Here is a 57671-nt window from a genome sequence, read left to right on the forward strand (position 1 = left end):
GTTCGCCGAAGGCAACAAAAAATATTACCGAATCGCTTCCTAGTATTCTTACTGATGCCTCCGGCGGCTGGGCTGAAACTTTTGCAAAGTTTCCCCCAGACCCCCTTCAAAACTTTTTACTTACGAGTTCTTTCGTTTTTTAGTTTCGTGCACGGCTTGAACATAAGTAGGGATATAAGAAAGGGTGGAGTTAAATAACTCCACCCTTTCTTTATTACTAAAAAAACATTCACCTAATCGGGGTCAAGGGGACGCGTCCCCTTGCGGGGGTGCAGGGGGCAGCGCCCGCCTGCCCGTCGGAGACTCGCCGAAGGCATCAAAAAAATTATCGGATACCGCATCCACCACAGCGTATTGATTTACTATGCAATCGCGATTGCAGGTAACGTGCTAATGCTGCGACAGCTCTATCTGCTGTTTGGAACACAGGGATTCCTGCTTCATTCAATGCTTCGCGCAACGGCTGAAATAACTCACCACCATCAGAGGCACATACGAGCGGTTTCTCTGACAACGTTGCAAGTGCCATGGTACGCGAAAGGATGCTTTCCTTGTTGTGCATGCTGAACGGGTCACTTGTATCTGTATCGAGCGATTGCATTACCGGACTAAGCGGGGTCAGTGCCAGAACAACAGCATCTACGGTTGGTTCATCCAGCATAATTTTTGCTACTTCAACATGCAGTTCATCATCACCGGCAGGAGTCAAATCCATAGGATTTGCGATGGATACAAGAGAATCCAGACGCTTTTCTTTTAAGAGAGCACGAAACCCGTTAGTTGCTTTTTCCGAAAACGGTGCAAGCTTCATTGAAAACGTACCAACATCAAGGCTATCTGCCATGCTAACGGCTTCAAACCCTGCGCCGCTGATTGCACCAAGGCGATTGCCTTCAACCTTTTTGCAATGCAGTGTCTCTGCCAACATAAATAAATCCTGAAACTGTTCCACGGTCTGTGCCACTACAGCACCAGCCTGACGCACACAGCTTTCCGCAACCATATAGTCACCTGCTAATGATGCAGTATGCCCACTTGTTGCAGATTTACCTTCCGGAGTGCGACCAGCTTTATAGAAAACAACTTCTTTACCAGCCAGCACAGCTTCGCGCACCGCACGACAAAATGCTAATCCATCAAGATCATTGAATCCTTCTGCGTAGACAGCGATGACATCGACGTTTTCATCATCTTTAAGATAGGTAACCATATCCCCCAAAGTGAGGTCAGTCTGATTCCCCATCGAGATCATGTAATTAGGTAAAAGATGCGGGTAGCGGCTTAAACCATACAGCATAAATGCTCCGCTCTGACTCACTAACGCTGCGCGGCGTGGTGTGCCCAACCCGTTTTTCGGAAATTTATTCTCTGGAATAAACCACGTATTGTATCCACCGGGACGGGAAACTATGCCCATGCAATTTGCACCGATAAATACGGGCCCACCATCACTTGAATCGTGCGCCGTGTTGATTTTTGCAATCACCTTTTGCGCCCGCTCAAAACTTTCTTCAGTTTCTCCCAGACCACCAGCAATAAGCATGACGCTGTCAGCAGCATCCGTTGCAATCACTTCATCGACAACAGCCGGAATCTGCTTGGCAGGAACTGCAACCACAAGCATATCTAATTTGCCATTGGCATTTACAGATGGAATGCATTGGACTCCATCAATCTCCTCACATCCATCACGAATAATCCGCACTTGTTCTTTCGGGTATCCTTCTGCAAGAACGTTTCGCAAAATAGTACGCCCGAAATTTTCACGAGATGCTGATACCCCCATAATACCAATTGATTCAGGATGGAGCAGACTTTTTATTTTTGCAACAGGACGCGATGATGCTGTTTGATCTGGTAACGAAAATTTACACAGCCCATCAAGGGGAACCATGAGAAAATCTGTGAAGGCGAACGGGTTGATTTCAAACTCATCTATTATAAAAGGAGCGTCAGGGTTTGTTGGAGAATAATAGTTAGCCAGCAAAATGCAGGCATCGAAGCATTCAAGCAACTGATCGTCGGAAACGATACGCTCCTGCCCTCTGGTGCGACCCGCCAACTTCTCAAAAGAAATTGTTTGTCTGAAATGGCTAAAGAATGCCTCTCCATCGGTCAATCTGGTGGATGCCGCAACAATTGCCTGACTCTTTTTGAATCGCTCTGCATATAATTCAGCATCCGTGCCCCCAAGCCCTGCACTCAAGACCATACCAAATTCACGGGTTCGTCTGATGCCGACAATCAGCTCATTGCCGAATGCGTCAGAGTCCGGCGGCATAAACTGAACGAGCAGCACCCCTTTTAAGTCAAGAGCGATTGCCTCCTCTAGCGCTGAACCTGACAGTCCAGCATATTCTTCTGGAGAAGCATCTGGATGCTGCTCTATCCAGCGTGCATATTTTTCGGGAACTTCATACATCATACGACGCCATGCAGAACGAATTTTACTTGGTTCACGATCTACAATACGCACTCCACCGACTTCTGTTTTGTGAACAATCGTCGGCGATACAATTTTGAGTACAATTTTTTCACCGGGAATGCTCATCAACTCATCATCAGACGGTCTAGTCCCTCGTGGAATCAATCTAACTGTAGGCGGAGTTTCAGAACCAATACTCTCCATCACACGGTACACTTCGTGTTCGTATAATGAAAAGCGTCCCTCACTATGCGCCTGTGCAAAGATTTCTGTAATCGTATCAAAATCAATGTGCGCTGTAGTTTTGGCATGCGAAAAGGCGTCGTAATTATACATTATGTACCGTCCACAAATTTTGGTTGAGCTCTATATCCCATTTGCACAGAAATTTCTGAAGCAACATCCATAAGCCGATTCGCAAAACTTGTTATATCAGTATCAGGACCGATTATATCGCTTGTACCGCTTACGCTGATTGCACCAATAACTTTACCTTCCGCGCCAAACACCGGAGCACCGATTGTATTCAAGTGTATTAATGTTTCTCCAAAAACCAACGAGTAACCACGCTCACGGGTTGCACTAATTTCTTCATGCAATGCGACCGGGTCTGTTAACGTCTTAGGAGTATACGGAAGCAGCTGCACCGTCGCCAAGTGTTCTACTAGCTCACGCATAAGAAGCTGTGACAAAATAGCCCTCCCCATTCCTGTGCAATATGCCGGAACAGTAGGCCCTATGTAGGAAGAAGGATGCCATTCCTGATGGTCAGTACTTAATGTAGTAAGAATTGCATTATGGTAGAGCACGCCGACCCTGCCGATAGTATTTGTATGTTGGGCAAGATATGTGACAGGCGTCGCAGACTTTCGGTTAAGCTCGTATGTTGCTGACTGCAACGAACCAAGCTCCATAAGTTTCAAGCCTAATTTATATTCTTTAGACGCAGGGTCCTGCGCGAGATAATCACTTTTAGCTAGCGCCTTTACAATGCCATGCGTAGTACCGACAGCAAGATCGAGGGTCTTTGCAATGTCACTTACACGCCAGCTTGGATGTTCAAAGGTGAACAACCCGAGCACTCGGGTCGCACGTTCAATAGATTGTTGAGACATGATAGGTTCCTCGACATTATCGAATTGTTTTCAAAAAAGTATACATCCCCCCACACTGCTGTCAACGCAACGATTCATATATGTACCGTAGTACCATGTGTGTTCACATCTCCATATATAGAGAGTACTTTTGTAACTTGTATATATTACTAAAAAACACTATGAGTTTAAAAAATGTTACCAAATGCACCATAATTGTAAATTTCTACCATTTTTTATTTATACAAGTTAATAAACAAGAATGGATTATTACAATATATTTTGCAGGTAACACAAAAAACTCACACAAAAAAACAAAAATAAATCTTAATATAGAATGAAAGAATAAATTGTAACTGCACATTTTTTAATTTTGATACAGTAAAAAATATTTTTCGTTTTCTTTATGTAAATGCAGACCTAATTTTCCGTACATTTTGCATAATGTCACGTTTCAAAACTCAAATTCACGCTTGCAATATATTTTTTCTATATTCGTCATTGTATATAGAAACTGAAAATACAATTCTGCTCTCATAATATTATTTTCACTATAACAAAAAACTTGCCTTACGTTGATTTTTAAATAAGGTAAGCCTCTATATACGTTGGTAACTTTTCTATTGACTTAACGTCATAAACTTGACAGTCATTAGCCTGAAGGGGATGCGTTAGCAGGGGGACGTAATTAATCGGAGAGGAAATGAGTCTTAACAAACTTGGAACAATTGGACAGTCTGCTGCCATGCAAGACGTGTTCGGTGTTCTGGCTAAAGTAGCCCCAACAGACAGCACAGTATTAGTTACTGGCGAGTCTGGCACTGGTAAAGAATTACTGGTGCGTTCCCTGCATGCAAATAGTACCCGTAACAATGCCCCGTTTGTTCCTATAAACTGCGGTGCAATTCCACGCGACCTTCTTGAATCCGAGCTCTTCGGTCATGAAAAAGGTGCGTTCACACATGCCATTCGTTCTCGTCCCGGTCGCTTTGAACTAGCAGACGGTGGAACGATTTTTCTAGATGAAATTGGTGAAATGGACCTGACACTTCAGGTCAAAATTTTACGAGTTTTACAAGAAAAAGAAATCGAACGAGTCGGTGGCTCCACCATTAAAAATGTTGATGTACGTATAGTTGCAGCAACAAACCGTGATTTAGAAAGCGAAGTTAAAGCTGGTCGATTTAGAGAAGACCTTTATTACCGCCTGAACGTTATCCCCCTGCAACTACCTGCATTACGGGAGCGTGGCGGCGATATTTTATTACTTTGTGAACACTTTTTACAAAAGTTCAGCGAAAAACAACAACGCTCACGACTCACACTATCTCAGGATACGCGCAAAATTCTTGCCGCATACAGCTGGCCAGGAAACGTGCGTGAACTGGAAAACTTTATGGAACGCATGACTATTTTGTGCGATGCCAATGTTATTACACCAGCCGATTTACCACCAAAAATATTAGACGAAGTTGGTGTTGTCGCAGAACTTCCTGAGCCGGTTTCTCCAGACCCTGTGCGTCAGCAGCAGGTCGGATTCCAGTGGCCATGTATTCAAGACTTAAATGACCAAAAGCTTCCGCTTAAAGATTTCCTTGATACTGTTGAAGAAAAACTCCTGCTCGAAGCGCTTCAGCAAGCAAACGGTATCAAAAATCAGGCAGCCGAAATATTGGGCGTCAAACGCACAACTTTAATTGAAAAGCTTAAAAAGAAAAAAATTGATTAATTTTTTAAGTATGTTGCAAAATAATACAAACAAGATTATCCAATTAACGTTTCTTGCGTCTTTTTCTTGCACATTAATTGCACTGAGATAGCTGTGATAAAATATATACGTTCCAGACATATCTGGCTCATAATAGCAGCAGGTTTTTTGTCAGTTGTAGTACCGGCTAAAACCCAAGCTGCCTCTTGGTATTGGGGCAAACATCCAACGTTTGAGCGCCTTGTTATTTCTTTTGACACTCCAGTCAAAAATTTTACGCTTTCTCGTACCGGAAGTAATGAGCTGACATTTGTCACGCCTCAGCATACGCAGGCTGTTAAAGTATTTAACCCAATCAAAAATGGGAACCGCATTAGTACTGCCAAATATTTAGCTGCTCCAAAGCACGGTACTAAAAAGTTACTTATCCGTACTAAAGTAACGTCGTTCCGCTATAAAACAAGCCGATCAAGCAATAATAAAATTGCAATTGACATCTATCCTGACTCCAAAGGCAAATTTACCCCTGCATCATCTCAGCAGAAATCTGCTTCAGGCAAACAAGCTCCTAAAAAAGCTCAGGCTGCGCCTGTTGCAGCGTCACCAAAAGCGCAGCAATCTGCCGCATCACCCATCAAAGCGGGATCGAACCGTAATAAAGAAAAACGTCCTTTCTACTCACCGAAAAACGTTTTCCGTTCCCGTGTAAACTCCGGTGGACCTGACAACTGGGTTGCAAAACCTTCTACAGCAGAACCTGCTCAAGATGCACCTGTGCAGCCTCAATCAGTACAAAGTGCACCAGTAGCTCCTGCCAAACAAAGCAGACCATCGAACGCTCCAGTAAAAAAAGTACAGCCTTCACCGAGTGCAACTAAAGAGCCAATGCCTCCAGTGGGCAACATCTCTGTTCCAGAAAAGAAGTTGGAAAAAGTTGTCAGCACGGAAAAAGAAGAAACTGAAGTTATTTGGGTAGACAAAAACGGCAACAAAGTTGCACCACCGCCTAGTCCTAGCCACCTACTTAAGCTCGCTAAAATGGCGCTTAATAACGGTGTGTACGATGAAGCCCTTGAAAGCTACAAAGAACTCAAGCGGGTTCCGACCCTAACCAAGAAAGAACGTGCTGATGTTCTGGATGGTATTGCTGATACAACATACGCAATGGGCAAGGACAGCCTGCCAGAAAATTACGAAAAAATTATTGCTGCTACCACAGAAGCAATGAACTTTGACCTTAAAAGTCCTAAGGTTCCTAGCTACCTGTTGCGTCTTGGCTATACTAACCTTAAAATAGGTAATGTGCGCGAAGCTGGTGCGTATTTTAACATCCTGCGCCACAACCACCCTAAAGATGATCTGGTACCATCTACCTACTACTATTGGGGTGAACATTACTTTAAAGAAAAAGAATGGCAGAAAGCTGCGGATAATTTCCAATACATTGTACAGAAATATCCAGACACTAAATTCGTGCGCGAAGCTGGTGTCGGGCTTGCAAAGTCTTTGTACCAACTTGCCTACTACGAGCAGGCTTACCAAATTGTTGACTACGTTAAAAAACGTTGGCCGCGCTTCTATCTCGACTATCCGCCATTCCTGAGTCAAATGGGTGATGTTGCGTATCGTCTCGGTAAACCGGATGAAGCACGTACGCACTATTGGACATACTACAACATTGATCCTGATGGTGACGATGCCGATATGGTTCTTGCCCGTCTCGGTGATATTTATCTCGAAACTGAAGAATTTGAAGCTGCACGTGAAATTTACGAAGAAGCAGTACGCAAGTTTCCAGATCGTGACGGTGGTCTTGTATCGCTCATGCGTCTTGCAGAAGAAGGCAAATACGATACTCCGACAATTTCAGATATGTTCTCAGTGTTTGATAAGCCATACAGCTTAAAGCCACTTGAGATTTATTCTAAAATTATTACGGAGCATTCCGAAAGTAAAATTGCTCCACTTGCAAGATTAAAAAAAGCTATCTGGTACTTGTGGAACAACCAGCATCCTGAAGCTCTTGCAACGGCTTCAGCATTTAAAGAAAAATACCCGAATCATGTGCTGATTCCACGTGTCAAAGAAGTTGCCATGCGCTCCTTCAGTATTTTGACTGCAAACAACATTAAAGAAGAAAACTACGAGAAAATTCTACAAATATGGGACGACTTCCCTATTGTACACAATCAGGAGCCACAACTTACTCCTGAAAGCCGTGTTGCGCTCGCTCTTTCTATGTGGAAAAAAGATAAACCGAGCAAAGCGCTGGAAATTCTTGATCCTTTCTTCCAGAACCTCAAAGTGCCTCAATATTCAGAAATGGGCTTAAGCCTCGCACTTTCAGTATTCGTCGATAATGAACAGTGGAACGGTATCATTGAGCTGGCGCGCCGCATTGAGTTATGGGAACTTAACAAAGAAAGTAGAGACCAACTCGACTACGCAGTGGCTCTGGCATACGAAAACCTCAATGATCCAGAAAAAGCCGTTAACTTATGGGCTCGACTCAAAAAAGTTGAAGATATGCCGCGGAGCAAAGAAGCGTATATCAACTACTTCCTTGCACGAGATGCCGAAAGGCGCGAAGACTTTGAGCTAGCATACAAGCTTAGCCTCGAAGCATTACGCACCTTTAAAGAAATTGCGGCTAAAGACCCAGAAAAAGCTGACACAAGTAAAATCAGAGATCTGCTTAATTCACTTGTAGACATTACCGAACGAACAGGACGCTCTGACGATGCACTTGAGTGGGCAAGAGAACTCGCAATAGCCGTACCGGAAGGCGATCCGGGATATCCGGCAATGCGGTACAGAATTGCTACCCTATACAAAAAGACAGGCGATACTGCGAAGTGGAAAGATATTCTTACCCAGTTAGTTGCAGCAGACCCTAAGTCCCTGTACGGCAGAATGGCGACATCCGACCTCAATACATATGGTCTTTCAAATGATGCATCATCCTACTCTCCTACAGGAAATCTATAAATTGTAGGAATAAGCCGACGCAAAGCCTTTGAAGGAGTGCCTGATGAATACAGCCGGAACAACCGCTGCTACTCGTACACCTGTTGTTGCAGGGCAGTTTTATACTGCAAGCGCACAAAAGCTCCGTGAAGAAGTAGAAGCATATCTGCAACGTGGTATCAAACGCAGTGCCCGTACTCTTCTTGCAATGGCTCCACACGCTGGCTACATGTACTCCGGTCAAACCGCTGGCTGTACCTTCGGCTCATCCAACCTTTCGAATACAATATATCTCCTCGGCCCGAATCATACGGGTCGAGGAGCACCGATATCCGTATGGAGTGGCGGCAGCTGGGAAACTCCTCTCGGGGCAGTTCCTATAGACATGCATGCACGCGACCAGCTGTTGGCAGCAAATTCTTTTTTTGAAGCTGACACACTGGCACACATAGGTGAACACTCTCTCGAAGTACTCTTGCCTTTCATTCAAATTGCAGCACCAAAAGCACGTATTGTTCCGGTAGCAATTGCCACCAGCAATCAAGAAACACTTGCATTCGCAGGTACAGTGCTTGCCAGCGCGCTTCAGCAAAATCCTGACAGCTGCATTGTTGTCAGCTCAGATATGAGCCACTACGTCTCTGCGGAAGCTGCAAAAAAAATGGACACGCTCGCACTTTCTTATGTTCAGTCAATTGACGCACAAGGGCTTCTTTCCACGGTTGTCCGAAACAACATAAGCATGTGCGGTGTACTCCCGATGACTGTCGGTCTTATCGCCTGCGAAGCACTGGGAGCAACACAGGCTGAAATTGTAGAATATACAAATTCCGGCGCTGTCACAGGCGATTCATCACAAGTTGTCGGGTACGCAGGCGCTATAATCGACCGCCCATAGCAAGCGCAAAATCGCCATTGCCATGTGCTTGCGGGGTGCGTATTGTGCCCCTATGTCGACACCCGCTTCCATCCAATCTTCCCGTCATATCCACGTCCGCCCTTCTCAGAAGGACGAAACTGACGTGCGTAGTTTTTTTGATAATGCTGTGGAGGGAATGTTTCGCAAAGCCCGTAACGGGCGTTTTCTTCTCGTCAATCCGGCGCTGGCAAAAATATTTGCCTATGCATCTCCCGGTGAAATGATCCGCAACTTCCCTGTTGATAAAGACAAGGTAACACTTGATGCTGCACGATTTTTAGATCTGCTGACCGAGCTAAAAAATAGAGGCGAAGTTAGAAATTTTGAAATGCAATTTCGCCGTCGCGACGGTCTGCTCATGTGGGTACTTATCAACGCCCGAACCGTGTACACTGTAAAAGGTTCCATCAAATACTATGAAGGAACTCTTGTTGATATCACCGAGCGTAAAGATGCAGAAACAGAGCAAGCCATCATAGACGAGCAGATTCGTCAGTCACAACGTATGGAGGCTATAGGAATTGTTGCCGGAGGTATTGCATCAGACTTCAGCACACTCATCCGCCCAATTGTGAGCAGCACAGAATCTGCACTCAAACAAAGTTCGGGCAATGAACAGGTACAACGGAATCTCAATACAATTTTGGGTTCTGCCAATAGTGCGATGGCTCTCATTAAGCAATTTCAAACCATCAGCAGACAGGGAAAAGGTGAAATGCGTCCTACGACCATGCAACCTGTTCTTACAGAAGCTATTGGCGATTTCCGTTCTACCCTGCCTACCCACATCCAACTTTTTGAAGAGATCAGCGCGAATAATCGGACAGTACTTGCCGATGCGGGACAGATACGACAGGTCATCGATAATTTGCTAGAAAATGCGCTACTGTCAATTCACACCGAAGGGCGCATTACTGTACGCATGGCAGAAGTAGAATTTGATGAGCGCACAGGAGCATTCCGAGCCGACCTTATCCCCGGGAAATATCTTCGAATTACCGTTCAAGATTCAGGTGTCGGTATTCCTGAACAACTTCTTCCAAGAATTTTTGATCCATTTTTTACCACTCGCGGGCACGAAGATGCACAAGGGTTGGGGCTTGCAGTTGCTCACGGTATAGCCCGTGCGCATGATGGTGGTATTACCGTGTTATCCGAAGAAGGACTTGGCTCTACCTTCTGTTTGTATATCCCGTTTTACGATCAGGAAATTGACCAATCACTTCCTATTGCCCCGTCTCCAAGATTAGGGAGCGAACGTATTTTGCTTGTCTCACCTGAAGAACAAGAAATCCGGAAATGGAGAAGCCTGCTCGTTCCCCTTGGGTACCGTATTGAGGCTGTTTCCGGCAGCGTAGAGGCACTACGACTTTTCCTTGAATCACCTGATTCCTTTGACTTAATCATTTCGACATTTGCAATGCCTCAAATGAACGGACTTGAATTTGCGCGCATCCTGCTGGGAGTGCACCCGTCAACACGTCTGGTTTTATGCGCTGACCCAACAGACCCGATAACAAGCGAGATTGCACTGGAAGCAGGAGTACCGACGCTGGCACATAAGCCATTGAACACCAATAGAATTTTTCAGCTTGTGCAATCTGCACTGGAAGACCATCAGGAGTAGGGTATGGCGCGCGTTCTTATTATCGATCACGACCCTGTTTTTTCCGAAACATTAGCTTCGATTGTTACCGGTCTTGGACATCGAAGCAAGCAGGCTAAATCTCTTGCGGAAGCCTTTGCATCCGGTCGCAAACACGACACAGACATCGTATACCTTAATACACAGCTCCCAGATGGAAACGGTCTGCTAGCGATTGCGCAACTCAACGCCATGCGCGGCCATCCTGAAATTATTGTCATGACAGGAACACCGACTCCTGACGGAGCAGAAAAAGCAATCCGCAACGGAGCATGGGACTATGTCGAAAAACAAAGCGCCATTGATCGCATGGTGCTTCCGCTTATTCGTGCCATTGACTACAGGGGCAAACGTCCCGCCCGCAATGGATCTGTAAAACTCAAACGCAGCGGGATTATCGGTAATAGTGCCGGTATCAAAAAATGCCTTTCACTTGTGGCGGAAGCCGCATCCTCTGATGCATCTGCATTACTTCTTGGTGAAACAGGGGTAGGTAAAGAAGTTTTTGCCCGTGCCGTGCACGAAAACAGTCTTCGTGCAAATGGTCCTTTTGTGGCGGTGGACTGTGCATCCATGTCTCGAACTCTCGCAAGTTCTATCTTATTCGGACACCAGAAAGGAGCCTTTACAGGAGCAGACAAAGATAGAGAAGGACTTGTAGCGCAAGCCCACAACGGTACGCTTTTTCTTGATGAAGTAGGTGAACTGCCGCTGGCTATGCAGAAAATTTTCCTTCGAGTATTGCAGGAACATCGATTCCGCCCTGTGGGAGCACGTACAGAAAAAACATCAGATTTCAGATTAATTTGTGCAACAAACAGAAATCTGGATGAGATGGTTGCCCGCGGAACCTTCCGTAGCGACCTGCTTTTCCGAATCCGCACCGTGGTTATGGCTCTTCCGCCTCTTCGTGACAGAACCGACGACCTCCCGCATCTTATTGAGCACTATGTGAAACAACTCTGCGGAAAATACGGCATGCCAGCCAAAGGCATTTCTCCAGACTTGCTTGACCTAGCCAAGGAATACTCATGGCCGGGAAATGTTCGAGAGCTGATACATACTCTGGAACGTGCTGTACTAGCAGCCAAAGAAACGCCTAAAATTTTTAGCCGTCACCTTCCCGATCATATCCGCATCAATATTGCGCGCGCTGCAGCTGACAAGACCCAGCAGGAAATTAAAGCCCTTACCGAAAGCAACCAAGTTCCGTTGCACCAAGGTGCGTCTTGTAGCATCAGCGAATTAGAAAATGCCCCTGATAACTATACAGCAAGGCTGGCAACTTCACCTGTGGAGCAAACACGTCCATCAATACAGGGGCGAACTCCTGTGCAAGCAAGTTCTTCTAATGGTAATCCCGAAGAAGAACGTGCTCTTGTTGCTGCCGCTGAAACGATTCAAGCAGATAGCAACACACATCGCACAAAAGAAGTCGTCATCGTCCAGTCTTCACCACGCTTTGACACACGCAATGAAATACCTATTTCCGAGATTACGGACAAAATACCTTACATTTCCGCAATTCCGGACAAGAAAAATTCAAGCAATACAATCAAACCCTTCTTTGAGTTTCGAGATGAAATCTTTGAAAATTACCTTCAACATCTTATGATGTTATCGGGAGGAAAGGTTGCTACAGCTTGCAAACTATCCGGTCTTTCAAGATCGTATCTGTACGATTTGCTCAAAAAATACCCTGTTAAAAAATAAGCAACTACACATAGATGTCCTCGTTTTAGGATAGAGCACATAAGTTTTGTCCGCTATTACGGACAAAACTTCCGCATTCACGGACAATCGATCTACTTTTTCGACTTTTTCACAAAGAAAACCGTTATCATTTATAATAAATAATATTTTCATCAGTTTTATCAATCTATTATCACACATGGCATGGTTCTTGGTATATAGCCACCAGTGCAGGAGAAATGGTCTGCTCCTGAAAAGAAATTTCCTCCGAGTGTCGGACAAAGTTTGGCGGAAATACTTTTTTCGTACCGGCGAAAGCTATCCGGTTTCCTTGATCGCTTAGTCGATTGAAAAATACGCGCTACAGCTTGCTGTAGCGCGATTTTTTATACCTATCGTACACCCCAACCTTCGGCATTCCGTAACAAACGGCAGCCAATGTTACCTTGTGCACTGATTATCTGACGACTTGAAATTACTCTTTGGGTGGCGTACCACCACCGCAAGGAGAAACCATGTCTCAAGCAACTACCTTTCCCACCTCACGCAAACGCAAACCAAAACGATCTGCTAAGGCGCTCATCATCGCTGCACTATGTTCACTGACCGCGCTTGCTGTCATACTTACAAACGACCCAAGCCTACTTTCATGGGGCAAAGCATGGCCGGGACTTATTCGCCCATTATTGAGGATGCTCTGTTTTCTCGGGATAGGACTCGTTGTAGGTATCGCTGTTGAGGGAATGGGATGGGCACCGCTTCTTGCCACTCTGGTTCGTCCAGTTATGCGCTTCGGAAATCTTAAAGATGAATCCGGCGCAGCATTCACCACTGCTTTTTTTTCTGGAACAGCGGCAAACACTATGCTCATGACATTCTGGAAGGAAAATAAAATTTCTTTGCAGGAGATGAAACTAAGTTATCTCATTAACACAGGGCTTCCAGTCTTTCTTCTCCATCTTCCGACGACTTTTTTCATCATAGTACCAATGACGCGCACTGCGGGAATAATCTACCTCTCTCTTAACGGTCTTGCTGCACTGATACGCACAATTGGTCTACTCATATGGACACGAATTACATTTGCGCCGCATAAAACGGATAACGAAATAACCGACCAGCCTGCCAATCGAAAAACCTCCGCAGCTAAAATTTTAAGCGCATTTCGCAGACGATTCACTCGCATCTGCACTGTCACGGCTCCTGTCTATTTCCTTATATATGCACTAAACCAAGCTGGCATGTTTGAATATTTACGAACATCCGCAGCTGGCTGGGTTACATCCGCCTACCTACCTGTAGAAGCAGTCAGCGTTGTAGTCTTTGCAGTAGCTGCTGAATTTACAACTGGTATTGCTGCTGCGGGAGCGCTGCTGGATGGCGGTTCGTTAACAACAACGCAACTAGTTCTTGCCCTTGTTCTTGGAACAATTGTTGCCACTCCTATTCGCGCCCTGCGACACCAACTGCCATCTCAAACTGGTGTATTTACATTTAAGATCGGTTTTCCCATGCTTTTGATGAGTCAGCTTTTACGTATCAGCAGCCTTATCTGCGTAACAATCCTCTATCTTTGGATTGCAAGTTAACAATATCACTGCTTGACCGCACAAATTCATTGCGTGTAAAGTGCCGCACTTCAGGTGCTCAAAAAGCCTAATAGGGAATCCCGTGCAAATCGGGAGCGGTCCCGCCGCCGTAAGTTCTATCTAATCTTTATCCACGCTGTACCACTGGCTCTGCCGGGAAGGTCGGATAAAGAGGAACGAGCCGGAAGACCTGCCTGAAAACTGTAGATATTCATGAATATTACCTACGAAAGTTCCTGCCTTACATTTCGTCCGGTGTGAATATCAGGCTCGATTTTGCAAACACGGGGTCTTGTTCTGCAAAACACTCTTCGCTATCGGTGCGTCATGCACCGCTCTGCGCCATATACCCCGCCCCAAACGTTGGAGGCTTTTGCCATGATCCGCAGTCGTTCTTTACGACTCATGCTCGCTGTCGCTCTTGTTTTTAGTTTATCTCTCCCTGCCTTTGCTGGACACGGAGAAGCTAAAGAATGTAAAAAGGGCATTTTACTTGTTGCATTTGGCACATCTGTACCTGAAGCTCGTGTTTCTCTGGATAATATTGGTGAAGAAGTTGCCAAAGCATTTCCTGATACAGAAATCCGCTGGGCTTACTCTGCTGCAATCATCCGTAATAAAATTAAACGTACCGAAAAAATGATTGTACCTTCCCCTGCTGCTGCTCTTGCACAGATGGGTGATGAAGGCTTTACACATGTTGTTGTACAGTCCTTGCACACAATTCCTGGTCAGGAATTTTCTGACATTCTTGAAACAGCTTCTGCATTCAATGGCATGCCTAAAGGCATCAGTCACATTGAAGTTGGTGCACCGCTGATGCACACTCCAGCAGACCTTGCTTCTATGTCCAAAATTTTACCTACACTTGTTCCTGCTGCCCGTAAAAAAAATGAAGCAGTTATCTTTATGGGACACGGCACACACGATCCGGGCAACATTTACTACCCTGGTCTTGCTACATACCTTCAGGAACAGGATTCTAATATGTATGTTGGCACTGTAGAAGGCTACCCAGCTCTCGACAACATCATTCCTACCCTGAAAGCTAAAGGCATCAAAAAAGTTTGGCTCATGCCTCTCATGTCTGTTGCTGGTGACCACGCACACAACGACATGGCTGGTCCAGAAGACGACAGCTGGAAATCTATTCTTACTAAAGAAGGATTCAATGTTACAACTGTACTGAAAGGTACAGGCGAATACGATGCTGTTGTTGCACAGTGGGTTGCACACTTGAAAGAGGCGTTTAGCGCTCTGTAATTATGACTAGTTCAGCAGACATTGCGCAACGTCGTGCACGTCGATGCATTCTTTTTTCCAGCATTGCTGCTTGCGCTTGTGTAGTGTCTGCTGTTCTGGCTTCTTCGTATGGCCCGCTCAACATCCCGTTGGGGCAGGTATTCCATACACTCGCAGAACACCTTTTTCCTGTCGGCATCTCCGGTGAAACCACTAATGCCATCGTTGTTTGGGAAATTCGGTTCAGTCGAATTATTCTTTCGCTACTGATAGGAAGCGGGCTGGCTGTTTCCGGCACAGTCTTCCAAGGCATTTTGCGCAACCCACTGGCTGATCCGTTCACTATCGGAGTATCCAGTGGAGCAGCTTTCGGTGCTTCTGTTGCTATATTTTTTGGATTGTCCGGTTCCATACCGTATCTTGCGGGAATAGGTATTATCCCTCTTGCGGCACTCACAGGTGCGTTACTCGCTCTTGCAGCAGTTATCACACTTGGCAGCATGGGAGGACAACTCAAACGCGATGCGCTTGTACTAGCCGGAGTGGTTGTCGCAACATTTCTCGCAGCGCTTATCTCGCTCGTCAAATCACTTGATGAAGATTCAGTCGCATCTATTGTGTTCTGGATTATGGGCAGTCTGCAAGGAAGAAGCTGGCAGCATGTGCAGCTCATTCTACCGTGGTACACCTTAGGGGTTGCAATCATCTGGAGGTTTTCTCGCGAGCTGGACATCTTAGCTCTTGGTGAAACGCAAGCTCAACAGTTAGGCATGAATGCCAGCCGCGTCCGCTTATGGCTTCTTGTAGGGGCAAGCATGATTACCGGCGCATCCGTCGCGGTCTCAGGTGTTATTGGTTTTGTGGGGCTAGTTGTGCCACACCTTGTACGTCTTGTTCAAGGTGGCGAACATAGACCATTGCTCGTAAGCTCTGCGTTTATTGGCGGATTGCTTTTACTCTGGTCTGATGTATTAGCACGCACAGTTCTTTCGGAAGGTGCAGAACTGCCGGTCGGCGTTGTCACAGCTCTTCTTGGAGGTCCTTTTTTCTGCCTGCTCCTGCACCGTTCCATGAAGCGGAGTAGCCGATAATGTCTGCGAGTATTGTTCTGAAAAATTTGTCTGCGGGATATTCTTCAAAGGCTGTCCTGCATGATATTTCGATATCAATAGAACAAGGCGAAATGGTCGGACTTCTTGGACCCAACGGAAGTGGCAAGACTACGCTGCTTATGGCACTTTCAGGAATCCGCAAACCGCTAAAAGGCTCTGTAACATTACACGGCACAAACCTGCTTCAGGTACCACCTAAGCAACGTGCAGCCCAAATAGCTTCCGTGCCGCAGTATACTGGGGAAACACCGGATATCGAAGCACTGTCACTCGTACTCATGGGGCGCTATCCGTACATATCCCCTCTGGGTGGATACAGTGCCGAAGATACAGAAATTGCCTTGCGCTGCATGCAAGCCACAGGAACCGATGCCTTTGCATACAAATCAGCACGAGAGCTTTCGGGTGGAGAATTTCAACGAGTACTCATTGCACGGGCACTTGCACAACAAACCAGCACATTGCTTCTGGACGAAGCAACCTCTGGTCTTGATGTAGCCCGAAGCCTAGAAATTTTCGATTTGCTGAAGCAAAGACATACAACCGGAACAACTGTAATTGCAGCTATTCACGATATTAATCTTGCTGCCCTCTACTGTAGCCGTCTGATATTTCTCAAACATGGACGGATAGTTCAGGACGGCACTGTCGAAGACGTTTTTACCGATGAAAAACTGACCCAAATTTATGAAACACCAATCCATACATTCAGTCATCCGGTTACTGGTGCACCCCAAGCTTTTTTTACTCCTGGCTCTGCTTTGCGCTAGTACTGCGCTTGCGAGTCCAGCATCAGCGGAAGTCCATCCCGCTTCTGTCAAAATCGTAGACGACCTTGGCAGAACAATCGAGTTGCAGCGCCCTGCAACTCGCATCATTGCACTATACGGAGCATTCAACGAAATATTGGGAGAACTAGGTAAGGAAGACATCATTGTAGCCCGCACCAAAGCGGACACACTTCCGCCTTCCATCCTGAACAAGCCGTCGATAGGCACGCACATGCGTCCTAACCCAGAGCTTGTAGCGGGACTTCGCCCAGATATAGTGCTCCAGATGGGTGGCAGAAAAAAAGCACTGGAGTCCGTTAAAATGCTCGAGCAGCTCGGCATTCCAGTAGCTTTCTTTTCTGTAACAACATTTAAGGAACTATTCTCAGTCATCAAGCGGCTCGGCGTCCTTACTGCTGCTGAAGATAAAGCGGAGACCGTCTGCAACAATCTGCAAGCTAGGCTTGCGCACGTCGCACAGCAACTTGCAACTGTTCCACACAAGCCTTCTGTTTTCTTTGAAGTACGTTACCCTAATCTGCTCGGTGCGGGGCGCGCTTCTATTGTTAATGACATTATTGAGCATGCAGGTGGAACCAATAGTATGGATGTCACTGTAAAATTAGTCCGCATAAATGAAGAGGAAGTAATCAAGCGCGATCCGGAAGTATACCTTATCCAAAAAGGCGCTATGAACCCGAACCCGCAACCGATAGGACAACGGGCTCACTTCCGCACTATTCGAGCAGTAAAAAACAACCGCGTTTATATTATTGATGAATCCAGCTATTCACGTCCCGGTCCCCGTGCCGTAACCGCTGTAGAAGAATTAGCAGCTCTGCTGCACCCAACCAGAATACAACTCAATCCACATAGTTCAGGAGACATCTAATGTCCGCTTTATCAGGCACACTGTACGGCATCGGAGTAGGTCCAGGCGATCCGGATTTACTCACCATTAAAGCAACTAAGGTATTAGCAAACGTTGATATCGTCCTTGCTGCTTCATCTACTAAAAACGATTATTCAACAGCGCTATCCATTGCCGAGCCGCACATGCAATCCGATGTCGAAGTCGTGCATCTTGGATTTCCAATGACCCGTGATGAGCAAGTATTGCTTCACGCATGGGAAGAAAACGCAAAAATAGTTGCAAGCCTGCTTCGCCAAGGTAAAAACTGTGCGTTCCTCACCTTAGGTGATCCGCTTATTTACTCTACTTTCGGTTACCTGAAGCGCACACTCGAAGCACTTGACCCAAGCTTTGCTATTGCAATTGTACCGGGAATCACCTCATATCAAGCTTCAGCTGCACGCACAGGTACTATTCTTTGTGAATCCGGTGAAAACCTCTTGCTAGCATCCGGTGTACGCGCAACCGAAGATACGCAACAGCTTCTGAACAGAGTCGATAACGCTGTTATTTTAAAAACGTATAAAAACTTCGCGGAACTCAAAGAACTCCTTCGCAAAACAAATCGAAAAAATTCTGCGATATTTATTTCACGCCTTGGCATGGAAGGGGAAATTATCGCCCGCAATATTGATGACGCACCGGAAAAGCCTCACTATTTCTCTCACATGCTTATTCCTGTGACTAAATAGTTGGATTTTTTTGTAAGCACTTGGGGAGGTCTCTTTTTACTCTTCGAGTGAGCCTCCGGCGGCTGGGCTGAAAACTTTGAAAAGTTTTCCCCCAGACCCCCTTTCAAACTTTTTATTATGCGATACAAGCTCGTTGGTTAATTTTTATGCGCGGCTTTATCACCTTAGTTTCAATATTAAAAAGACTGCCTTCCTTGGACGGCAGTCTTTCTTTGTAACATCATTTAAAAAAACGAAGCGCATGGGACACAATGCGGGTCAATCAACTTCACGCAACTCTGCCCAGTCAGTTGTGTATCTGGGGGACAATCTTTCTTGCTTCATTTTCCAAGGCTGCCCCAACCCTTCTCCTGCGTATTGTACGGTTCCGCGTCCAAATTTTTTATTTATGGCATCTGTTACGTGCATTAGCCGAGATTCAGACTCTAATTGCTGTTGCGTTGCAGGCGACACAATCTCGAACAATGAACCTTGCTGATTTAATTTAGATTCCAGTCCTGACAGCAACACGCCAACTTTTTGATATTCATGCCCTGATCTAAATATTTTTTGCAATAAGTTAGAAGCATGATGCACAAGTAACGGTGTATAATCCGTAGGTTTATCGAGAGTACACGCGCAGTATTCTACGTGTTGATCTCCCGGTCGGTGCTTGTTTGTTTTAATAAATACAGACAACGTTGTTGCCAGCAATTCTTCACGGCGAAGCTTTTCTGCTGCACGCACCGTATAAGCGATGGTTGCTTCCAAAGCATCTTTACGCTCCGTCACAGGTATACCGAACGAACGGGATGACCGGATACTTTTTCGAGCAGGAGCCGCATCTTCAAGTGCAATGGAAGGAATGCCGCGTAATTCCAAGGCGGTATACAATCCGGTTACGGTAAGCTTTTTCTGTAGCCACGCATTCTCTTTGTCACGCAACTGTCGGGCAGTTGTGACACCATAGTTCGCAAGTTTCTCAGCTGATTTTCTACCGATTCCCCATATATCGTTCACAGAAATTGATTCCAAAAGCGTATCAACTTGGGCAGGATTGTTCCACAATGCATTCATCGTAAATACACCGGATGAATCAGGCGTCTTTTTGCAAATATGGCTGGCAATTTTAGCGAGCGTTTTCGTTGGGGCAATACCAATGGATACAGGAATTCCAGTCCACGTATACACTGTGTCACGAATGCGCTGTGCATATTCGTGTAAATTATGTGCAGCAAATCCATCAAGCCGCAGGAACGCTTCATCAATCGAATACACTTCCATTTCTGGACAAAACGTCCGCAGCACATGCATAACTCTTTCTGAAAGATCACCATATAAAGGATAGTTCGACGAAAATACTGCCACCCCGTTTTGTTCAAGAAAACGCTTCTGCTTAAAGTAAGGAGCAGCCATTTTTACGCCAAGGGCTTTTGCTTCATTAGAGCGGGAAATAATACAACCATCATTATTTGAGAGAACAATAACAGGCTTTCCAACAAGGTCAGGACGGAACACCCGTTCGCAAGAGCAGTAAAAATTATTACAATCTACCAAGGCATACGCAGCCAAACTCATAATGGTTTCCTAAGAGAATGGATAACCGATGTCGCCACACCCCATACTTCAAAGTTCTCATTATGCGTAACTTCTACTGCCCTGTAATGAGGATTTTCTGGAACAAGTGCAACGCGATTGTCCTTTTTCCATAACCGCTTAACTGTCAATGCCCCATTAAGCACAGCGACCACAACGGCATTATGGGACGGCTCCACAGATCGATCCACAACCAGAATATCATCTGTATGGATGCCCGCCCCTGTCATTGAATCACCTTTGACGCGCATAAAAAAAGTCGCAGGTGCGTTATGTACAAGCAGTCGATTTAAATCGAGTGCGCCTTCCAGATAATCATCTGCCGGAGATGGAAACCCTGCGCACGCACACGATGTGTGCATTTGTCCATATTCTTCTTTGGACTCGCTATTTTCTGGAAAATCTATTGTATCTCTCATATATGTGCCTCACTTCGTAGACTGCAATTGCAACCAGACTTTATGTGCCGTAGAATACGTCATTGCTACAGCCTGTGCGAGTACAACTCCGCCAGATGTACATATTCACCTTTACTCAGTTGTTATTATGAAAACTTTATCTCTTCTTTCTTTCGACTCGCGATTAAAAATTATTCTTGCTGCCACTATCGGCATACTTACATGGCATGTTCCAGCATATGCATTATGCATCTACACGGCAGTCATTCTCATTCTTGGTATAGGGAACAAAGTACACCTTACTCTTGGATCACGGACTATTGCCACCTATCTATATTTCATACTTCTTTGGGCTGGGATAAAATTTGCGCTTGATTGCACACCCATTTTCCAAGGCATCACCCCTGACTACCAAGCTGCGTTTCTCTCTTCAGGTATTTTAGCGTTGCGCCTTAGTATACTGATAGGCATAGGGCTACTACTGGCAACAACAAGTTCAGCCCGCCAGCTAGGACTGGCGTTGTCATGGTTCATGCGCCCTATACTCGGTAAACGAAGTTGGGAGCCAGCATTAAGCCTTGCACTCATGATTCATTTTATTCCACTTATTCAAAAAACCTTTTCGCAAGTCATGCAGGCTATGGAGCTTCGCAACCCGCCACGCTCGAAATGGCAACGCTTTCTCCTTGTGCCACAGGCTGTGCTACGCATTTGTGCCCAGAAAACATGGACACAAACCGTTGCCGTTGCAGCCCGTAAGCTTGATTCACCCGATGCATGGACGCAGCAAATTCCTCTTCCCATTAGTCAGATTATAATTTCTTTTTGTGCACTTTGTGCTGCATTCTTGCCACTTGCTTTGGCAACACAGTAATTTGAATTATTTATTTTTTACAAAAAAAGTAATCTTATCTATATACTACTTGAATGAAGCTTTATTTGTATCACTAATAATTTGACACTCAAATCTTTTGAGCGTAGTCCTTTTTTACACAAAAAATTAAAAGGACTCTTTATGCTGTTTGATTCTGTTTTTCTGGTTGCACTGCAAAGTGCTCTTGTGCTGGGGTTTATCCACGGTATTAACCCGTGCGGTCATTCATGGCTTGTACTTGCACCTTTTACATACGGTGCAAAAAATGGAAGCCGTGTACTGTCACTTACGTCTGGATTTATATTTGGAACAACACTGGCATGCCTGACTATCGGGTTTTCGCTTGGTTCCATCTCACTGGCGATTCCGGCTGCATTTAAGACTGTTGTCGATCTCTCCACGGTAGGAATTCTTATCGTGCTTGGGATAATCCTTATAGTGAAACCGCACCTGCTGCATAGTCACGACCATGACCACGGTCATGACCATACTCATGACCACAACCACGGGCACAGCCATCATCACCATGCTCACCACGGATGCTGCGGACAGCATGAAGATGGGGACTCTGCATGTTGCAACGTGCATCATCATGAAGAATTGCAACCGGTAACATATGGAAACACTGCTGTTGCCGTCGAACCTTCATTTGTATTAGGACAACCAGTAACTGCCGCAACGACAGAACAGAGTCGTTTTGTCCTTGGGCAAAAGGTAGGCACGGCTCCAAAAGAGCATTCGCACAACCAGCACGCAGGGTGCGGTTGCGCAACCAGCAGTAAAATTACAAAAGTTACATTTTGGGGGCTGACAGTTTTCGGGTTCATCAATATGATCGTCCCCTGCCCGACAGTAGCAATTATGTATACATACGGGCTTGATTCCGGAAGCATCCTTAAAAGTACTCTTGTATTTTTAAGTTATGCAATCGGCACAGGAATAACGCTAGCAGCTGTTATTTTTGCAATTTACAAAGCAACAAATGCCTTGAACGCACTCAATAAACCTTGGATTGAACCTTTGGTTATGCGCACAGCGGGAGTGCTGACAATCGTATTTGCAGTATACTCATATTTAGCTGATACAAATATGATCTAAAGGAGATCAGCAATGGAGCTTGAGGAGCTTAATCACGCCATAGTGGAGTTCTACGAAAAATTATCCTCTTGGGAACATGATGTTGTACGTGAAAAGGGACTCACCCTGCCACAGATTCATGCTCTTGAAATTCTCGGGATACATGAGTCCATGCGGATGAAAGAACTCGCTAATTGGATGGGTACCACCACAGGAACTCTTACAGTTCTTATCGATAGGCTCGAAAAAAAGGATTACGTACGCCGTTGTCCTCATAAAACAGACCGCCGTTCCATCATCATTGAACTCACTGATACTGGGCGACATATGTTTTTAGAACATGACAAGCTGCATATGCAATTAACAGAGACGATGGTTGCTGATTTGTCGCAAGATGAACGCAGCTGTTTACAGCGCTGTCTTGAAAAAATGAACAAGGCTTTTTAATGCATTGGGCTGAACTTCTTGCCATTGCGATTGCTCTTGCAGTGGACGCCTTTGCAGTAGCAATTGCAGCTGGAGTCCGTTTAAAAGGTGCAAGCAAGCGACAAACCTTCCGGCTTGCATGGCATTTTGGCTTTTTTCAGGCAGCAATGCTTATCGTTGGATGGCTTGCTGGTGATGCAATCAAGGCATACTTAGAGTCATATGCACACTGGATAGCCTTTGCACTTCTACTCTGGGTTGGAGTTCGCATGATTATGGGCGCAGTCAAGCATCCTACCAGAGACGAACAAGCGGAAGGGTATGATCCGACTAAAGGCGTATCCTTAATTATGCTTGCAATTGCAACATCAATTGACGCACTGGCAGTCGGCTTATCGCTCTCTGTTTTGAACCATTTAATCTGGTTCCCTGCTTTTGTAATCGGCGTAACAGCAGCATTATTTACCTTAGCAGGATTACAGATAGGCAAGTTCATCGGCAGCACATCATCACTTGGAAAATATGCTGAAATTGGCGGGGGCGTTGTCCTCATCCTTATCGGCATTAATGTAGTCTTATAAAAAAAGGGTGGAGTAAATACTCCACCCTTTTTATTGGCGATATCCTGTTAGGACTTCATTTCATCCGTAAGTGCCCGTAGCTCTATTACCATTTCCTGCAAATCTTCCACTGCAACAATAGCCGCTCCCAGAGTCTGAACACCCTCATCTGTGATGGTGCTAATCTCTGAAGAAGCCTTGCTGATTTGCTCAGAAGTGGCAGACTGTTCCTCTGTTGCTGTCGCAATAGCAGAGATTTCTCCAAATGCCTCATCCATCATATCTTTAATAGATACAAGCAATTGACCAGAAACTTCAGCTTTTTCTGTGCCTTCAACAACCGCAGATACAGCCCTTTCGACTACTTCTGCGACGCTTGTGGTAGAACTTTGAATACTATTTACTGCTAAACCAACCTCGCGCGTTGCCGATGTTGTTTTTTCCGCAAGCTTACGAACTTCATCTGCGACAACGGCAAATCCTTTGCCAGCTTCGCCAGCCCGTGCCGCTTCAATAGCTGCGTTCAATGCCAGCAAGTTTGTCTGGTCAGCAATATCTGAAATAACCCCTATGACATGCCCAATGGCTTGTGCATGCTCACCAAGCCCCGCCATCTGGTTATTCAATTCTTGCGCTTCACCACTAACTTTAGCAATTGCAGTAACAGTTTCATTAACAGCATGTGAACCTTCATTCACACGATCGGTACAAATCCCAGTATTCGAAGCAGCGTTTCCAGCATTTTTTGCAACTTCTAAAACAGTTGCATTCATTTGTTCAACGGCTACGGCTGTTTCAGATGCGCGCTCTTGCTGAATATGTGCTCCGCTTGTTGTCTCATTAATTTGAGTAAGCAAGCTTGTCGCTGCAACTTCAAGAGAAACAGAGACTGCATCAATTTTTTCTGCAACCTGAAGAATCTCTTCGTGCTGCTCAACAATGCGGGCTTCTGCGTTTCGAATTTCTGTCAAATCATAGAAAAGCCCAAACGCCCCAAGAGCCTTGCCTGAGGCATCATAAAACGGAGTAACAGTATAAAACGTAGTAAGTTTTTTACCATCACGACGTTCAACAGCACCTTCTCGGCTAGCATGCTGTCCATCACGCACAGCTTTGACCAAAGGAGTTTCGCGGGCTTCATCACCCCAAAAAACATCACCGGATGTTTTTCCAAGAAAATCGTCCTGATTACCATGCAGTCCAAGCAGTTCAAGAAGCTCTTTGTTTAAGAAGGACATTCTATTTTCAGCATCAACTACACAGCACGGAAAATTAATTCCCCGAAGGACGCCTTGGGACATTCCGAACTGTTCTTGCAGGTCAACAGTCATCTTTTGCAGATGTTCTGCAAGGTTATGAAGCTCATGTCTGAAGTTGCCTTCAAGCTTTGCATCAAAATTACCAGTAGCAATTTCTGTAGAATAGTGTCCAAGAGCAACAAGCGGCTTTGCGAAAAATTTTCGAATGCCAATAAGCAAAATTAACGATGCACATAGGAGTGTAACAGCACCAATGCACATAATGATAAGCTGCTGCCTATCCGCAGTTGCAAACAGTTCATCCCGCGGAACTGTGGTGCTAATATACCAGTTTGTTTCTGTATTTTTCACAAATCGCTGTAATTTCTGTGTACCTTTATATTGGTAATCAAGAAAATGTATACCGTCAGCTTCTGCTTGCTTAATGTCATCGAACACGCTTGAACGCTTAAAAATCACATTGCTATTAGGGTGCGCGATGATAGTCCCAGTGCCATCCATTACGTATGCATAGCCAGATTTTCCGAACTTAGCAGTATCAATATAGCGCTTACCAAAATTGCCGACATCCGCAAAAACAACAACCCCGCCAATCAAAGCGCCATCAACAAAGTCATAAATTCGTGAGCCGATTCCAATCAATCGCTGCCCGATAATATCGTCAGAGAGAACTTTTTCACTTACATACTTTTCTAAATCGCCATCAAGCAATTTTGTTTTCCATAGCGTTGCACGCGAGGTATCGCCATTCAGTGAAGGACCGCTGCGTGTAACACCAGAGGTAATTTCACCTTTTCCGTTAAAAACAAAAACAGCTTGAACATCTTTATTCAGTTTCAGGATATTATCCAATAAGTTGCGCCCGTCTTCACCTTCAACCCAAGCGCTGTTGATAACCTCTTCCTGCTCAGCAAGGTAGTTGACCAATGCGTCAATATTTGCCGTAAACTGTTTAAGAGAAGTATTCGCCAGCTTTGTTTCCCTCTCCATTGCTTCCAGCTGAATCTTTTCAACAATTTCACTTGTTGACGAAGAAACGTAGAGAACAATCGATAGTACAGAGAGCGAAACTATAAGCAACACTGTGGCTATAAGTTCAATCGCAATACTTTTTACGCGCACGCAAAACCCCTATTTTACCTTAATAAATACATAATGAAACCATAAATGCTCTCCCCAATAGCATTTCCCAGTCTATGGCTTATCCAGACATCAAGCCAGCACCGCACACTATAGCAGTAGCTAGACACAATTCTTACTATCACCTATCGGTTAATTAAAACAGAACGTTAGATAGAAAAAAAATGTCTACTAATGGGCTACACAATCTACCTATTTTTTGAAATATGCAATAAATTCCTGATTTCCTTTAGGTCCTTTGATGCTCGAAGGAACAACACCAAGTAGCGAGAGATGTAACTCTTTGATAGCAAAACTTGTTACATCATCAATAGCCTGCTGATGCAGCGCAGGGTCCCTGACCACGCCTTTATCTGTCATGCCCGGTCCTAATTCAAACTGCGGCTTAATTAGCATCGCAAGTTCGCCACCATCGCGCAGTAATTTAACACATGGTGGAAGAATAAGTTTAAGCGAAATAAAGGAAACATCACCTACGACAAGATCAATCGGTTCGGGGATGACTGTTTCATCTACATTTCGCAAATTCGTGCGTTCCAAGTTGATAACACGCTCATCCTGACGCAATTTTTCATGTAACTGACCATACCCGACATCAACTGCATATACTTTTGTAGCACCATGTTGCAGCAAACAATCAGAGAAGCCACCAGTTGATGCCCCTGCATCGAGAGCCACTTTTCCAGAAGGATCAATTCCGAAGTGCTCAATTGCCGTGAGCAGCTTGTATGCCCCGCGGCTGACAAAGCGTTCGACACCTTTCACTTCAAAAAGAGAATCCAAATCCATTTTTTGTCCCGGCTTTGCAACCGGCTCTGGATTACCATTGCGGATTACATAAACCTGCCCTGCCATAATCAGGCGTTTTGCCTTCTCACGGCTATCTGCCAGCCCCGCATCGAACACAAGTTGGTCGGCTCGTTCTTTTTTTGCCATGTTATTTGCCTTGACATTGCAGCAAGGGAAGCATACGCACTCCTTGCCGGTTATAATTACAAGATGGCGCAGGACAACTTAGACTGCGACGAGTCGTCTATGTATTTGACCATAGCGTGTCCGGCTCGGTAAAAATTTCTTTGCACCTCGGCAATGTAACCAAAATCATTCACACAGAGGTATGCAGACCAGTTACTTGCTTTCAAGGTAACAGTGCTTATATTGTAAGCGAACTGTCACCTACATCATCGTTTGCGGAGACTCAATATATTTTTCTTGCCTTCCAAACGCAACTGACGTAAGAAAATCCGTTCTGCATCTTCGTGAGGAGTTTAATATGAAAAAAGATATCCATCCTAAAGTGTTTAAGGCAAAAATCTCTTGTGCATGCGGCTATGAATCCGAAGCACGTTCTACCAAAGGTGAAGCAGTAGCAGTTGAGATTTGCTCTCAGTGCCACCCATTCTACACCGGTAAACAGCGTTTCGTTGACACCGCTGGTCGTATTGACCGTTTCCGCAAGAAATACGCCAACTTCAAGAAGTAGCACTTTTCTCGCATTTTTTGAGGCCGTCGCCTGATCGGCGGCGAATCTTCCTCCCCTTAAGGATTTGCTTTTTGGGGAGGAGTATTCTTTAGCTCGACTGCGAGGAACAGATGACTACTCTCCGCAAAAATTTCCGCACTATTCTTTCAGGCATCCTTTCTGCTGCACGATGCAATGTCGGTGGTCAGGCAGTTATGGAAGGTGTAATGATGCGCAACCAAGACCGTCTTGCCATTGCAGTCCGCAAAGCTGACGGGTCGATTGTTGCGGATCAGCGCCCTTGGTTCACATTTTCCAAGGCTGAATTTTTCAAGCGTCCTTTCGTACGCGGCTTTCCTATCCTTATAGAAACACTTGTTAACGGCATTAAAGCTCTTAACTTTTCCGCAACACAGGCTGTTGACGGAGAAGAGGAAGAAGAACTCAAGCCGTGGCATCTTACCCTTACACTCATCTGCTCTGTAGGCATCGCATTATTCTTATTTGTTGTTCTGCCTCACTTATTCTCTATCGGAATGAATTACCTTGGGCTTGGTGGCGATGTAAACGGACTTTCGTTTCAAGTATGGGACGGCTTTTTCAAGTTCAGCATATTTTTAGGATACATAATCAGTATCTCTTTTATTCCCGACATCAAACGAGTTTTCCAATACCACGGCGCAGAACATAAAGTAATCTGGGCGTATGAAGATGGAAAACCGGTTAGCTCCGGCTCTGCAATTCTGCATAGTAGGCTTCACCCGCGTTGCGGCACAACCTTCATGCTTTTTGTATTGTCTGTAGCAATTATTCTGCACACAATTCTGGTTCCGGCAATGCTTATGGTCTGGACACCGGAATCTGCGATTATAAAACATGGTTTTATCATTTTCTTCAAACTACTGCTTATGGCGCCAATCAGCGCATTCGCATACGAACTGATTAAGTACAGCGCGAAGATTAATGACACTTTTCTAGGCAAAGCCCTCAGCGCTCCGGGTATGATGCTGCAAATGCTCACTACCCACGAACCTGATTCTGAGCAGCTTGAGGTTGCCATTGTTGCACTTAAGGAAGCACTCGGTGACGATGCTCCTGACGATATATATACCTCTGAGTATACAGTAGCGGAGAAATAATAATGCTCGCCAAACTTGAACATCTTGAACGCAAATTCGAAGACCTTGAACAGCAGCTTAGCTCTCCTGAAGTATTTGGCGATCAGGAACGCTACCGTAAACTGACCAAGGCTCATGCTGATCTTAAAGAAGTTGTTGACGCATTCCGTAAATATCGCTCTATGCAGGAAGCTCTTGAAGAAAACAAAGAACTCATGCACGACAGCGATCCGGAACTTGCAGAAATGGCGAAAGAAGAAGTGAAAGAACTTGAAGTTCAGATTCCAGCAATGGAAGAAGAACTCACCATTCTCTTACTTCCAAAAGATCCTATGGATGAGAAAAACACCATTCTGGAAATCCGCGCCGGTACAGGTGGCGATGAAGCAGCACTTTTTGCTGGTGACTTGTTCCGCATGTACTCCCGCTACGCTGAACGTATCGGTTGGAAAATCGAACTGCTCAGCACCAGCGAAACCGGAACCGGTGGTCTCAAAGAGGTTATCGCACTGGTTAAAGGTGACAAGGTTTACAGCCGCCTGAAATTTGAATCCGGCATTCACCGCGTACAGCGTGTTCCTGCAACCGAGACTCAGGGTCGTGTTCACACTTCCGCTGCAACAGTTGCTATTATGCCGGAAGCCGAAGAAGTTGATGCGAACATCCGCAACGAAGATCTTCGATTCGATGTATTCCGTGCGTCCGGCCCTGGCGGTCAGTCTGTTAACACCACTGACTCCGCTATCCGCGTAACACACATCCCGACCGGTCTTGTTGTTTCATGTCAGGACGAAAAGTCCCAGCATAAAAACAAAGCAAAAGCGCTCAAGATTCTTTCTTCCCGCTTATTGCAGCAGGTACAGCAGCAACAGCATGATGAACTTGCCGAACAGCGCAAGTCTCAGGTTGGTTCCGGTGACCGCTCCGGTCGTATCCGTACTTACAACTTCGGACAGGGACGTTGCACAGACCACCGCATTAACCTGACTTTGTACAAACTTGATGCCATCATGGATGGCGATATCAACGAGCTTATTGACGCTCTTATCACTGCGGATCAGACTGAAAAGCTTAAAGCTCAGGCTGACGCATAACATACGAGGGCAATATGGCGGTACACAAACCCGCACAGCTCACCATTCAGTCAACACTCACAGCCTTCTCGGAATACCTTTCCGGGAAGGCTGTTGATTCTCCGAGACTTTCAGCTGAACTGGTGCTCCGCAAAATTCTTGGTATTTCACGTCTCGACATCCTCATCAATTCTGATCGCAAAATTTCCGAAGACGAATTCGCCCAAATGGAACCCCTCATTCTTCGCAGAGGCACAGGGGAACCCGCCGCCTACATCATGGGGGAGCGTGAATTTTATGGACGCCCATTCAACGTCAATTCACACACACTCATCCCGAGACCTGAAACTGAACATCTTATAGAAGCAGTTATTGAGCGCTATGCAGACAAAGGCAGTTTTTCGTTTGCTGACCTTGGCACTGGAAGTGGTTGCATTGCGACAACAATAGCCGCTGAACTTCCCAAGGCGCATGGCGTAGCTGTTGACCTTTCCGAAGGGGCGCTTGCAACAGCAAAAGAAAATATTCGCATAAGCGGCGTAGCAGACAGGGTAAAATGTATCCGTGCCGATTTCACCACACCGTTGTTCAAAAACAACACATTTGATGTAATTGCTACAAATCCTCCATATGTCAGCCAATCTGAATATATAATGCTAGACCCAGAAGTTCAGCAATTTGAACCTGCATCCGCGCTAGTCCCTGGTGACAGCGGACTTGAGCATGGCATCCGCCTTATTACACTTGCCGCACAGTGGCTGCGCCCTTCTGGTTTCTTCATTATGGAAATGGGATTTTGGCAAGGAGCTGAATTTATGAGTGAATTTGCAAAAAACGCAACACAATGGCGCGATACTGCAATCATAAAAGATCTCTCAGGTCACGACAGATTTGTATGTGGTTATAAAGTCTAGCATGGTGCTAAAAAGTCACATTGTGCTAAAAACACACAGTTAGCACACATAGTCTCTGTATAAAAAAAGTAACTATTTCAAAAAGATGACCTTTCACCTTTTCGTGGCATACTATTTGCTTAAAGTGGGATGGAGGGAATATTTAATGCTACAGAAGACTATCAGTAAATCCATCGGATGCTCAGGTGTCGGCGTGCACAGCGGTAAAGTTGTTAAGCTTACCCTGCACCCTGCTTCAGAAGACACAGGCACCATCTTTCATATACATGGCGAGGACGGCGTAAAGGTTATTGCCCCAACCCCTCAGCTTGTTACTGCCACACAGCTTGCAACAGTTCTCGGAGTCGGCAACACATCTGCCGCGACAGTTGAGCACCTTCTTGCAGCAGTCCGTGGTATGCAAATCGATAACATTCGAATCGAAATCCAAGGCGGAGAAGTTCCTATTATGGACGGCTCTGCTGCCTCTTTCATTTTCCTGCTCAAAGATGCCGGACTGCGTGAGCAATCTCGTCCACGCACTGTTAAGCGCATCAAGAAAGAGATTTGCTTCGAACAGGATGGCAAACGCATCCATGCAAAACCACACAATGGTTTTTCTATCGACTACACAATCGATTTTGACCACCCACTTATCGGGGTGCAAACAATGTCTGTCGAAGTAACTCCTGAAACATTTGCTTCAGACATTGCAAAAGCACGTACATTTGGCTTCTTCAGAGAAGTTGAATACCTGCGCTCAAAAAAACTTGCACTCGGCGGATCTCTCGAAAACGCCATTGTGCTTGACGACTATACAGTGCTCAACGAAGACGGCTTACGCTTCCCTGACGAATTTGTTCGCCATAAAATTCTCGACTTCATTGGCGACATGGTAATGCTCGGCACACCACTGGAAGGACATTTTGAAGTGTACTGCTCAGGACATGCGCTCAACAACCAGTTCCTCCGTGCGATTGATGAAAACGCAGACATCTACCTCGAAAGCGTAACACTCGACGAAACAGTTCCTGTTCCTGTGCCAGAAGTGGCTACAGCTGCCGCACCGGCAGTAGCATAACAAACCTCCCCTCTATATATAATAGATACGACCGCCCACATGGGCGGTCTTTTTTTACCTCTTCTATCTATATAAATAGAAAGCCCCAAAGAGTCCTCCACAGCCCGCATAATCCATCCGCACAAGCAAAATTGAGCGCTTTATTTTCATAAATGAAAGCTGCAATATATAAAACACGAGCAAACCATATTCTACTATAGTGTGAGCGCACTTGACGATGAGGCGAGTTTTACAACAAAGAGCCACCTATTATCCAAATTATAGTGGACAAATGCAGTAAAAAGAAAGAGTGTCTACACTCGTTGCTCAGGCAACTACTATCCAGAAAGCTAAATCCAAAGAAATCAAGGCAACTTGCAGCTTTTTTTAACATGTTGATTTTTAAGCGCTTTTAAAAAAAGCTAAAAAAAACATAAAAAAAAGTGATTTTTTGCTTGCCAAAACTTTGGGGGATATATAAACACTCTTCTCGTTGCTGGCGTAGCTCAATTGGTAGAGCAGCTGATTTGTAATCAGCAGGTTGCGGGTTCAAGTCCCATCGCCAGCTCCAGAACAGGTGGGGTTCCCGAGTGGCCAAAGGGAACAGACTGTAAATCTGTCGGCGTACGCCTTCGGAGGTTCAAATCCTCCCCCCACCACCAGTTGCTAAGTAGCAGGCTGTAGGAGACTCAAGTCGGAGAACTACGGCGCATATAAGCGGGAATAGCTCAATTGGTAGAGCATCAGCCTTCCAAGCTGAGGGTTGCGAGTTCGAGTCTCGTTTCCCGCTCCAACTAGCCTGAGTTCTCCCTATAGCTTTTTGAATAAGAGAAGCTCTCATAGCTCAGTAGGTAGAGCGCATCCTTGGTAAGGATGAGGTCAGCAGTTCAATTCTGCTTGAGAGCTCCATTAATTATTTTCGGATAACCGAGAAAAATTCATTGCCAGGGAGATTTACTCATGGGTAAAGAAAAATTTGAACGCAGTAAGCCGCATGTTAACATCGGCACCATTGGTCACATTGACCATGGTAAAACCACTCTTACCGCAGCTATCACTAAAATTGCAGCTCTCAAACAGGGCGGTCAGGCTGTAGCTTTTGATGAAATCGATAAAGCTCCAGAAGAAAAAGAACGCGGTATTACTATCGCAACTGCACACGTTGAGTACGAAACTGACATCCGTCACTACGCTCACGTTGACTGCCCAGGTCACGCAGACTACATCAAAAACATGATCACCGGTGCAGCTCAGATGGACGGTGGTATCCTCGTTGTTGCAGCAACTGACGGTCCTATGCCTCAGACTCGTGAGCACATCCTGCTCGCTCGTCAGGTTGGTGTACCTTCCCTCGTTGTATTCATGAACAAATGCGACATGGTTGACGACGAAGAACTCCTCGAGCTCGTAGAAATGGAAGTTCGTGAACTTCTTTCTTCTTACGATTTCCCAGGTGACGACATTCCTGTAATTCGTGGTTCTGCACTTAAAGCTCTCGAAGCAGACTCTGCTGACGACGCTGCTGCAGCTCCAATCCTCGAACTCCTCGATGCTTGTGACTCTTACATTCCTGAGCCAGAGCGTGATATCGATAAACCTTTCCTTCTTCCTATTGAAGACGTGTTCTCCATCTCCGGTCGTGGTACAGTAGTAACTGGCCGTGTTGAGCGTGGTGCCATCACAGTTGGTGAAGAAGTTGAAATCGTTGGTATCAAAGAGACTCAGAAAACTACTTGTACCGGCGTTGAAATGTTCCGTAAACTTCTCGACCGTGGTGAAGCTGGCGATAACGTTGGTCTTCTTATCCGTGGTATTAAACGTGATGAAGTTGAACGTGGTCAGGTTCTTTGTAAGCCTGGTTCCATCAACCCACACACCAAGTTTAAAGCTGAAGTATACGTACTTTCTAAAGATGAAGGCGGACGTCACACTCCATTCTTCACCGGTTACCGTCCTCAGTTCTACTTCCGTACAACTGACATCACTGGCGTAATCGCTCTTGATGAAGGCGTTGAAATGGTAATGCCAGGCGATAACGCTGTATTCAACGTTGAACTGATCAACCCAATCGCTATGGAAACTGGTCTCCGCTTCGCTATCCGCGAAGGTGGCCGTACCGTAGGCGCAGGTGTTGTTTCTGAAATCGTGGAGTAATTCATGCGCGTTAACATCCAGCTCGCTTGCACTGAGTGCAAACGACGCAATTACGCGACCGTAAAGAACAAGAAAAACACTACCGCTCGCGTTGAGTTGAAGAAGTATTGTCCTTGGGACAAGAAACACACTCTTCACCGCGAAACTAAGTAAGTAGTTGTTATAAAAACGCAGGGGTGTAGCTCCAACGGCTAGAGCGCCGGTCTCCAAAACCGGATGTTGCGGGTTCGAATCCCTCCACCCCTGCCATTTTCTTCCTTCTTACACGGCGAGGCGACAATGGCAAAAAAGCACTCAAAAAAAGTTGAAGCAAAAGCTCCTGAAGCTAACAAAGCAACTCAACTTAAAGAGTTCTTCGAAGAGTCCCAGGTTGAAATTAAAAAAGTAGTCTGGCCCTCCCGAAAAGAGACAGTGACAACCAGCATTGCAGTGCTGGCTCTTGTTGTTGTAATGTCTCTATTTCTTGGCTTTGTAGACTTAGGTCTTACAAAGCTCGTAGAATACATTCTTTCCTAAACGGATATTCCTATGACCGAGGAACAAGCACCCGTAAGAAAAGCACGTTGGTACATTATCCACACCTACTCAGGCTTTGAGCAGCGTGTTGAGCAGACTATCTTACAGATGATCCGCACCGGCGAAGCTCAAGGTGAAATTGAGGAAGTTGTTGTACCTACTGAGAAAGTGGTAGAACTTGTTAAAGGTGAAAAACGCACCTCTACACGAAAATTCTACCCAGGTTATGTCATGGTAAAAATGATCATGACTGATCTCTCTTGGCATCTTATTTCCAACATTCAGCGGGTAACTGGCTTTATTGGCGGAAAAAACCGCCCTACCCCAATGAGGGACTCAGAAGCAGCACGTATCCTCTCCATGATGGAAGCCCGTCAGGAACAGCCCCGTCCTAAGTTCAATTTTGAACGTGGTGACGAAGTGCGCGTTATTGATGGACCGTTCGGCGGTTTCAACGGCGTCGTGGAAGATGTAAACTACGACAAGGGTAAGCTCAGAGTATCCGTATCTATCTTCGGCAGACAAACTCCTGTCGAGTTGGACTTTGTTCAGGTAGATAAGGGATAAACAAGCACAATAAAGCACCTATCGCCACGCAAGTGGCGTTTGCTATAGAGGTATAGTGGTATGGCTAAAAAAGAAATTGCAAAAATTAAGCTTCAGATTCCTGCTGGTTCTGCGAACCCGTCTCCTCCAGTAGGTCCTGCTCTTGGTCAGCACGGCCTGAACATCATGGAGTTCTGTAAGGCGTTCAACGCTAAAACCATGGATCAGAAAGGCATGATCATTCCTGTAATCATTACAGTATTCCAGGATCGTTCATTCACTTTCATCACCAAAACCCCACCTGCATCTGTGCTGCTTATCAAAGCTGCAAAAGTAGCTAAAGGTTCCGGCGAGCCTAACCGTAACAAAGTTGGTTCCGTAACCGATGCACAGATCGAAGAGATTGCTACCCTTAAAATGCCTGACCTTAATGCTGCAAGCATGGACGCAGCTAAAAAGATCATCGCTGGTACTGCTCGTTCCATGGGCATTGAAGTTAAATAGCATTCTGTAAATCAGTTGGACTGCCGTTCGCCGTGGAATACACACGGCTATTTTTATCTTAGATCGAGCGGCAGGAGATTAACACAGAGAAGAAAAAGGATATTACTATGCCTAAGCATGGGAAAAAATACCGCAAAGCAGCTGAAGGTCTCGAGCTTACCGCACGCTTTGCAGTTGAAGAAGCGATGGCTAAAGTAGTTGATTCTGCTTTTGCAAAATTTGATGAAACTGTTGACGTTGCAATCAACCTTGGCGTTGATCCTAAATACTCAGATCAGATGGTTCGCGGTGCATGCTCCCTTCCACACGGTCTTGGTAAAGATGTGCGCGTAGCAGTATTCTGTAAAGGTGAAAAACAGGCTGAAGCTCGCGAAGCTGGTGCTGAAATCGTCGGTGCAGAAGATCTCGTAGAAGAAGTTAAAGCCGGTAACCTGAACTTTGACAAAGCTGTTGCAACTCCAGACGTTATGGCTCTCGTAGGTCAGATTGGTCGCGTACTCGGCCCTCGTGGTCTTATGCCTAACGCAAAAACTGGCACTGTTACTTTTGACGTAGCAAGCGCAGTTAAAGAAATGAAAGCTGGCCGCGTTGAATTTAAAGTAGACAAAGCTGGTGTTCTTCACGCTCCTATCGGTAAAGTTTCCTTCGGTGCTGAAAAGCTCATGGACAACCTTAAAACCGTTCTGGAAAACGTGAACCGTCTTAAGCCATCATCCGCTAAAGGTGCTTACATGAAGGCTATGTCCCTCTCCAGCACTATGGGTCCTGGCTACAAAGTCGACACTTCCCTTATTCGCAAGTTCATTGAAGGTTAATTCCTTCAATTTAATATTTAGTATGGAGCGAAGCTTTCGTTTCGCTCCTGCTTTTTGGCTGAGGACTGGAATTCTGAGTCCAAGACAGTAGGCATCTATAAGTCCTACCGAGACAATTTGGCTTAGTTTTCCATTGGCAAATCCCCCTAGTCTAAGGAGACTGAACGTGAACAGGTCTGAAAAAGCCGTCATTATTGAACGCCTGAAAGAAAAAGCTGAAGGTGCTTCTATTGCGGTTGTGACTGACTTCAAGGGCTTGCCGGTGGAAGAGATGACCGTGCTGAGAAGTGACCTTCGTAAAGCAGATGGTGAATACCATGTTGTGAAGAACACTCTGGCTCGCATCGCAGTCACCGGTGGTGATCATGAAGTTCTCGCTGATACTTTCAAAGAGAACACAGCTATCGCCCTTGGTTTCGAAGATCCCGTTGCAGTTGCTAAGGCTGTCGTTGAGTTCGCTAAAAAGAGCAAACACCTCGTTGTTAAGCATGCTTCTCTCGAAGGCAAGCTTCTCACCGAAGCTCAGCTTGGTGAACTTGCAAAGCTCCCTGGCAAGCAGCAGTTGCTTGGCATGGCGCTTGGCACAATGAACGCCGTTCCAACAAACTTCGTTGGCCTTTTCGCCAACATTCTGCGCAACTTCCTCTACGCTTTGAACGCTATCAAAGAACAAAAAGAAGCTGCATAAGCAGAACGTGTATTAACTAAAAATATTAAGCCAAAATTATTTTAAGGAGACTACCATGTCCGTGACCAAAGAACAGGTTGTAGAATTTATCTCTAGCATGACCGTACTCGAACTTTCTGAATTCATCAAAGAACTCGAAGAAACTTTCGGCGTTTCCGCTGCAGCTCCAGTAGCAGCAGTAGCAGCAGCACCTGCAGAAGGTGGCGCAGCAGCTGAAGAAAAAACTGAGTTTGATGTTATCCTCAAAGCTGCTGGCGGCAACAAAATTGCTGTTATTAAAGCAGTACGCGCTCTTACTGGTCTTGGCCTCAAAGAAGCTAAAGAAGCTGTAGACGGCGCTCCTAAAGCTCTCAAAGAAGCTGTATCTAAAGAAGATGCTGAAGCTGCTAAGAAAGCTCTCGAAGAAGCAGGCGCAGAAGTAGAAGTTAAGTAATTCTACTTTTTACTGCTGAAGCGAATTCAGGCGCGGGCGGGAATTTATTCCCGTCCGCGTTTTATTAGCTCTGATGTACAGGGGTAGATCAAAAAAAAGCTTGCACAAAATCTAGTAGTGAACTAGATTACGCATTTGGTCGACTTGTCTTTGTTACGTAACGCTAATTAACAATTGGGCGACACGTTGCTGACCATATCCGAACGTTTACCAACCCGAATTTTTTCATTTGATACAGAACATGACCGAGCGGACATGTTCTGCTTTCTGCTGCTGAATTTGCGTGCTTCATGCAGCACCTACCCTCTGCCCACTCTTTCCGGACTCCTAAGTCCACCGGGCACCCCCTTTTCGCATGCGTACGTATCCGTTTCGGAGAAATTCCGCCGACTTTGGTTAAGCAAACGCGCCATTTTCCGATGCTTCTTAGCCGCAGTGGCATCATCTTTGGCAAACCGTCTCTTTTGAGGTGTAAATATGGGCCAACTTTATAAAAAATTTGGTAAAATCGAAGTAACGCTTCCTATCCCGCATCTTCTTAACTTGCAGGTAGATTCCTACAAGAAGTTTTTGCAGGAAGGGCGTACTGACCGACTGCCTGACGAAGGTCTTGAAGGTGTATTCCGTTCTGTCTTCCCTATTGAAGACTTTAACCGCACTGCAAGCCTTGAGTATGTTCGCTATGACATTAGTGAACCTAAATACGATCAAGCTGAATGCATTGCAAAAGGTCTTACCTACGAAGCTCCAATTCGCATTACCGTGCGTCTTGTTGTATATGATGTAGATGAAGAGACTGAAAACCGCACCATCCGCGATATTAAAGAACAGGATATCTACTTTGGTACTCTGCCTTTAATGACCGAGAAAGGTACTTTTATTGTTAACGGTACTGAACGAGTTATCGTTAACCAGTTGCAGCGTTCCCCTGGTATCATTTTTGAACATGATTCAGGCAAAACGCACTCTAGCCGTAAAGTGCTTTACAGCTGCCGCATTATCCCTATGCGTGGCTCCTGGCTCGACTTTGACTTCGATCATAAAGATATTTTGTACGTGCGAATTGACCGCCGCCGCAAAATGCCTGCTACTATTCTCTTTAAAGCAATGGGTATGTCCCGTGCCGAGATTCTCGATTGCTTCTATGAGAAAGAGTACTTCCGTTTAGAAGACGGTAAGCTCATGTGGGAAGTTCAAAAGGATATGTACCGCAAAGAAATTGCGTACGTAGACCTTGGCGACGGTGAAAAAGTATTCGCAAAGCAAGGCAAACCAATTACAAAACGTACTTGGCGTCTGCTTCTTGAAGCTGGTATCGAAGCAATCGAAGTTGCTCCGGATACCCTCAACGGACTTTTCCTTGCGGAAGATCTTATTGATGAAAACACTGGTGAAGTTCTTGCTGATGCAGCAGACGAACTTACAGAAGATATCGTAGAGCGCATCCGCGAAGCTGGCGTTACCCGCCTGCCTGTACTGCACACTCGCGGTGCTGACGTATCTTCCTCCATGCGTGACACTCTTCTTCTTGATAAAACAGAAGATTCTGAGTCCGCTCGTGTTGAAATCTACCGTCGTCTGCGTCCAAGTTCTCCTCCAACTCCGGAAATCGCAAACACATTCTTCGAAAACCTTTTCCGAAGCGGAGACTACTACGACTTATCTCCAGTAGGTCGTTACAAAATGAACCAGCGTCTCGATCTCGACCGCGAGAACGATATGCGTACGCTTTCTGACAACGATATTTTCACAGCAATTAAGATCCTGTGTAAATTGAAAGACTCTCACGGCCCAGCTGACGATATCGACCACCTCGGTAACCGTCGCGTACGTCCGGTAGGTGAACTGGTAGAAAACCAGTACCGCATCGGTCTTGTACGTATGGAACGTGCGATTAAAGAACGCATGAGCTTGCAGGAAGTTGCGACTCTTATGCCGCACGACCTCATCAACCCTAAACCGGTTGCTGCTGTGCTCAAAGAGTTCTTCGGTACTTCACAGCTCTCCCAGTTCATGGACCAGACCAACGCATTGTCTGAAGTAACACACAAGCGTCGTCTGTCTGCACTTGGACCTGGTGGTCTTACCCGTGAACGCGCAGGCTTTGAAGTTCGAGACGTACACACTTCTCACTACGGACGTATCTGCCCTATTGAGACTCCAGAGGGTCCAAACATTGGTCTGATCGTTTCCCTGACTACTTACTCCAAAGTGAACGATTTCGGTTTCATCGAAACTCCGTACCGCGTGGTAAAAGACGCCCGCGTTACTGACGAAATTATTTACATGGATGCTACCACCGAGCAGGGTCAGGTTGTTGCTCAGGCAAACGCAGAGCTGGACGAAGACGGTAACTTCGTAAGAGAATTTATCACTACTCGTTACCTCGGCGATGTTCTCATGTCCCCGCGTGAAGATGTTACACTTATGGACATCTCACCAAGCCAGATGGTTTCCATTTCTGCTGCGCTGATTCCGTTCCTCGAGCACGATGACGCGAACCGCGCGCTTATGGGTTCCAACATGCAACGTCAGGCAGTTCCACTGCTTCGTTGCCACAAGCCAATCGTTGGTACTGGCATGGAAGGCCCTGTAGCACAGGACTCCGGTGCATGTATCATTGCTGAAGGCGAAGGTATTGTTCGGTTTGCTGATGCTGACCGCATCGTTGTTTCTTACACCAACGGTCTCTACCCAGAGTCCGGCGGCGTTCGCAGCTACGACTTGCAGAAGCACCACAAATCCAACCAGAGTTCTTGCTTTGGTCAGAAACCAACCTGTCATCCAAACCAGCCTGTTGTACGTGGCACTATCCTCGCTGACGGCCCTGGTATTGAAGACGGTGAGCTTGCACTTGGTAAAAACCTCGTTGTAGCGTTTATGCCTTGGTGTGGTTACAACTTTGAGGACTCCATCCTCATCTCTGAACGCATGGTTAAAGAAGATGTCTTTACCTCCGTTCACATTGAAGAGTTTGAAGTTGTTGCTCGTGACACAAAGCTTGGACCTGAAGAAATCACTCGCGATATTCCGAACGTAAGCGAAGAAATGCTCCGCAACCTCGACGGCAGCGGTATTATTCGCATCGGTGCTAACGTATGTCCGGATGATATTCTTGTAGGTAAAATTACTCCTAAAGGTGAAACTCAGCTTTCTCCTGAAGAGAAACTCCTGCGCGCAATCTTCGGTGATAAAGCACGCGACGTTAAAAACACCTCCCTCAAAGTTCCTCCAGGAATCGAAGGTACTGTTATTGACGTAAAAGTGTTCAACCGTCGTTCCGGCGAAAAAGACGAGCGCACAAAAAATATTGAAGATTACGAACTTGCCAAGCTTGATCGTAAAGAACAGAGCCACATTTCCGCTCTTACTCAGTCCACTATGGTTAAAGTAGTGGAAGAGGCAGAAGGTAAACAGCTTGCTTACAACATTCCAGGTAAGCGCAAAGGTGAAGTTCTTGCAGAAGCAGGCCACGTAATCACAGCTGAAATTCTTAATGAAATTCCAGTTAAGAAGCTTTCAGGTCTGTTTAAGTCAAATGAAGTAAATGATGCCATTGAACATATTATTGAAGAATATGAGCAGCAGGTATCCTTTATTAAAAATATCTACGACACCAAGCGTGAAAAAGTGTCTGAAGGCGATGATCTGCCTCCAGGCGTACTCAAGATGGTTAAATGCTACATCGCCGTTAAGCGTAAGCTTAGCGTAGGTGACAAAATGGCTGGCCGTCACGGTAACAAAGGTGTTGTTTCCCAGATTCTGCCAATCGAGGACATGCCGTTCTTCGCAGATGGCTCTACTGTAGACATCGTACTTAACCCACTGGGCGTACCGTCTCGTATGAACATCGGTCAGATCATGGAAACTCACTTGGGCTGGGGTGCACTCAAGCTTGGCGAACAACTTGCAGCACTTCTTGAAACCGGCGAACACCTCAAAGACGTTCGTACCCGCGTTAAAGAAGTATACAAGTGTGACTCAATCAACCGCATGGTTGACGAAATGGATGACGAAGAATTCGTTAAAGCAGTTCGTCGACTCAGCACCGGTATTGTAACTAAAACTCCGGTATTTGATGGTGCACGCGAAGAAGAAATCTGGTCATGGATTGCTGATGCAGGCATGCCTGACGACGGTAAAAACGTGCTGTTCGACGGCCGTACCGGTGACCAGTTCCAGAACCGCGTAACTACAGGTGTTATGTACATTCTGAAGTTGCACCACTTGGTTGATGAAAAAATCCACGCCCGTTCAACTGGTCCTTACTCACTTGTTACGCAGCAGCCACTGGGCGGTAAAGCTCAGTTCGGTGGTCAGCGTCTTGGTGAGATGGAAGTATGGGCACTGGAAGCACACGGTGCAGCTTACATGTTGCAGGAATTCCTGACCGTTAAGTCTGATGACGTAACTGGTCGTGTAAAAATGTACGAGAAGATCGTAAAAGGTGACAACTTCCTCGAAGCTGGTATGCCTGAATCCTTCAACGTACTTATTAAGGAATTGATGTCCCTCGGTCTGGACGTCACCCTGCATCAGGAAGAGGAACAAAAAGGTCCACGCACCTTCCTTGCTGACTAAATAGAACGGGTTTGCCTTGCTACCCAAGGCAAACCCGATTTTAGGATACTGTTACAGTTCCCAAAACCCGCATGACAACCTTTATGGGTGGGGTAACAACTATGACTTTAGATGATCTTTTCTCTGCACGCAGCAATACAGCTCAAGCTGCAGATATTCACAACCTGAAGGCTATTCAGATCTCAATTGCGGCTCCGGAAGCAATTCGTGAATGGTCTTACGGTGAAGTTAAAAAGCCAGAAACAATTAACTACCGTACGTTCAAACCTGAACGCGACGGTCTTTTCTGTGCAAAGATCTTCGGCCCGGTAAAAGATTACGAGTGTAACTGCGGTAAGTACAAACGCATGAAGCACCGCGGCATCGTCTGCGAAAAGTGTGGCGTTGAAGTAATTGCTTCCAAAGTTCGTCGTGAACGTATGGGTCACATTGAGCTTGCAGCTCCTGTTGCACATATCTGGTTCCTGAAGACTCTGCCTTCCAAGATCGGTACATTGCTCGACATGACAATGTCTGACCTTGAAAAAGTATTGTACTTTGACTCTTTTGTTGTTCTTGATCCGGGTCAGACTTCCCTTGCCAAGAATCAGGTTATCTCCGAAGACCACTACTTCCAGGTAATCGATCACTACGGCGAAGACGCAATTGTAGTCGGCATGGGTGCAGAAGCTATCCGTGGTCTTATCGAAGAGCTCAATCTTGAGACTCTGCGTCATGAACTGCGTGAAGAGTCTCAGACAACCCGTTCTCAGACCAAAAAGAAAAAGCTTACAAAACGACTGAAGATTGTTGAGGCTTTCCTTGAGTCCAACAACCGTCCTGAATGGATGATTATGGAAGTTGTTCCGGTAATTCCACCAGAACTTCGTCCACTCGTTCCTCTGGATGGCGGACGTTTCGCAACTTCCGACCTCAATGACCTTTACCGTCGTGTTATTAACCGTAACAACCGCCTGAAGCGTTTGATGGAACTCGGTGCTCCTGAGATCATCATCCGTAACGAAAAACGTATGCTTCAGGAATCCGTTGACGCACTCTTCGACAACGGTCGCCGCGGTCGCGCAATTACCGGTACTAACGGTCGCCCTCTCAAATCCTTGTCAGACATGATTAAAGGTAAGCAGGGTCGTTTCCGTCAGAACCTTCTTGGTAAACGTGTTGACTACTCCGGTCGTTCCGTAATTGTTGTAGGTCCAAACCTTAAATTGCACCAGTGCGGTCTTCCTAAGAAGATGGCTCTTGAGCTGTTCAAGCCGTTTATCTACTCCAAACTCGAAGAAAGAAACCTCGCCTCTACAATTAAGAGCGCGAAGAAAATGGTTGAGCGTGAAGAACTGGTCGTTTGGGATATCCTCGAAGAGGTTGTTCGCGAATACCCAATTCTGCTTAACCGTGCGCCGACACTTCACCGTCTTGGTATTCAGGCATTTGAGCCTACCCTCGTTGAAGGTAAAGCTATTCGCCTGCACCCGCTCGTTTGTTCTGCGTACAACGCTGACTTCGATGGTGACCAGATGGCTGTACACGTACCTCTTTCTGTGGAAGCACAGATTGAAGCACGCGTACTCATGATGTCTACAAACAACATTCTTTCACCAGCTAACGGTTCTCCTGTTATCGTTCCTTCTCAGGATATCGTTCTCGGTCTGTACTACATGACTGTTGAACGTTCCTTTGAGAAAGGCGAAGGCATGGAATTCTGCGGACGCTGGGAAGTTATTACAGCATATGACCACGGTCAGATTTCTCTGCACGCACGTATCAAGGTTCGCCTCGATAGCGGTCGCATTGTAGAAACCACACCGGGTCGCGTTATCGTTTCTCAGATTCTGCCGGAAGGCATGAGCTTTGACCGTGCTAACGAAGTTATGACCAAGAAAAACATTGGTAAACTTGTAAGTTCTGCATACCGCGAATGCGGCATCAAAGCTTCTGTTCTTCTTTGTGACCGTCTCAAAAACTTAGGTTACGAGTACGGTACCCGCGCTGGTGTTACCATTGCGGTTAAAGACCTTGAGATTCCAGACAGCAAAAAAGGCATTCTGGAAAAATCTCAGGCAGAAGTTGACGAAATTGAACGCCAGTACCGCGAAGGTATTATTACCCGCACAGAGAAATACAACAAAATCGTTGATGTTTGGACAAAGACTACTCAGGACGTGTCCAACGAAATGATGAAACACATCTCCCGTGATATCATCAAAGACGAGAAGACTGGTAAAGAAGAGTCCAACCTCTCCTTTAACTCCATCTTCATGATGTCCAACTCCGGTGCTCGTGGTAACCAGGATCAGATGCGTCAGCTCGCTGGTATGCGTGGTCTGATGGCGAAACCATCCGGTGAAATTATTGAAACACCAATTACATCTTCATTCCGTGAAGGTCTTTCCGTGCTTCAGTACTTCACCTCTACTCACGGTGCTCGTAAAGGTCTTGCGGATACCGCGCTTAAAACCGCGAACTCCGGTTACCTTACCCGTCGTCTTGTTGACGTTGTACAGGATGTTATCATTGGCGAGCACGATTGTGGCACTGTTGACGGTCTTGAACTCGGTCACCTCGTTGTTGGTGGTGAGATCAAAATGCGTCTGTCAGAACGCGCAATTGGTCGTGTAGTTCTCTATCCGGTTCTTGATCCGGTTACTAAAGAAGAAGTTATTCCGGCTAACGGTCTCATCAACGAAGAGCGTGCACAGCTCCTTGATGACCGTGGTATTAACTCTATCACCATCCGCTCTGCTCTCACCTGTTCTTCCGAACATGGTATTTGTGCATTATGTTACGGTCGTGACCTTGCTCGCGGTCGTCTCGTTAACTGCGGTGAAACTGTCGGTATTATTGCTGCGCAGTCTATTGGTGAGCCGGGTACTCAGCTTACAATGCGTACCTTCCACATCGGTGGTACTGCATCCACTCAGATTGAGAAATCCAGCATCGAAGCTCAGCACACAGGTCGCATTGTTACCTCACGTGTTAAAGCTGTTACCAACAAAGAGGGTCACCACCTCGTGCTTGGTAAATCCGGTCAGGTTTCCATTGTTGACGAACAGGGTCGTGAGCGCGAAAAATACATTCTGCCTAACGGCTCCCGCTTGAATGTTACTGACGGTCAGGAAATCACCAAAGGTGATGTTATTGCCGATTGGGACCCATTCAACGAACCATTCGTTTCTGAGGTTCCTGGTACTGTTAAGTTCACCGATATTATCGATGGCAAAACATTCCAGGAAACAACTGACCTCGCTACTCAGATGGCTACCCGTACCATTATTGAGTACCGTACAACCAACTTGAAACCGTCCATCTCTATTTGTGATGAAAACGGTGAGCCTAAATTCCGTGGCGATACTTCCATCCCTGCGGTTTACCAGCTTCCAGTTGGCGCGATTATCATGATTCAGGATGGACAGCAGCTTGAAGCGGGTGATGTTATCGCTCGTAAGCCGCGTGAAACATCCAAGACCAAGGATATCGTAGGTGGTCTTCCACGAGTTGCGGAACTCTTCGAGGTTCGCAAACCTAAAGACCTTGCAGTTGTTACAGAAATCGACGGTATCGTATCCTACGCAGGTGAAACCAAAGGTAAGCGTAAGCTTATGGTAACTCCTGAAGTTGGCGAAGCGAAAGAATACCTCGTACCAAAAGGTAAGCACATCACTGTTACCGAAGGTGACTTTGTTGAAGCAGGCGAACAGCTTACTGAAGGTCAGCCGGAACTTCACGATATTCTCCGCATTAAGGGCGAGAAATTCCTCGCTAACTACTTATGTGAAGAAATTCAGGAAGTGTACCGATTCCAGGGCGTAGGTATTGACGATAAGCACATTGAAATTATCGTCCGCCAGATGCTCAGAAAAGTATCTGTACTCGATCCGGGTGAAACCAGCTTCCTCGTTGGCGAACAGGTCGATAAACAGGAATTCCGCGACGAGAACAAAAAAGCAGTTGCTGAAGGACGCACACCTGCGAATGCCGAACCTCTGGTTCTTGGTATTACTCAGGCTTCCCTCACAACTTCTTCCTTCATCTCTGCGGCATCCTTCCAGGAAACCACTAAGGTTCTTACCGAAGCATCCTTGCGCGGCAAACGCGACAGACTGCGCGGTCTTAAAGAGAACGTTATTGTGGGTCGCCTCATTCCGGCTGGTTCCGGTTACCGCGACTTCGTTTCTGCGAACATTGATGTTCCTCAGCAGGAAGAACGCGCTGACAAGTTCCTCGATGAGCTGGACGAGCCAGTATATACTGCTGGCGCATAAGCGTTTATATGCATTCAAAGCCCCCGCATCGTTTGATGCGGGGGCTTTTTTATTGATAACATTTTTTGCCATTTGACTCTGACACCAAGTCATGGTTTTCTAATAGTTCATTTCCCTTTTTCTGAACTACAGGAGTCTTTCATGGCTGAAAAAATAACCCGCACAATCACACGGGCAGAACTACCTGACTTTTTACGAAACCTTGCTGACGCTTGTGAAACAGAACCTGTTGAAGGTATTCCCAATTGTACGAATGCCAAAAAGATTCGTTTATCGGTTAAAGATGAATACGGTCAGCTTACTGTTAAGCTAAAAATAAATGCAAGCATTGATGAGTGTGATCGATGCGAAGAATGCGAATGCGGTGGAACCCGACCAGATGGCTTGCCACGTTACAAACGCCTTAAAAAGCGCATGGGCACAAGCTTTAAAGTCATTTTCAAAGCGCTCCACCAACACGCAACTCCTCCAGAAGAAGCCGTTCGCGACTTTATTGCAGACTCCCGCCTCATGACCAAATACCCCGGCAAGGGTGACCCCCTTTATGCAGAATATGACAAACTTACTGATGCACTTGAACAAGCATGGCAGGCGAACGATATGCAAAAATTCCACGAAACTGTAGATGCCATGAACCACATGAAAACCGAGTGCCATCACAAATATAAATAAGTGATGAACGTAAGGGGAAGGCATGATGAAGTTCACAGCCGAGCATGAAAAAAACAACGCCAACCTGTTAGAAAAACTTCGTAATTATTCCGAAGAGATTACAGAAAACGATCATACTATTTTCCTGAAAATAATCTCAACCAAACTGGATAAATGGCAAATTAACCAGATAATTACTCCTGCCGAAATCTTTCCGAGGCAAAAATACGTACTTGCAACTCACTGGCATCCTGAATTTGTTCCTATGGAACTTAATCGGGAACGCATAGAAAAAATGTTCCCCAATCGAAAAGATGAACTCATCATTCCAACGCAGCATAATGAGTTTATGACCTACGGTTCCTATACAGGTGCGGAGGTCGATTGCTACGCCAGCGGTTTTCATGAAAAAGTACAGCTACTCATCCATTTTGAATCTGGAAAGCTGAAAGATAAAGATACAATGCTGCGCTCGATGCTTGCCCATACCAGAAAGTACAGGGCGAGCCAGCTGTTCGATTTTACGAATTCTTTTACCAAGCCTGTTGAAGAACGCATGCACGCTGCTTCTAAAAAAACTGGTATTGAGCCTGTCGCGGTAAAATTCGCCTGCACGGTTGTTAAAAAGATTGAGTGGTTACTGGATGAATACTGGGATAAAGTCCCTGATTTTTCCCTTCGTAATAAATTGGTACGAAACTATTTTGACGCACTACGCCCTGAATTCGGGCATCAGTTCATCGACAGAGTCCAGACCTTTGTCAACGAAGTCAAAAAAATCGTTAAGCGCAACTTTCCACTGGAATATTTTTACAGAGCATCAGAAGTAATTGAAGAAGTACGAGGCATTGGCGGCGGGATTGTTATCCCCCATCCAGAGCAATTCTGGCCAATTTTGCTGGGCAGATATGATGTGGATGGGTATGAGGTTTGGAACCCGCAATCAAACAGATATACAGAATTTTTAATTGATGTGGTCAACGAACATAACAAGCACCGCAGAAGCTCCAGTAAAGAATTACTCATACTCATGGGTGATGATTGCCACCAAGGAGAAAAAACACGCAGAAAAGATGAGCAGGATCCAGAAAAAACCGAACGCGAGATAGGGTTGCAACCAGCATGGGATGCCTTGAATATTCAGAAAAAACTCATTCGTGGTGGAGTAACCCGTGCAAGCGTTATTGACGAATATCGATGCCGCCTCTCCGGTTAAGCACTTAGTCATACAGTTTTACAGGACACATGAATGGCTGAACATAAATTTGCATACGAGTCGCTGCAAGACACATCTTCAATTGTAGAATTATTGGAATCCATTACAGATGGAATTAAAAAAGGCGCTATTACGCTTGCCTCCAACGAAGACTCAATAACCCTTACTCCGTCAGGACTATTAAATTTCACTATTAAAGCCAGACAAAAAAGCGGTGAAAGCAAGCTTGAATTACGCATACGCTGGAAAAAACAAATGGCAGAAGGGTATCAAAAAGATTCGCCGCTCGTTATAGGAAGCAAGTAGCCATGCTCATGTTCCAAGCTCTGCATGAAAATTTTACTTTCCTCTTGCTAGAAGTGCAAACGCAAGTGCAAGCAACACAGGAGTTTTTGCTACGCCCTACCCGCGTGCTTAAACAGCAGATTGCACTTCGCTGTGACAGAACAGCAAACATGCACACTGCTGTGGAAACAAAATGTTACTCAGAACTGCATTCAGCCCAATCTCTGCCGCAGGGGCAGGTAAATCGAATTCGCGCTCTGCAAAACATGGCAGCCCACCTTCATATGATTTCTGAATTTTGCGTGAATATTACCCGACAAATGCGCTACCTGACCACCGAAAGCAAGCTTACCCCTGAAGACTTTCTCCCATTTTTTTCTGACATAATCGAAGCACTAGCTCTCATACAACCTGCGCTCGATAATGGAGACTTGTCAAAAGCGCTCCTAATTTGCCGCGCCGAAAATTCTCTTGATGAAAAGTATCAGGAAGTCTTTTCGGATGTTGTAAACAAAATTGATGCAGGACAAGGTGCATCCGGTCACATCACAGTCATTTTTATCTACCGCTACCTTGAGCGCATTGGTGATTCGCTTCAACGCATTGGCGAAGCACTCATTTTTATTACTGTCGGGAGCACGTTTAAAGTATCACAGTTCAATTCTCTGCAAGAGACTCTCTCACAATCCGGCTTTACAGGCTCTATGCACGATATCGATTACAAAGCTATTCTCGGCAGCCGTTCCGGTTGTAACATTGGCGTTGTAGAAACAGTTTCACCTTTTCACGAATCATCCCGGCAGGGTTCCATATATAAAGAAGGTTCGTTAGAAAAAATCAAACAAGAAAAAGAAAACATAGAGCGGTGGAACACTATTTTTCCTTCACTTGTCCCTAATATTTATGGCTATCACGAAGGCTCGGATAATGCCGCGCTGTTAGTCGAACTACTGCAAGGCTGCACATTTGATGAAGTGATTCTTCAAGGAGACACGGCTATTGTTGAAAACGCACTTTCGGTACTCAAAACAACTGTACATACAGTTTGGACAACGACAAAAAAATCTCAAAAAGTGCCAACAAACTATATTCAGCAGCTCGCAAATCGCCTTCCACCGATATTGCAAGTTCACCCAACTTCTGTGCGAGACGCACTTTCTGTAGGTGAATTCACAACGTTTTCTACTGAAGAATTATTAGAGCAGTGTTCGATGCTGGAAAAAAATCTTGCTGCACCATTTTCCGTGCTCATTCATGGCGACTTCAACATGAATAACATTGTATATAACAGCCAACTTCAGACCATACGGTTCATTGATTTGTACCGTTCTAAAAATTTTGATTATGTACAGGATGCATCTGTATTTTTAGTTTCCATTTTTCGACTGCCTGTATTTAATCCCCGCCTACGCGACAGGCTCAACCACGTTACGGAAGATTTCTACCACTTTGCCAGTAAGTTTGCCGTAGCGAGCAACGACACTACCTTTCAAGCTCGTATTGCATTTGCCCTCGCCCGCTCGTTTTACACATCCACTCGTTTTGAATTGAATAGAAGCTTTGCCAAACGCATGTACCTACGTGCGCACTTTCTTATGGAAAAAATCCTTCACCATAACGAGGCATGGGAACAATTCAGTCTTCCAGAAGACATTTTATTCTATTAACAGCGAGAAGAGGTCACATGAAAATAGGTATTGTGGGAACTCCAGACGGATGGTCTTCTGAAATGCTGGCTGACACTGTTGCGGACAGCACCGGATATCGCCTGCTTATTGATATGAAAGAGGTTCGTCTTGATATGCAGAACAGGGCATGCTGGTTTAAGGGAACAAACCTGATGACGCTTGATGCTCTTATCGTGAAAAAAGTCGGTGCATGGTATTCGCCTGATCTGCTGGATAGACTCGAGATACTCAGATTTGTACATGAAAACGGCGTACCTGTTTTCTCCAATCCATCCCGAATCATATCTGTGCTAAACAGACTCTCCTGCACGACTACTCTGCATCTTGCAGGAATTCCCATGCCCCCGACCACGATTACGGAAAATATAGATGAAGCACTCAATGCTGTTGCGGAATACAAAACGGCAGTATTCAAACCGCTCTATTCATCAAAAGGTCGCGGTATGATAGTAGTTTCCCATTCTGATGATGCCCGCAGCATTATTACAGAATACGCAAACAAATACCGTATGATGTACATTCAGAAAGCTATCGACCTTGAAGAAGATAAAGATTTAGGTGTAGTCTTTATCCAAGGCAAATATCTCACAACATATGCACGCTGCAAAAACGGGTCATGGAATACCACCACAGCTTCCGGCGGATACTATGCAAGCCACACTCCCTCCATGGAAGTTATTGAGCTAGCACGCAAGGCGCAACATCCGTTCAAACTGGACTTCACATGTGTTGATGTTGCCATTACTCCAGAAGGTCCTGTTGTCTTTGAAGTCTCTGCGTTCGGTGGATTTAAAGGAATCCTCGAAGCTCGCGGGATTAATGCCGCTCAGCTCTACGTTGATGCCGTTATGAAGGAGCTTTCATAATGCCCGATTATACAGATTTTTCCTCCGTTTTAGATTCAGTACACAATACGTATCCCGCAACCCAACAATTGCAACTTACTTTTAATAACTTCGTTGTTACTATCTTTATTAACAGCAAACCACTTGCAGCAAGACTTGGGCACTACTTCTCTGAATTTGTTTTAAAACGTCCGCAACCGCATGCGGATACTATTATTACTGTGCACGATGCCCCAGAATTCACCTTGCCATATAATTATACGCAAGCACCGCCAACAGCAACTCAACGAAAAATCAAGCATGAATATGTCGACCTTCCCGAAGGGCGCGTGGTTCACCACCTGCGTACAGGCATGCACTACCTTATTGGCAGCCAACAGAACTGTATCATCGGTCCCTGTTTGCAATATAAAAATCAGGTTGTGAACTTCATCAACAGCCGTTTTATCAGTAATAGAATAGATAACGGCTACCTTTTAGGACATGCTGCCGGTGTAACCGCAAATGGTCGAGGCATGGTTATAGCTGGCAGCTCCGGTGCGGGAAAATCTACCCTTGCTCTGCATATGCTCACCAACGGTGCTGATTTTGTCAGCAACGACAGAGTGCTACTGCACCACAACGGCAGTAATCCTTTTTACGGAACTGCTCAACAGCCAAGAATCAATCCAGGAACAGCATTTAATAATCCAAGTCTCAAAGGTATATTGTCGCCAGAATACTGCAAACAGCTTGAACACATGGATTCGGAAACACTATGGAAACTGGAACATAAATATGATGCATTGATTCCAGAATGGTATGGCAAGCATAGATTCATACCCCATGCACCATTAAGCGGGGTTGCAATTATCGATTGGAATCACAACACGCAGCCCATGGTATTTGAAGAATTTACAGCGGAGGAAGCAACAGAGTATCTTATTCATATAATGAAAAAAAACGATGCATTGCATGTGCCGAAGAATAAAGACTATACAGAGCCTGCAATCACCGATTATATACAGGCGCTCGACGACACACCAGTGTTCATTATACGTGGCGGTGTCGATTTTCCTAAAGCAACCAATACACTTTTAACCTTCCTGCATACAGGATCAACAGGTGCGTAGCCAGTAATGCCGACCATAGTAATAACCCGCAGGGTTTCAGTACCCGACCCACAAAAAATAGAGCGGTACCGTACTGCACCACAAAATGGTCCACGCATTCTTTTCTTTAGCGGCGGAACAGCACTACAGAATGTATCACGGGATATCATCAAGTATACACACAACTCTATACACCTGATTACTCCCTTTGATTCGGGGGGAAGCTCCGCTGTTCTGCGTAATGAATTTTCCATGCCTGCGGTGGGAGACATTCGAAACCGTTTAATGTCTCTTGCGGATGATTCCGTGCTCGGCAATCCAGAAATTTACGATTTCTTTACGCACCGTCTTGATAAAACAGCCACACAACAAGAATTGCGGAATGAGCTTAAAGAATTATCGGAAGGTCACCATCCGCTTATTCTTGCCGTGCCGTACCCTATGCGCAAGTTGATTCAATCCAGCATGATTTCGATCAAAAATCATATCTCAGATTCATTTGATTTGCGCGGCGCAAGTCTTGGAAACCTTGTGCTTACAGCTGGGTATCTTGATAACGGACGCCAGCTAGCACCTGTCATTTACCTTTTTTCTAAGTTGGCAGAAGTCCGTGGCATCGTACGCCCTATTGCCAATGCCACAGCTCAGCTTGCAGTATCTCTTGCTGACAACCGGACTGTCATCGGGCAGCACCTTATTACAGGTAAAGAAACAGCCCCACTCTCAACAAAAATTAAAAATATCTGGCTTGCAGAATCACAGGAATCCCCAAAACATGTTTCGCTTTCTATCTCAAGCCGCACCAGTGCGCTCATTAATGAAGCTGAACTAATCTGCTATCCGATGGGGAGTTTTTACTCCAGCGTTATTGCCAACCTGCTACCACAAGGTGTGGGAACAAGCATAGCTCAGACCAAGTGTCCTAAAGTATTTATTCCTAACACAGGAACTGACGTGGAACTTGTAGGACATACACTTTCTGAACAGATCGAAACCCTTCTTTTCCATCTAAAAAAAGACAACGCATCTACCATTACCACAAATGATGTGCTGAATCTTATCGTGCTTGATTCTGATTCAACGCGGTATAATGGCTCAATCAACAATGATATGCTCTCGCGTGAGGGAATTAGTGTGGTATCGTATGATTTGATTACAAACCAAAGCTCACCATATATTGATGCCGCAGTGCTAAACCGGATTCTCTTATCTCTTTGCTAGCACTGCCAGCATGAGGAGAGAATATGGAAAAAAAGAAAATCCACATTTCCGGCACAATGCCTTGTACGCTTGCAGTATCGCATCTTGACTGTTTTTTAGACGGACTGAAAAGCGGAGCTGTTGTTGTCGAAGAAGGTGACAAAAAAATAGTCCTGAATCCCCACTCAGAAGTTGATCTGGATATTGAAGCCCGCACTAAAAAAGATATGCAGCGTCTTGTTATTACCATGGAGTGGTGCACATCTGAAACATGCTCCCGTAAACATGACAAGCACAGACAGAAACATTCCCACGGCGACGATACGCACGAACATCATCACGAAGAACTCAGCGGTTCATACGCACACCATGAAGAACGTCCGCACCAGCATGACGAGCATGGATTCCATTCCCACCACCATTGTCACGGCAAAGATGAACATCAATTATGTCATACCCATGAACATGCTGATGGGCATCATGATTTGCATCAACAAACAGGATGCTGCGAAGATATAGAGCACGAACCGCACAAAGGATGCTGCTCAAAACACAACTTCGGCTCAGTGTATCCTTACGGGCACGAAGCACACGAGCATGGATACAAAGGCTGCTGTGAAGGCATAAAACATACACCGCACGAAGGTTGCTGCGCAGAACACGATTACGGAAACGGGCACGGGAAAGGCAAAGCCAAGGGTGGTGGCAAATCCGGAAAAAAGTACTAGCCGGAGAATCCGGCATTTCCCAAAACGAGTTGCGTATTCTTCAGGGTAACGGATACAAAATATGGCACAAGGGACGCTCTACGTTCTTCGATCATAAGCATCCACCGCATTATGCGCCCCATAAAATGTTCCATGGAGTGCAGACCCACCACAAACCACACGGTAAAGGTGAAAACTACCATCGTAAAGATCACACAAGTGTTGCACCGCAACCTCGTGATAAAAAATAATAAGAAAAGGCTCCTTCAAATGAAGGAGCCTTTTTGAGTACACATGCGAAGCACCAACGCTCCGCATCAAGCATTGTAAAAACTATAAGTAGCTGGCTACGACAATAACAATACCGCAGACAAAGCTGGCAACAAGCGCAGGCTTACCACCAAATGCACGGAATGCTTTATTCTGACCTGCTGCACGCATTTTCCAAGCCATTGCGCATGGAATAAAGATTGCGATGATAGTAAATGCTGCACCAGCATGACCAAGCGCCGCGATAAAACCGTTTGGCGCAAGTAACGCAGCTGCAAGCGGTGGTACAAAAACAATCGCGGTAGTTCCTGCACGACCTGCTTTATCATTTTTGCGGCGGAATGTTTCGGCAACAAGGTCGAACAACGCAAACGCTACACCAATGAAGGAGGTGATAAGTGCAAGAGAAGCAAACAAAGAAAGAATGGTGATAACCCATGAAGAACCGCCGCTCATCTGTGCAAGCAGAACATCTACGTTATCCATTGTTACCAGCTGAGCTGGAGTTGCACTGCCGAGTACCAACGTCAACCATGCAAAGTAACAGATAAAAGGAATTGTACTACCGATGGTTAAGATGCGAATCAGCGTCTTTTTATCATCACCTACGTAGTTCACAATACTTGGGATACATGGATGGTAGCCAAATGAAGTAAACAATACAGGCAAAGAAAGCACCAGAGCTTTAACCTTTGCTTCACCGAGGGTGAGGTTATCCGGTGTAAGCTGACCGCCAAGAGTTACAAAGCTGACAACCATACCTACCAGCATTGCAATAAAGAGATACTTGTTTGCAGTAACAACTAATTCAGTACCGGAGAATAACAGCAGCGCACTGATGCAACCGAACAGTAATGTACCCATCTGTGCGTTCAAACCGGTGTTACTGGCAATAATACCACCCATTCCGGTAAGGTATGCAACGAGCAAACAGTAGAACAAAAAGAATACGCTGCCTGTTCCAAGAAGCTGACCGTACTTTCCTAACACCTTGCGGGTCATAAAGTTTACGTTCACACCTTTGCCAAACTCGAGGTTAATCTCAAGAAAGAGCAAACCAGCGTAGATAGCGATGAACCACATAAAGAGGATTGCCAGACTACCTGCCACAAACCCCAGACTTCCGATAGCCATTGGAAGCCCAAGCATTCCAGCCCCGATCGACGTGCCAGCAACAATACTGATTGCACCAAGTTCTTTTGAAAACATACATATTCCTTTCTTATATTACCCACAGAGCCACAACGCAGCATCTGTGAACAGCAGGCAATACATGATACTATAATTTTTTATGTTGTCTTTTGTACGTTGCATGCAACGCCTGCATACAAGATAAATTTTTGACAATTTTGTACACAAAATGACTGTATCAGCAAAGCTATTTCGTGAAGAACACAAGTCCTACACATGGTAATTACGTAAATCAAGTGCATTTCGTTATAGGTGAAGTTAACATTTTTGTTATTATGCATTGTGTTATACAGTAATTAACCACTTCTTCTCAATACAATACAATCTGTTACAACCATCTACAGAACCTTGCAGTGTGCACTATAAAAAAAAGATCGAACATTCAATTCATTGAATTTATTTCTCTTTTTTTTATGAGTATTTAGGTATGAAAAAATCTACTCCTCCCCTACAGGGAAAAGTAGATTCTGTCATACAGCAAACACACTCCCCGTTACGTAACAACAATTCAGAAGAAAAAAGCCAGCAATTCCTGCACTGATTGCCATTACCTCTGCTTGGAGGCAGCTCAAAAGCAACCACATGACTCTAAATACTTTCCTGCACGCCTCGCATCTTTCCATTACTCAAGCGTTTCCATGTAGAGCCTCATACGCCAGTCTATCTACTCACCGACGTCATACCTCTCTCTGAGTACCTTCTGCCAAAAGTTCGGAAAGGCTTTGTAGCCAGAATAGCAGCCTCCCTCCGCACGTTCATCCATCGCACACAGTGAGACAATTCATTATAATAAATATAAAAATACAACGCATAATAAAAAGAACAACAGGTCTTTGCTATACCATTTTTTCTTTGTCTATGAATGCACTACAGAAGAAATAAAAGAGAGTACGATTGTTAGTTACCATAATCACAATAACTATTTATACAATTCACAAGAAAAACTCCTTACACAGATTATTTTTTACATATTTATATATGCCATAATATTTTCTACTCACATCTCATCTCTAGTTTTAAATGTGAGTGGATGGGGCATAAAACAGCATTTTTTTCTTATTATATTTTGAGCAACTAACTATTTTTAACACTTAATAAACAGCCACTAACACATATAACTATTTAATATGTATGACTGTTAACACCCACACCACCCTCCTGAGCATGCACACAGTCAGCCATTCACTACCCTTGGCTTTCTTGAAGTTTTCACATAAAGTCACGATCATTTATAAACACAATACTGCGACACGATATGCACAATAAACTCCTTTGTATTACATGCTCTGAGAATCACGTTTCGATTTGCCATTTTTCCGGCAAACAAAGTGCACCTGTTCTCGAAGATTATATATCGTTTCAGCCAACACTGCCGCTTACAGCACAATCGTTAGCAACAGAAATTGCTGATGTTATTACGCGTAACGAGTTGCAGGCGGAAACGTACCACATTGCACTAAGCTCACACTTTGCGATTTTACGAAGCTGGACATTCCCGTTCTCGTCAGAATCCAAAATAAAACAAGCGCTTGCTTTTGAATTGGATCAGGAATTGCCGTTCCCTCAGGAAGACGCAATTACTGACATCCAGATTGGTTCTAAAACTGCCACTGGACGCAATGTTATATCTGCGACAATCCAGAAGAATTTTCTTGAAGATTTCCTCGCAGAACTTCAAGCCAACGGCATAGACCCCGCACGCGTTGACTTAGATGCTTTTGCACTTACTAACGCTATTTCACATATCGAATTAAAAGCCCCAACGCTGTTGCTCGATATTGATGCAAAACGCTGTTTGCTAACATTTCTTAATGAAGGTCAGCTTGCTTCAGTTTCTCAGGTTCCGCATGGCATCTCTTCGATCAAACGACAGATGATGCGTAAGCTCAACCTGACTGAAGATGATTTCGAACGCCAACTGCTCTTTACTAATGTTGCGCAGCCTGCTGCGGGAACATCTGACAATGCAACGTTCCATCATGGGCTTAGTGAAAGCCTCAAGCGGCTGGCAAAATCTATTCTTTTAGGAATAAATACCAGCACCGCGACAGCTGAAACCATCTTGCTGACAGGTGAAATTTCAAAAATACAAGGTGTAGATCAGATTTTCTCCGAAATTCTTGATCGCTCCGTGACCTCGCTGCACAAATTCAGCGGCGCTCCTGTCATCAAAAATCTCGAAGATAAAAACGATTGGATTGAATGCTTACAGGCGTACGGTCTTATGCCTTCTTCCAAAGTTAATCTTAATATGAGCACACAGGGTGTAAACTTCCGAAAAGAAGAATTCGCCTTCCATAAAAAGCTCGACCCCGTAACCAGCATTGCAACGTATCTGACAACTATTG

At 45.4% G+C, this 57671-nt stretch carries 47 protein-coding genes, 5 tRNA genes and 1 riboswitch (1 of these 53 running past the window's edge); of the genes, 44 read left to right on the forward strand and 8 right to left on the reverse strand.

The window, feature by feature from the left end; all coding sequences use genetic code 11:
• Positions 1-325 precede the first annotated feature (325 nt).
• Together N4A56_RS10150 and N4A56_RS10155 are read right to left on the reverse strand one after the other, a co-directional pair.
• Entirely contained in the window at positions 326-2761 is a 2436-nt protein-coding gene (locus tag N4A56_RS10150) for an acetate--CoA ligase family protein (RefSeq protein WP_295547020.1), read from the reverse strand.
• Entirely contained in the window at positions 2761-3540 is a 780-nt protein-coding gene (locus tag N4A56_RS10155; RefSeq protein WP_293669851.1) for an IclR family transcriptional regulator, read from the reverse strand. The genes N4A56_RS10150 and N4A56_RS10155 overlap by 1 nt, the downstream gene beginning before the upstream one ends.
• Before the next feature lie 682 nt (positions 3541-4222).
• Between N4A56_RS10155 and N4A56_RS10160 the strand changes: the two genes are divergently transcribed.
• The 11 genes from N4A56_RS10160 to cobI all read left to right on the forward strand — a co-directional run bounded on the left by N4A56_RS10160 (position 4223) and on the right by cobI (position 18768).
• Positions 4223-5248 carry a sigma-54 dependent transcriptional regulator gene (locus N4A56_RS10160; RefSeq protein WP_293669852.1) on the forward strand — a complete coding sequence of 342 codons (1026 nt, stop codon included), beginning with the start codon at positions 4223-4225 and terminating at the stop codon, positions 5246-5248.
• Positions 5249-5395: 147 nt separating this feature from the next.
• Entirely contained in the window at positions 5396-8215 is a 2820-nt protein-coding gene (locus tag N4A56_RS10165; protein WP_295547024.1) for a tetratricopeptide repeat protein, read from the forward strand.
• 43 nt (positions 8216-8258) lie between these two features.
• Positions 8259-9092 (forward strand): AmmeMemoRadiSam system protein B, encoded by an 834-nt coding sequence (gene amrB, locus N4A56_RS10170; protein WP_295547027.1) that lies wholly within the window; start codon positions 8259-8261, stop codon positions 9090-9092.
• A 52-nt stretch (positions 9093-9144) separates the two neighbouring features.
• A complete protein-coding gene (locus N4A56_RS10175) occupies positions 9145-10740 on the forward strand; it encodes an ATP-binding protein (RefSeq protein ID WP_293669855.1) in 1596 nt (531 codons plus the stop codon).
• A 3-nt stretch (positions 10741-10743) separates the two neighbouring features.
• Positions 10744-12471, forward strand: coding sequence for a sigma-54 dependent transcriptional regulator (locus N4A56_RS10180; protein WP_295547030.1), 1728 nt, complete (start codon positions 10744-10746; stop codon positions 12469-12471).
• A gap of 494 nt (positions 12472-12965) precedes the next feature.
• Positions 12966-14039 (forward strand): nucleoside recognition domain-containing protein, encoded by a 1074-nt coding sequence (locus N4A56_RS10185; protein ID WP_295547033.1) that lies wholly within the window; start codon positions 12966-12968, stop codon positions 14037-14039.
• A 35-nt stretch (positions 14040-14074) separates the two neighbouring features.
• A riboswitch (cobalamin riboswitch) is annotated at positions 14075-14252 on the forward strand.
• A 165-nt stretch (positions 14253-14417) separates the two neighbouring features.
• Complete coding sequence (locus tag N4A56_RS10190) at positions 14418-15302, forward strand: sirohydrochlorin cobaltochelatase (protein WP_295547036.1); 885 nt, start codon at positions 14418-14420, stop codon at positions 15300-15302.
• Positions 15303-15304: 2 nt separating this feature from the next.
• The gene (locus N4A56_RS10195; RefSeq protein WP_295547039.1) at positions 15305-16372 is read left to right on the forward strand and encodes an iron ABC transporter permease; all 1068 of its coding nucleotides are present in this window, start codon (positions 15305-15307) and stop codon (positions 16370-16372) included.
• Positions 16372-17163, forward strand: a complete 792-nt coding sequence (locus N4A56_RS10200) for an ABC transporter ATP-binding protein (protein WP_295547042.1) — start codon at positions 16372-16374, stop codon at positions 17161-17163. The genes N4A56_RS10195 and N4A56_RS10200 overlap by 1 nt, the downstream gene beginning before the upstream one ends.
• Positions 17081-18055, forward strand: a complete 975-nt coding sequence (locus tag N4A56_RS10205) for an ABC transporter substrate-binding protein (RefSeq protein ID WP_295547047.1) — start codon at positions 17081-17083, stop codon at positions 18053-18055. Before N4A56_RS10200 ends, N4A56_RS10205 begins: the two co-directional genes overlap by 83 nt.
• Positions 18055-18768 (forward strand): precorrin-2 C(20)-methyltransferase, encoded by a 714-nt coding sequence (cobI, locus tag N4A56_RS10210; RefSeq protein ID WP_295547050.1) that lies wholly within the window; start codon positions 18055-18057, stop codon positions 18766-18768. Before N4A56_RS10205 ends, cobI begins: the two co-directional genes overlap by 1 nt.
• Positions 18769-19026: 258 nt before the next feature.
• Here cobI and N4A56_RS10215 read toward each other — a convergent pair whose 3' ends face one another.
• Positions 19027-20325 carry a Y-family DNA polymerase gene (locus N4A56_RS10215; protein WP_295547052.1) on the reverse strand — a complete coding sequence of 433 codons (1299 nt, stop codon included), beginning with the start codon at positions 20323-20325 and terminating at the stop codon, positions 19027-19029.
• The gene (gene umuD / locus N4A56_RS10220) at positions 20322-20762 is read right to left on the reverse strand and encodes a translesion error-prone DNA polymerase V autoproteolytic subunit (RefSeq protein ID WP_295547053.1); all 441 of its coding nucleotides are present in this window, start codon (positions 20760-20762) and stop codon (positions 20322-20324) included. The genes N4A56_RS10215 and umuD overlap by 4 nt, the downstream gene beginning before the upstream one ends.
• Before the next feature lie 127 nt (positions 20763-20889).
• Here umuD and N4A56_RS10225 point away from each other — a divergent pair, with 127 nt between their 5' ends.
• The 4 genes from N4A56_RS10225 to N4A56_RS10240 all read left to right on the forward strand — a co-directional run bounded on the left by N4A56_RS10225 (position 20890) and on the right by N4A56_RS10240 (position 23699).
• Positions 20890-21615, forward strand: a complete 726-nt coding sequence (locus tag N4A56_RS10225) for an energy-coupling factor transporter transmembrane component T (RefSeq protein ID WP_295547055.1) — start codon at positions 20890-20892, stop codon at positions 21613-21615.
• Positions 21616-21756: 141 nt separating this feature from the next.
• Positions 21757-22713, forward strand: a complete 957-nt coding sequence (locus tag N4A56_RS10230) for a sulfite exporter TauE/SafE family protein (protein ID WP_295547057.1) — start codon at positions 21757-21759, stop codon at positions 22711-22713.
• A gap of 12 nt (positions 22714-22725) precedes the next feature.
• Complete coding sequence (locus tag N4A56_RS10235; RefSeq protein ID WP_293670869.1) at positions 22726-23139, forward strand: MarR family transcriptional regulator; 414 nt, start codon at positions 22726-22728, stop codon at positions 23137-23139.
• Positions 23139-23699, forward strand: a complete 561-nt coding sequence (locus N4A56_RS10240) for a manganese efflux pump MntP family protein (protein ID WP_295547059.1) — start codon at positions 23139-23141, stop codon at positions 23697-23699. The genes N4A56_RS10235 and N4A56_RS10240 overlap by 1 nt, the downstream gene beginning before the upstream one ends.
• 47 nt (positions 23700-23746) lie before the next feature.
• Here the strand turns inward: N4A56_RS10240 and N4A56_RS10245 are convergent, their stop codons facing one another.
• Complete coding sequence (locus tag N4A56_RS10245) at positions 23747-26059, reverse strand: methyl-accepting chemotaxis protein (RefSeq protein ID WP_295547060.1); 2313 nt, start codon at positions 26057-26059, stop codon at positions 23747-23749.
• Positions 26060-26269: 210 nt separating this feature from the next.
• Positions 26270-27013, reverse strand: coding sequence for a TlyA family RNA methyltransferase (locus N4A56_RS10250; protein WP_293670873.1), 744 nt, complete (start codon positions 27011-27013; stop codon positions 26270-26272).
• Between the two features lie 337 nt (positions 27014-27350).
• Between N4A56_RS10250 and rpmE the strand changes: the two genes are divergently transcribed.
• The 28 genes from rpmE (at position 27351) to N4A56_RS10390 (ending at position 53883) form a co-directional block, all read left to right on the forward strand.
• A complete protein-coding gene (gene rpmE, locus N4A56_RS10255) occupies positions 27351-27560 on the forward strand; it encodes a 50S ribosomal protein L31 (RefSeq protein ID WP_293670875.1) in 210 nt (69 codons plus the stop codon).
• A 110-nt stretch (positions 27561-27670) separates the two neighbouring features.
• Positions 27671-28678 carry a DUF1385 domain-containing protein gene (locus tag N4A56_RS10260; RefSeq protein WP_293670876.1) on the forward strand — a complete coding sequence of 336 codons (1008 nt, stop codon included), beginning with the start codon at positions 27671-27673 and terminating at the stop codon, positions 28676-28678.
• A 2-nt stretch (positions 28679-28680) separates the two neighbouring features.
• Positions 28681-29751 carry a peptide chain release factor 1 gene (gene prfA / locus N4A56_RS10265; protein ID WP_295547064.1) on the forward strand — a complete coding sequence of 357 codons (1071 nt, stop codon included), beginning with the start codon at positions 28681-28683 and terminating at the stop codon, positions 29749-29751.
• Positions 29752-29765: 14 nt separating this feature from the next.
• Positions 29766-30644 (forward strand): peptide chain release factor N(5)-glutamine methyltransferase, encoded by an 879-nt coding sequence (gene prmC, locus N4A56_RS10270; protein WP_295547066.1) that lies wholly within the window; start codon positions 29766-29768, stop codon positions 30642-30644.
• Positions 30645-30789: 145 nt separating this feature from the next.
• Positions 30790-31704: a UDP-3-O-acyl-N-acetylglucosamine deacetylase gene (gene lpxC, locus N4A56_RS10275; RefSeq protein ID WP_295547068.1), complete on the forward strand. Its 915-nt coding sequence runs from the start codon at positions 30790-30792 to the stop codon at positions 31702-31704.
• 474 nt (positions 31705-32178) lie between these two features.
• Positions 32179-32254, forward strand: a tRNA-Thr gene (locus tag N4A56_RS10280).
• 5 nt (positions 32255-32259) lie between these two features.
• Positions 32260-32345, forward strand: a tRNA-Tyr gene (locus N4A56_RS10285).
• Between the two features lie 55 nt (positions 32346-32400).
• Positions 32401-32476 (forward strand) — tRNA-Gly (locus N4A56_RS10290).
• A 40-nt stretch (positions 32477-32516) separates the two neighbouring features.
• Positions 32517-32592 (forward strand) — tRNA-Thr (locus tag N4A56_RS10295).
• Positions 32593-32643: 51 nt separating this feature from the next.
• On the forward strand, positions 32644-33837 hold the full coding sequence (gene tuf / locus N4A56_RS10300) for an elongation factor Tu (protein ID WP_295547070.1): 1194 nt from the start codon (positions 32644-32646) through the stop codon (positions 33835-33837).
• A 3-nt stretch (positions 33838-33840) separates the two neighbouring features.
• Entirely contained in the window at positions 33841-33990 is a 150-nt protein-coding gene (rpmG, locus tag N4A56_RS10305; RefSeq protein ID WP_074216730.1) for a 50S ribosomal protein L33, read from the forward strand.
• A 19-nt stretch (positions 33991-34009) separates the two neighbouring features.
• A tRNA-Trp gene (locus N4A56_RS10310) sits at positions 34010-34086 on the forward strand.
• A 30-nt stretch (positions 34087-34116) separates the two neighbouring features.
• Positions 34117-34353, forward strand: coding sequence for a preprotein translocase subunit SecE (gene secE, locus N4A56_RS10315; RefSeq protein ID WP_293670883.1), 237 nt, complete (start codon positions 34117-34119; stop codon positions 34351-34353).
• Positions 34354-34365: 12 nt separating this feature from the next.
• The gene (nusG, locus tag N4A56_RS10320) at positions 34366-34920 is read left to right on the forward strand and encodes a transcription termination/antitermination protein NusG (protein ID WP_293670885.1); all 555 of its coding nucleotides are present in this window, start codon (positions 34366-34368) and stop codon (positions 34918-34920) included.
• A 60-nt stretch (positions 34921-34980) separates the two neighbouring features.
• Positions 34981-35403 carry a 50S ribosomal protein L11 gene (gene rplK / locus N4A56_RS10325; RefSeq protein WP_293670886.1) on the forward strand — a complete coding sequence of 141 codons (423 nt, stop codon included), beginning with the start codon at positions 34981-34983 and terminating at the stop codon, positions 35401-35403.
• A gap of 107 nt (positions 35404-35510) precedes the next feature.
• Positions 35511-36218, forward strand: coding sequence for a 50S ribosomal protein L1 (gene rplA / locus N4A56_RS10330; RefSeq protein ID WP_293670888.1), 708 nt, complete (start codon positions 35511-35513; stop codon positions 36216-36218).
• A 166-nt stretch (positions 36219-36384) separates the two neighbouring features.
• Positions 36385-36906 carry a 50S ribosomal protein L10 gene (gene rplJ, locus N4A56_RS10335; protein WP_293670890.1) on the forward strand — a complete coding sequence of 174 codons (522 nt, stop codon included), beginning with the start codon at positions 36385-36387 and terminating at the stop codon, positions 36904-36906.
• Positions 36907-36961: 55 nt separating this feature from the next.
• Complete coding sequence (gene rplL / locus N4A56_RS10340) at positions 36962-37339, forward strand: 50S ribosomal protein L7/L12 (RefSeq protein WP_290923286.1); 378 nt, start codon at positions 36962-36964, stop codon at positions 37337-37339.
• Between the two features lie 477 nt (positions 37340-37816).
• Complete coding sequence (rpoB, locus tag N4A56_RS10345; protein ID WP_293670893.1) at positions 37817-41920, forward strand: DNA-directed RNA polymerase subunit beta; 4104 nt, start codon at positions 37817-37819, stop codon at positions 41918-41920.
• A gap of 101 nt (positions 41921-42021) precedes the next feature.
• Positions 42022-46179, forward strand: a complete 4158-nt coding sequence (gene rpoC / locus N4A56_RS10350) for a DNA-directed RNA polymerase subunit beta' (protein WP_293670895.1) — start codon at positions 42022-42024, stop codon at positions 46177-46179.
• A gap of 141 nt (positions 46180-46320) precedes the next feature.
• Positions 46321-46851: a GAK system XXXCH domain-containing protein gene (locus N4A56_RS10355; protein ID WP_293670896.1), complete on the forward strand. Its 531-nt coding sequence runs from the start codon at positions 46321-46323 to the stop codon at positions 46849-46851.
• Positions 46852-46873: 22 nt separating this feature from the next.
• Entirely contained in the window at positions 46874-48046 is a 1173-nt protein-coding gene (locus tag N4A56_RS10360) for a hypothetical protein (RefSeq protein WP_295547079.1), read from the forward strand.
• Between the two features lie 33 nt (positions 48047-48079).
• Positions 48080-48352 (forward strand): amphi-Trp domain-containing protein, encoded by a 273-nt coding sequence (locus tag N4A56_RS10365; RefSeq protein ID WP_293670899.1) that lies wholly within the window; start codon positions 48080-48082, stop codon positions 48350-48352.
• A gap of 2 nt (positions 48353-48354) precedes the next feature.
• Complete coding sequence (locus tag N4A56_RS10370) at positions 48355-49998, forward strand: PhoU domain-containing protein (RefSeq protein ID WP_295547081.1); 1644 nt, start codon at positions 48355-48357, stop codon at positions 49996-49998.
• A 17-nt stretch (positions 49999-50015) separates the two neighbouring features.
• Entirely contained in the window at positions 50016-50885 is an 870-nt protein-coding gene (locus tag N4A56_RS10375) for a GAK system ATP-grasp enzyme (RefSeq protein WP_295547083.1), read from the forward strand.
• Positions 50885-51976, forward strand: a complete 1092-nt coding sequence (locus tag N4A56_RS10380; protein WP_295547085.1) for an HprK-related kinase B — start codon at positions 50885-50887, stop codon at positions 51974-51976. Before N4A56_RS10375 ends, N4A56_RS10380 begins: the two co-directional genes overlap by 1 nt.
• A 6-nt stretch (positions 51977-51982) precedes the next feature.
• Entirely contained in the window at positions 51983-53176 is a 1194-nt protein-coding gene (locus N4A56_RS10385; protein WP_295547086.1) for a GAK system CofD-like protein, read from the forward strand.
• A gap of 23 nt (positions 53177-53199) precedes the next feature.
• Positions 53200-53883: an amphi-Trp domain-containing protein gene (locus N4A56_RS10390; protein WP_295547088.1), complete on the forward strand. Its 684-nt coding sequence runs from the start codon at positions 53200-53202 to the stop codon at positions 53881-53883.
• On the opposite strand, the gene N4A56_RS10395 is transcribed toward N4A56_RS10390, so the two are convergent.
• Complete coding sequence (locus N4A56_RS10395; protein WP_295547090.1) at positions 53880-54017, reverse strand: hypothetical protein; 138 nt, start codon at positions 54015-54017, stop codon at positions 53880-53882. The two genes, N4A56_RS10390 and N4A56_RS10395, sit on opposite strands and share 4 nt — an antisense overlap.
• Positions 54018-54195: 178 nt before the next feature.
• Entirely contained in the window at positions 54196-55341 is a 1146-nt protein-coding gene (locus tag N4A56_RS10400; protein ID WP_293670909.1) for an aromatic amino acid transport family protein, read from the reverse strand.
• A gap of 1237 nt (positions 55342-56578) precedes the next feature.
• On the opposite strand from N4A56_RS10400, the gene pilM reads away from it, so the two are divergent.
• A protein-coding gene (gene pilM / locus N4A56_RS10405; RefSeq protein WP_295547092.1) for a pilus assembly protein PilM crosses the window boundary here: on the forward strand, positions 56579-57671 show its 5' portion. It continues 467 nt past the right edge of the window; the window shows 1093 of its 1560 coding nt (coding positions 1-1093); it begins with the start codon at positions 56579-56581; its stop codon lies beyond the right edge, outside the window.

Source organism: Halodesulfovibrio sp., assembly GCF_025210605.1.
Taxonomy (GTDB): Bacteria; Desulfobacterota; Desulfovibrionia; order Desulfovibrionales; family Desulfovibrionaceae; genus Halodesulfovibrio.

Bases quoted from the DNA above. Each gene is read 5' to 3' on its own strand.
- N4A56_RS10150 (WP_295547020.1), bottom strand. From the start codon at position 2,761: ATGTATAATTACGACGCCTTTTCGCATGCCAAAACTACAGCGCACATT.
- N4A56_RS10155 (WP_293669851.1), bottom strand. From the start codon at position 3,540: ATGTCTCAACAATCTATTGAACGTGCGACCCGAGTGCTCGGGTTGTTC.
- N4A56_RS10160 (WP_293669852.1), top strand. From the start codon at position 4,223: ATGAGTCTTAACAAACTTGGAACAATTGGACAGTCTGCTGCCATGCAA.
- amrB (WP_295547027.1), top strand. From the start codon at position 8,259: ATGAATACAGCCGGAACAACCGCTGCTACTCGTACACCTGTTGTTGCA.
- N4A56_RS10175 (WP_293669855.1), top strand. From the start codon at position 9,145: ATGTCGACACCCGCTTCCATCCAATCTTCCCGTCATATCCACGTCCGC.
- N4A56_RS10180 (WP_295547030.1), top strand. From the start codon at position 10,744: ATGGCGCGCGTTCTTATTATCGATCACGACCCTGTTTTTTCCGAAACA.
- N4A56_RS10185 (WP_295547033.1), top strand. From the start codon at position 12,966: ATGTCTCAAGCAACTACCTTTCCCACCTCACGCAAACGCAAACCAAAA.
- N4A56_RS10190 (WP_295547036.1), top strand. From the start codon at position 14,418: ATGATCCGCAGTCGTTCTTTACGACTCATGCTCGCTGTCGCTCTTGTT.
- N4A56_RS10195 (WP_295547039.1), top strand. From the start codon at position 15,305: ATGACTAGTTCAGCAGACATTGCGCAACGTCGTGCACGTCGATGCATT.
- N4A56_RS10200 (WP_295547042.1), top strand. From the start codon at position 16,372: ATGTCTGCGAGTATTGTTCTGAAAAATTTGTCTGCGGGATATTCTTCA.
- N4A56_RS10205 (WP_295547047.1), top strand. From the start codon at position 17,081: ATGAAACACCAATCCATACATTCAGTCATCCGGTTACTGGTGCACCCC.
- cobI (WP_295547050.1), top strand. From the start codon at position 18,055: ATGTCCGCTTTATCAGGCACACTGTACGGCATCGGAGTAGGTCCAGGC.
- N4A56_RS10215 (WP_295547052.1), bottom strand. From the start codon at position 20,325: ATGAGTTTGGCTGCGTATGCCTTGGTAGATTGTAATAATTTTTACTGC.
- umuD (WP_295547053.1), bottom strand. From the start codon at position 20,762: ATGAGAGATACAATAGATTTTCCAGAAAATAGCGAGTCCAAAGAAGAA.
- N4A56_RS10225 (WP_295547055.1), top strand. From the start codon at position 20,890: ATGAAAACTTTATCTCTTCTTTCTTTCGACTCGCGATTAAAAATTATT.
- N4A56_RS10230 (WP_295547057.1), top strand. From the start codon at position 21,757: ATGCTGTTTGATTCTGTTTTTCTGGTTGCACTGCAAAGTGCTCTTGTG.
- N4A56_RS10235 (WP_293670869.1), top strand. From the start codon at position 22,726: ATGGAGCTTGAGGAGCTTAATCACGCCATAGTGGAGTTCTACGAAAAA.
- N4A56_RS10240 (WP_295547059.1), top strand. From the start codon at position 23,139: ATGCATTGGGCTGAACTTCTTGCCATTGCGATTGCTCTTGCAGTGGAC.
- N4A56_RS10250 (WP_293670873.1), bottom strand. From the start codon at position 27,013: ATGGCAAAAAAAGAACGAGCCGACCAACTTGTGTTCGATGCGGGGCTG.
- rpmE (WP_293670875.1), top strand. From the start codon at position 27,351: ATGAAAAAAGATATCCATCCTAAAGTGTTTAAGGCAAAAATCTCTTGT.
- N4A56_RS10260 (WP_293670876.1), top strand. From the start codon at position 27,671: ATGACTACTCTCCGCAAAAATTTCCGCACTATTCTTTCAGGCATCCTT.
- prfA (WP_295547064.1), top strand. From the start codon at position 28,681: ATGCTCGCCAAACTTGAACATCTTGAACGCAAATTCGAAGACCTTGAA.
- prmC (WP_295547066.1), top strand. From the start codon at position 29,766: ATGGCGGTACACAAACCCGCACAGCTCACCATTCAGTCAACACTCACA.
- lpxC (WP_295547068.1), top strand. From the start codon at position 30,790: ATGCTACAGAAGACTATCAGTAAATCCATCGGATGCTCAGGTGTCGGC.
- tuf (WP_295547070.1), top strand. From the start codon at position 32,644: ATGGGTAAAGAAAAATTTGAACGCAGTAAGCCGCATGTTAACATCGGC.
- rpmG (WP_074216730.1), top strand. From the start codon at position 33,841: ATGCGCGTTAACATCCAGCTCGCTTGCACTGAGTGCAAACGACGCAAT.
- secE (WP_293670883.1), top strand. From the start codon at position 34,117: ATGGCAAAAAAGCACTCAAAAAAAGTTGAAGCAAAAGCTCCTGAAGCT.
- nusG (WP_293670885.1), top strand. From the start codon at position 34,366: ATGACCGAGGAACAAGCACCCGTAAGAAAAGCACGTTGGTACATTATC.
- rplK (WP_293670886.1), top strand. From the start codon at position 34,981: ATGGCTAAAAAAGAAATTGCAAAAATTAAGCTTCAGATTCCTGCTGGT.
- rplA (WP_293670888.1), top strand. From the start codon at position 35,511: ATGCCTAAGCATGGGAAAAAATACCGCAAAGCAGCTGAAGGTCTCGAG.
- rplL (WP_290923286.1), top strand. From the start codon at position 36,962: ATGTCCGTGACCAAAGAACAGGTTGTAGAATTTATCTCTAGCATGACC.
- rpoB (WP_293670893.1), top strand. From the start codon at position 37,817: ATGGGCCAACTTTATAAAAAATTTGGTAAAATCGAAGTAACGCTTCCT.
- rpoC (WP_293670895.1), top strand. From the start codon at position 42,022: ATGACTTTAGATGATCTTTTCTCTGCACGCAGCAATACAGCTCAAGCT.
- N4A56_RS10355 (WP_293670896.1), top strand. From the start codon at position 46,321: ATGGCTGAAAAAATAACCCGCACAATCACACGGGCAGAACTACCTGAC.
- N4A56_RS10360 (WP_295547079.1), top strand. From the start codon at position 46,874: ATGATGAAGTTCACAGCCGAGCATGAAAAAAACAACGCCAACCTGTTA.
- N4A56_RS10365 (WP_293670899.1), top strand. From the start codon at position 48,080: ATGGCTGAACATAAATTTGCATACGAGTCGCTGCAAGACACATCTTCA.
- N4A56_RS10370 (WP_295547081.1), top strand. From the start codon at position 48,355: ATGCTCATGTTCCAAGCTCTGCATGAAAATTTTACTTTCCTCTTGCTA.
- N4A56_RS10375 (WP_295547083.1), top strand. From the start codon at position 50,016: ATGAAAATAGGTATTGTGGGAACTCCAGACGGATGGTCTTCTGAAATG.
- N4A56_RS10380 (WP_295547085.1), top strand. From the start codon at position 50,885: ATGCCCGATTATACAGATTTTTCCTCCGTTTTAGATTCAGTACACAAT.
- N4A56_RS10385 (WP_295547086.1), top strand. From the start codon at position 51,983: ATGCCGACCATAGTAATAACCCGCAGGGTTTCAGTACCCGACCCACAA.
- N4A56_RS10390 (WP_295547088.1), top strand. From the start codon at position 53,200: ATGGAAAAAAAGAAAATCCACATTTCCGGCACAATGCCTTGTACGCTT.
- N4A56_RS10395 (WP_295547090.1), bottom strand. From the start codon at position 54,017: ATGGAACATTTTATGGGGCGCATAATGCGGTGGATGCTTATGATCGAA.
- N4A56_RS10400 (WP_293670909.1), bottom strand. From the start codon at position 55,341: ATGTTTTCAAAAGAACTTGGTGCAATCAGTATTGTTGCTGGCACGTCG.